This window comes from Paraburkholderia elongata (assembly GCF_013177735.1).
Classification (GTDB): domain Bacteria; phylum Pseudomonadota; class Gammaproteobacteria; order Burkholderiales; family Burkholderiaceae; genus Paraburkholderia; species Paraburkholderia elongata.
On sequence record NZ_WOEZ01000043.1, the window covers coordinates 1 to 57,521 of the forward strand.

The following is a 57,521-nucleotide window of genomic DNA, read 5'->3' on the forward strand; positions in this document are numbered from 1 at the left end:
AATCAGCCTTCAAATTGCTTTCATTGCGTGTCGACGACGAAGTGAGTCCGCAAACCGGCGCGAACTCAGTCGGACCTTGAAGTGTTTTGAATTACGCTTCACCTCAACTCCGACGGTCTCCTAGCGCAAGCACGAAAGCCGCGGAGGAAAAGCGGAACTGAGTATGCATGGCTGAATACGATGGATCGGCTTGAGCGGAGCAGGGGGTCTGATGCCAGAAAGTCAGGACGCCCAATGCTCTTGCGCGGCATGAGAGGGACACATCATGCGGCCGATCCGAAAGTGAATGGGCCGCGCCATTATAATTTCATTTCCCTACAACAACCTTCGACGTTGTCGTGAGCGCAGGTCCGTCACGTGTACGGCGGATGTGGCAAGCCGATACGAGGGGACGCATGATGCGGATCATACGATCGAGAAAAGGGCACCGTGCCTTTCCGTGTGAGACCTGGACTGAAGCGGATGCGCGACCGAAGGCCACGCGTGTCCCTCGGCGTCCATCGTGCGCCAGGCAGGTGGGACGCGCCCGGACAAGTAGGTGGGCGCAGCGGGTCAATCACGCGCCCGTCGCGCTCGTCAATGCGCAAAGCTCGACTTGAGCGGACTAATCCCAGTTTTTTAGTAGTGCATATTGGATAGCTTCGCTGCTTGCCCCAAACTGGACAGCAAGCCATCGACAACGGCGGGTTAAGTCCATGACCGACATGATTTCGCGGATCGTCCTGGTCCAGACTGGGGCAGCAGCTCTGTTCCCTGACGCTGATACAAGCCAGCGGGAACCACCGCGAACGCATAGCGCCGAGTTTCGAAACGTCGACGCTGAACGCGCGGCGAGAATGCTTCGGATCGCAGCAAGAGACTTGACAAATAAAGCATAAGTTGCAAAGAAAAATCCGCTTATGCTTTAACGCAAATTTTTTCAGGAAATGCTTTATTTTTCAGGTGTTTGACAAATAAAGCAAAAGCTGAAAAAAAATAAACCAAAAGTTGAACGTCAGATCGGGTGCGAGGTTCTGTGCGGCAGATGCTGAATAAACCAAAAGCCTGCAATTATTTGCGGAAATAAAGCAAAAACTGAGATTGTTTGATTGTCAGCATAGAGCATTGATTTTTAATGTGATTTTTTGTCAATGAATTGCTGGATAAAGCATATGTTGAGCGTTTCGCGGCCGTAACGCTCTGGCGGCAAAAGCCTAACGCATTATTAAGGAAAATACGGTGCACTCGAGAGGTTCGGCGGAGCGGGTTGGATCATGCCCGCAGTTCTTGCCCGGTGCCTTCCTGGGATGTGCGCCGCACCGGAAGCCTCGTGATGGACGGCTCAGCGGCGAGTTTCGATTGCGAGGCCCATCTGGTGGTGGATGCTGGCGCCCTCGGGCGTCACCCACACGTGCAGGTCGCCGGAGAACTGTACCGGTTGACCCGCGCGGGCGACGAGCTGGCCATCCTGCGAATGCAGATCGACTGCGCCGTCGTCGAGCAGGACGAGTGTGCGATCGAAGCCGGGGAACTGCGAAAACTTTGCGGCCCCGCTCAGCGTCGCGTGGGACAGTTCAGGTGTCATTGGCTCGCGCTCCCTGCGCTGACCTGCGTTTCGAGTGCGCCGACCACCTCGAACAGGTCGCCCACAAGGCCAATGTCCGCGACCGAAAAGATCGGTGCGTCCGGATCCTTGTTGATCGCGACGATGATCTTCGAGTCCTTCATCCCGGCCAGATGCTGGATCGCGCCGGAGATGCCGAACGCGAGATAGACGTCGGGCGCGACCATCTTGCCGGTTTGCCCGACCTGCGCGGTATTCGGCGCATAGCCGGCGTCCACGGCGGCGCGCGACGCGCCGAGCGCCGCGCCCATTTTTTGCGCGAGGTCGCCAAGCCGGTCCATGTTGTCCTTCGACGCGAGTCCGCGTCCGCCCGAAACGACGATTCGCGCGTCGGGCAGATCGCGTCCGGTCTGGGCGGATGCCTGTCGCTCGACGAGCTTCGTCCTGGTGAATCTGGCCACCGGTTCGAGCGTGACACGCGTGGCGGTGCCGCCGCTGTCCGCAGCAGGCGCAAACGACGACGCCCGGAAACTCGCGAACGTCACGGCACTGCTTGTGCGCACATTAGCCACGACGCTCCCCGCATAGAGACTGCGCACGAAGCCGCTATCGCCCTCGACCGCGACCACGTCCGGAATGAATGCACCGCCGGCCAGCGCGGCGGCGCGCGGCAATGCACTGCGGCCGAGCGTGCGATGACTCGCCGCGATCAGCGAATACGCTCCATGGATCGCGTGCAATTGCGCGGCGAGTGTTTCAGGCACGACATGCTCATTCGCTTCACCGGTCATCACGAGCACTCGTTCAATGCCGGCGATCTTCTCGACAGAGGCTGCAAGCGCGGCATCAGGCAATAACACGTCAACCGGCCGCCCGTACTGCATGACAGCGCTGATGACCCGAAGCGTCGCATCGGCAAGCCGTCCGCCTTCCGTTTCCACTACGACAAGGCTTCTCATGCCGACACTCCTGTTTGATCGAACACGTGCCGCTCGGCCAGCGATGCGATAAGCGCGGCGGTATCGGCGACCTTGATCCGCGCCTGGCGAACCGGCGGATCGCTGAGTTTGACGATTTGCGCCCGCGGCACGAGTTCGACGGCCAGTGTGGCGGCGTCGACACTCACGAGCGGCCTCTGCCTGGCCTTGACGATGCTCGGCAAGGTCACGCGGCGCGGGTCGGCGAGACGAAGGTCTGCACTGACGACAGCCGCGCCTTCGAGCCGCCACGTCGCCGTACCCGTGTCGTCGCCGCACGTTACGGCCCAGCCGTTGCCGTCGGCTGTGAGTTCGCTCGCGTTCAACGCCTGCGGCCAGTCGAGCAGGGCGGCGAGCATGGCGGCCACTCCGCCGATATCACCGTCGATGGCCTGCTTGCCGCATAGCACGAGGCCGTACTCGCGACTCGCCATGTGAGCGTTCAGCAGACGCGCCACGGCCAGCGAATCCAGCGTGGCGGTTGCCGCCGATGTGTCAATCAGCACGGCATCGTCGGCGCCCATCGCGAGCGCTGCGCGCAGCACGTCCTGGCTGGCTGGCGTGCCGCATGTGATTGCCGTCACCTTCGCTGCGGAGCCGATTTCCCTGAGTTGCAAGGCTTTTTCGACGGCACATTCGTCGAACGGGTTGAGCGACATCTTGAGGCCGGTGGTGTCGATCGAACCGTTCGCCGCAACCCTCACGCGTACGTTGGCATCGACGACGCGCTTGACTGGAACCAGAATGTTGATTGTCATGACGGAAGCATCCTTTACGTCCTGTAGTCAGGAGACCGCGCCCGAGCCGTACTTGCCCACCAGTAGCGCGCCACTGGCGAACCGGTCAAGCGCGTAGGGCGCGAGGGAAACATCGGTAGGCAGGCCGAGTGCATGCTGGGCGAGGATCTTGCCGATGCCGGGCGACAGCTTGAAGCCGTGCCCCGAAAAACCGAAACCGACTACGAGACCCTCGATATCGCCGACCTTGCCCAATACCGGGTTCCAGTCGGGCGTCACGTCGTACACACCGGTCCATGACGAAGCCAGACCCGCGGCCTCATAGGCAGGGAACCGTTCGGCCACCTGGGCGCCGACTTCGGCGACGTAGTCGAGCGAGATATCGCCCTGTTCCGTTTCCGGCGAACTCAGCGTTTCGCCCACCACGCCTTCCGACACCAGCATCTGGCTGCCGCCGTAACTGCGGTAATAGAGCATGCCGGCCGAGCCGAGGTCCTTGAACGCGGGCATCTTGAACGAGTACGCAGCGCCATCGCATTCGAGCGCGAGCACCGTGTGACGCTCCGGCTTGACCGGCAGCGGCACGCCGATCCAGCCGGCGAGTTCCGGCGTCCAGATGTTCTGTGTGCTGATCAGTGTGCCGCAGCTGAAGTTGCCCGCGCTGGTTGCGACACCGGTGACCCGGCGTCCTTCGCGGACGACGCCCGTGACCGTCACGCCTTCCATGATCTTGACGCCGCGCCGGCGCGCCGAACGGGCAAAGCCGGTCGCCACCAGATAGGCATCCGCAAAACCTGCCTCCGGTTCATAGCCGATCAGCGCGGCGTCGTCGAAGCTCGCGATCGGCAGGCGCTCGTGCGCCTGCGCCTTGTCGAGCAGTTGCACTTCGATGTCCATATCCTGCTGCGCGGCGAGCGAGGCGCGCAGCGGCTCCAGCTTGTCGCCGTCGGGCGCGCAGATCAGATAGCCGCATTTGACGAGACCACAGGACGCTTCGTCGTCGCCGAGATAGTCAGCGAAATTATTGAATGCCCACCACGAAGAGCGCGCGAGTTCCACGTTCTGGCGCACCGAATAGTGCGTGCGCAACAGGCCGGATGACTGCGACGTGGTGCCCGCGCCGATCGTGCCCTGTTCGATAACCAGCACGCTTTGCGCGCCCAGTGCGGCGAGATGATGGGCGACCGACGCGCCGATGACACCAGCGCCGATCACGATGAAATCGTAGTGGCTCATATGGACCTCTGTGTGGGCAATGAGGCGAATTCTAGGAAAACGTTGGCCGCACCAATTTTGTATTAGGCAAACTTATGGCGAGCCAATGCAATTTCTCATCCTGTGCACCAATCCTGCGAACCTCGGCACCAAGCTGCGCGTACCGCACAGGATGACCTGCATGTCACCCACGCAAGCGGAGCATTTCATGAGACGAACCCCGACCCCGATCGATCTGCGCGCGTTGCAGGCTTTTGTGGCTGTCTGCGACAGCGGCTCGATGACGGGCGCGGCGAAGCAGCTCGGCGTGAGCCAGAGCGCCATCAGCCAGTCGATCGCCGCGCTGGAGCGAGATCAGGGCCTGACGCTGTTCGATCGCGAGAGCCGTCCGCCGCGCCCGAATGTAGCGGGGCGCGCATTGCTGGAGTTGGCGGGGCCGTTGATCGAACACGCGCAGATGGTGAGTGCGCGTATCGGCGATGCCTCGCATACCGGCAAGATGCCGGTGCGTCTCGGCTGTGTCGATTCGTTCGCGGCCACCGTTGGACCTGAGTTGATTCGCGCGGTGTCGAATTCGGAGCGGCAGATTTCGATGTGGTCCGGCCTCACGCCGGGCCTGAGCAAGCAGTTGCACGACCGCGAACTGGATATCGCGATCTGCACGCAAACCACGCTGAACGACGCACGGATCGTCGAAGTGCCGCTGTTTTCCGAGGCGTTCGTGGTGGTGGTTGCGCGCAGCCACTTGAGCGGGCGCCGCAATCTCGACTGGCGCACGCTCGCGCTCGAACTGCCGCTGATCCGCTATACGGCCCGCTCGGTGATCGGCCAGCAGATCGAGCGCTTCGTGCGCCACCTCGGCATCAACAGTCCGCGGCGTTACGAGTTCGACGCGACCGACCCTTTGCTGAGTCTGGTGGCCGCGCGGGTGGGGTTTGCGATCTCGACGCCTTTGTGTCTGTGGCAGGCGCGGCACTATCTGGACGATATCGCGGTGATGCCGTTGCCGCCGAGCCGTCTCGGGCGGCGCGATTTCTTTCTGCTGCATCGCCAGGGCGAATGGGATCAATTTGCCGGCGACATCGTCATGCTGACACGCGGCGTGCTGGACAACGCGATTCAACCGTCGCTCGCGCGGGCGCTGCCCGATCTGCCGGATGATGCATTGCGCTGATTCAGGCGATATAGCGCCCGTTTGTATAAGCGTTGCTTCTGACAGTGCTTAACCGCGCACCTCGTTTTTGTGCAAAGTCGCACCAGTCACAACGACGATGTGCACCGTAGTCAGGCTGATGAGCCTTTCAGCGTCGATATCAGGAACGGCGCATGAAGCCCAGCGCGTTTATTGGTGGGAATCTTTGATTCACTCAGATAAACATGGCACAAACGTTGCATTGATAGAGGCGTCGACTGAGACGGCCGCAGCGAGCGATCAGTCCGCTGTACTCGATTGCGGATACACAAAGATCGACAGGAATTGAATGGGCGTCTTGATCAGGCGTTCTGGACCGTGCGGTATCTCGCCCTGGAAGGTGAGGGTGTCGCCAGGATGCAGGATGTAGGTGTGCTGGCCGTGGCGGTATTCGATCACGCCCTTGAGCATGTGAATGAACTCGGTGCCCGGATGCTGAAACACTGGAAAGCGTTCGGCTTCGTCCTCCATCGTGATCAGGAAGGGTTCGAAAAGCTTATGCGGACCCTGGTCATAGGCAAGCAGGTGATAGGTGTGGCCGCTTTTGGTGCCCTTGCGCACCACTTCCATGCCGCTGCCTTTTTTGACGAGTTGTGCACCACCTTGCGGCACGTCGAAATTGCGGAACAGCATGGAGAGCGAAACGCCGAGCGCCTGGGCGATGCGGTTGAGGACCTCGAGACCTGCGGAAGTCTGCGCGTTTTCGATCTTCGAGAGCATGCCGCGGCTGATGCCGGCCTGAGCGGAAACCTGAGCAATGGTCAGGCCGTGGCGCTGGCGTAATTCGCGAATGGTGTTGCCGAGGTAGCGTTCAAGCGGCGTTTTATTGTCTTCACCGATTTGCATGTAAGCCTCACGTAAAAGGAAAGCGTAGCAGATTGCAGCGCCAAGTCGTGCGCAAAGAGTTTCACTAAAAGAATCTTTGTTTCTCACCAATAAAGTATCCGGCCGATTGAAAACAAGCTCGAAGCGCGCCACAACCGGCGTTCGGAAGCGTGTTGCGTAACCCGGTCACACGCCTTGCGTGTGGCTTTTCCAAACCACGAAAGATGCAGTTGCAAGGAGTGGCGATGAACTTGAACGATGCGAGCAAGCTGCCGGTCAACGAACTCGGATGCGTGCCCCGCTTCGGCTCGGCGGAGGAGGCGCAAGCTTATCTGACGCAGCAGGGCGTGAAGTACGTGCTGGCGCAGTTTGTCGATATTCACGGCGTGGCTAAGGCGAAATCGGTGCCGGTCAGTCATTTGAAAAGCGTGCTGAAAGCCGGCGCCGGTTTCGCGGGGTTTGCGATCTGGGGTGTCGGCATCGCGCCAAACGGTCCGGACTACATGGCCGTCGGCGATCTGGCGACGCTCACACCAGTGCCCTGGCAGCCGGGCCTCGCACGGATCGTCTGCGACGGTCATGTGGATGGTGAGGCGTGGCAATACGATTCGCGCGTGACGCTGAAGAAGCAGGTTGCCCGCATGACCGAGCGTAATTGGACGCTCTTCACGGGCCTCGAACCCGAATTCTCGCTGCTGCGCCGCTCGGCTTCCGGCTCGCTCGAGCCATGCGATCCAAGCGATACGCTCGCCAAACCGTGCTACGACTACAAAGGCTTGTCGCGCACGCGCGTCTTTCTGGAAAAACTCACCGAATCGATGCGTGCAGTCGGCATCGACGTCTATCAGATCGATCACGAAGACGCGAACGGTCAGTTCGAGATCAACTACACGTACACCGATTGCCTGACCTCCTGCGATCACTATGTGTTCTTCAAGATGGCGGCCTCCGAGATCGCCAACGAACTCGGCATGATCTGCTCATTCATGCCGAAACCGTTCGCGAACCGTCCGGGCAACGGCATGCACATGCATATGTCGATCGGCGACGGTGAACGCAATCTGTTCGCGGATCCATCGGACAAGCTCGGCATGGGCCTCTCCACGCTCGGCTACCAGTTCACGGCCGGCCTGCTCGCGCATGCGCCCGCGCTGACCGCGCTGTGCAATCCGACCGTGAACTCGTACAAGCGGCTGGTGGTCGGCCGCTCGCTGACGGGCGCAACGTGGGCACCGGCGTACATCAGCTACGGCGACAACAACCGTTCGACGATGGTGCGCATGCCTGGCGAGCGTATCGAACTGCGCCTGCCTGACGGCGCATGCAATCCCTATCTCGCGACCGCGGTCGTGATTGCCGCGGGACTCGACGGCATCGACCGCGGGATGTCGCCGGGCGAACCGGCTAACGAAAACCTGTACGAATGGTCGCCCGCGCGGCTCTCGGAACACGGCATCGGCGTGCTGCCGCAAAACCTCGAACAGGCGCTCGACGCGCTCGAAAGCGACCGCGTGATCTGCGACGCGCTCGGCCCGGTTGCCGATGAATTTCTCAACCTCAAACGGATGGAGTGGCTCGAATACATGCGCCACGTATCGGACTGGGAGCTGAAGACCTACCTCGAATTTTTCTAAGGAGAAACACTATGTGCGGAATTGTGGGCTTGCTGGTCAAGACGCCGGCATTGCGCGAACGGCTCGGCGAACTGATGGTGCCGATGCTGATCGGCATGACCGAGCGCGGACCGGATTCGGCGGGCCTCGCGGTGTTCGGCAAACCGGTCGATGCGAGTCAGCGCAAGCTGAGCATCTACGCGGGTTTCACCGACGAAGGCGCGGACTTCGCATGGCAACCGCTGCTGGACGCATTGAACGCGGCGATGGACGTGACCGCGCGCGTGGACGCGAAGGGCAATCACGCGGTGCTGACGGTGCAAGGCAATGTCGAGCGTGTGAAGACGTGGCTGCGCGAGCGTTATCCGAAGCTGTATCTGCTGTCGAGCGGCCGCTCGATCGATCTGTACAAGGACATTGGCTCGCCATCGCAAGTTGCCGAGCGTTATGACTTCGCGAATCTGAAGGGCTCGCATCTGGTCGGCCATACGCGCATGGCGACCGAATCCGCCGTGACGCCCGATCGCGCCCATCCGTTCACGGCCGGCGACGATTTCTGCCTGGTTCACAACGGCTCGCTGTCGAACGCGCATGGCGTGCGCCGCAAGCTCGAACCGAAAGGCATTCACTTCGATACCGACAACGATACCGAGGCCGCCTGCCGCTTTCTCGAATGGCGCCTGCGCGAAGGCGACACGCTGCCGGCCGCGTTGCAGAAAGGCTTCGAAGAACTCGACGGTTTCTACACCTTCTTGATGGGCACCTCGACGGAGCTCGCACTGATTCGCGACCCGTTCGCATGCAAGCCGGCGGTGGTCGCGGAAAACGACGATTACGTCGCCATTGCTTCGGAGTTCCGCTCGCTCGCACACCTGCCGGATATCAAGAACGCCAGGGTCTTCGAACCTGCACCTGAGGAGATGTATGTATGGAAAGCCTGATTTTCGATCTGGAGCGCACGACGGTTCGTGAGCTGAATCAGTTTTTGCACAAGCCGGCGAACGAACTGGAAGGGCAGAAGGTGACGGTCGTCACGCCCGACGGCGCGCACAACCTCGCGGTTGGCGTCGATGCGCCGGTGCAGGTGACGATTGCCGGTCACGCCGGCTACTACGCGGGCGGCATGAACAAGCACGCCACCATCGAGATCGAAGGCAGCGCGGGCACCGGCGTCGCGGAAAACATGATGAGCGGCAAGGTGCATGTGAAGGGTTTTGCCTCGAACGGTGCGGGCGCTTCTGCGCACGGCGGCTTGCTCGTGATCGATGGCGACGCGGGTCTGCGTTGTGGCATTTCGCTGAAGGGTGGTGACATCGTGGTGGGCGGCTCGGTGGGCAGCTTCTCTGCGTTCATGGCGCAGGCGGGCCGCATGGTGATCTGCGGTGACGCGGGAGATGCGCTCGGCGACTCGCTCTACGAAGCGGTGCTGTACGTGCGCGGTGAAGTGAAATCGCTCGGCGCCGACGCACAGTACGAACCGATGACCGGCGCGGACCTCGACGCAGTGCGTGGCCTGCTTACCGCTGCGGGCATGGACCATGACCCGGCGTCGTTCAAACGGATCGCCTCCGCTCGCACGCTCTATCACTGGAACGCCGACGCGAACCAGGAATATTGAACACACGCTCTCGAAAAAGGTCCTCATGGAAGCCAAACCCGTTCACTTCGCCCGCTTGCAGCAGGAAGAGTCGCAAGGCTACGACCGCAAGACGATCGACTATATCCACTCCGCCGCGCAGCGCGGCCTCTACGAAATTCGCGGTCTGGGCGCGAAACGCCGCGTGCCGCATTTCGACGATCTGCTGTTTCTCGGCGCCTCGCTGTCGCGCTATCCCCTGGAAGGCTATCGCGAGAAATGCGCGACCCAGACAGTGCTTGGCACGCGCTTCGCCAAAAAGCCGGTGGTGCTCGACATTCCGATCACGATCGCCGGCATGAGCTTCGGGGCGCTGTCCGCGAACGTGAAAGAAGCGCTCGGCCAGGCCGCGACCGCGATGGGCACCTCGACCACTACCGGCGACGGCGGCATGACGCAGGAAGAACGCCGCTCGTCGAAGACGCTGGTCTATCAATGCCTGCCGTCGCGCTACGGCTTCAATCCGGACGACGTGCGCCGCGCCGACGCGATCGAAATCGTGATCGGCCAGGGCGCGAAACCGGGCGGCGGCGGCATGCTGCTCGGGCAGAAGGTCAATCCGCGCGTCGCCTCGATGCGGACGTTGCCGGCCGGCGTCGATCAGCGTTCGGCGAGCCGTCATCCGGACTGGACCGGCCCCGACGATCTGGCGATCAAGATTCAGGAACTGCGCGAAATCACCGATTGGGAAAAACCGATCTACGTGAAGGTCGGCGCCACCCGTACGTTCAACGACGTCAAGCTCGCGGTACATGCAGGCGCGGACGTGGTGGTGATCGACGGGATGCAGGGCGGCACGGCGGCGACGCAGACCTGCTTCATCGAGAACGTCGGCATTCCGACGCTGGCCGCGGTTCGTCAGGCAGTGGACGCGCTCGAAGATCTGAATATGAAAGGCCAGGTACAACTGATCGTATCGGGCGGCATCCGCACCGGCGCTGACGTGGCGAAGGCATTGGCGCTCGGCGCGGACGCAGTGGCGATCGGGCAGGGCATGCTGATGGCGCTCGGTTGCAACAGCGACACGTACTTTCAGAACGGCGCACTGCATTCGGCAGCGGCGGATTACGCGGCGTTGAACACGTCGCCGGGTTTCTGCCATCACTGCCACACGGGCAAGTGCCCGATCGGCGTGACCACGCAGGACGCGGTTCTCGAACAACGTGTCCAGCCGGATGAAGGTTCGCGCCGCGTGCGCAACTACCTGAAGACGCTGAATATGGAACTGACGACGATCGCGCGTGCGTGCGGCAAGCAGAACGTCCATCACCTCGAACCGGAGGATCTGGTCGCGCTGACGGTCGAAGCGGCGGCAATGGCGCGCATTCCGCTCGCGGGTACTTCGTGGATTCCCGGCTGGAACAAATGAATTAAGTTGTTTCGATTTTTTTGACTGTGGAAAAGTTGAGCGCAATCCACCTTGATTCACCAATCTATCAGGAGCCCGACATGAGCACTCCGCAAAGCACCACGCAAGCAGCGCCGGCACCATCCGGCGGTCTGCGTGCCGGCACGTTAGGTTTTCCCGAGGTCATCGGCCAATCCATCGCGAACCTTTCACCGACCTTCACGCCGTCGATCAACGTGACCGCGATCGCGGCGCTGGCCGGCGCCGGAACATGGTTGATTTATGGTCTTTCGACACTCGGGCTGCTGCTGGTGAGCATGAGCATCATCGCGCTCTCGAGCCGGATCGCCTCGGCCGGTTCGTTCTTTATCTATATCTCGCGCGCGCTTGGGCCGATGGCGGGTGGCATTGCCGGCTGGGGCCTGATCGCGGCTTACGTGGGCACTGCAATGGGGGTTGGCGCCGCAGGCGTAGTGTTCGTGCAGAACGCTTTTACGGCCTGGGGTGTCAATATCCCGTCGTGGGCGATCTACACGATCTTTGTCGGCCTGGCCTGGTTCTTCTCGGCACGTGACGTGAAGCTCTCCTCGCGCCTGTCGCTGGCAATCGAAGCCGCTTCGGTGGTGATCGTGGGCGGTGTGCTGATCTATGTGCTCGCACTGCATCCGGACCATATCGTCGACCATACGCAATTGGGGCTGCAGGGCGTGAGCGGTAAGGGCATGGCACAGGGCATGGTGCTCGGCATCTTCTCGTACGTGGGTTTCGAGAGCGCGGCCTCGCTCGGCCAGGAAACCAGGAACCCGCTGCGTGTCATTCCGCGTGCGGTGGTCTGGTGCGTGATCCTGTCGGGCCTGTTCTTTATGTTTGTGGCCTATTCGATGACGATCGCCTACCACGACGACGTAGCCAAGCTCGGCGGCGATTCGGCCGTGCTCAGCACCTTGCTCACGAGCGTCGGCGCCTCGCCGCTCGGTCCGGTGTTTTATCTGATTGCCTCGGTCAGCGCGTTCTCGTGCGTGCTTGCGTGCATCAACTCGTCCAGCCGCCTGCTGTATTCGATGGGCCGCTATCAGTTCGTGCACCGCTCGATGGGCATGGTGCACCGCACGCACCAGACACCGTACCTGGCCGTTGCGTTTTCCTCCATCGTGACCTTCGTGGTGTGTATCGCGATGCTCGGCACGGGGCCACTCAACACCTTCGGCTATACCAGTACGTTTGCGACCTTTGGCTTCCTGGTCGTGTATTTCCTGGTCGCCATCGCGGCACCGGTTTATCTGAAGAAGCAGGGCGAGCTCAAGACGAGCAACGTGGTGTGGGGCGTGCTCGGCGCACTGGCGATGGTCGGTGCGGTGATCGGCAGCGTGTATCCGGTGCCCGATTATCCGTATAACATCCTGCCCTATCTGTTCGTTGCGTATATGCTGGTTGGCGCGGTCTGGTTGATGATGCTCAAGAAGCGCTCGCCGCAGGTGCTCGAGAAGATCGAGCACGATCTGGAAACAAGCGACGTGATGACCCACGGCAAAAAGTAAATGAGTGAACCCTTCTCCCCGGATAGCTTGCCCGCACCGAACACGGGCCGGATGCCAGACGATCCAGAGAGAAGGCCCGCTAGCCGTCGCGGAAAGGGCGGCCAGGAAATCGACCTGCAGTTGCGGCCGGAGCGCGGCGAGTGCGCCGCCCTCGAGATCGGTTGTGTCTCTTGCCCTGCCCGCGGGCGCGGGCAGGATCACATCAACGAAGACTACGTCGGCGTGATGCTCGGCGATCTGGCGGCGCGCGCTGCGCGTGGCAGCGTGATCGCTCTCGCCGATGGCGTGAGCGGTAGCAAGGGCGGGCGGGTCGCGGCCGAACTCTCGGTGCGGACCTTTATCGATGCCTATTACGCGCTCCCCGACACCTTGCAGCCCGGTGTGGCCGCTGCGCGCTCGCTCGAGGCAATACATGGCTGGCTGCATCAGATCGGCCGCGTCGATCCCGCACTGAATCAGATGGCTGCGTCCTTTGCGGCGCTGATCGTGCGCCGCGCCACCGCGTATCTGGTGGCGGCCGGCGATGTGCGGCTCTATCTGCTGCGCGATGGCCAACTGACCCAGCTCGGCGACGACGACGTGGTGCCGGTCGCCTTCGGTTCTTATGTGGCGCATGCGGTCGGCATGCTTCCGACGCTGGTGACTCGCATCGAAACCCTTGAGCTGCGCGAGGGCGATCGTCTGCTGATGTGCTCCGACGGGCTCTATCGCCGCGTGCCGATGCGCGAGTTGCAGACGGTGCTGGCGGCGCGCAGCGGTGCGCTCGAAACTGCGCGCCGGCTCGGCGCGCTGGCGGTGACGCGCGGCTCGCAGGACGACGTGACGAGCGCGGTGCTCGATGTGGGCAGCCTGCCTTTGCTCGATGTCGGTTACCTTGAGCGGGTGGTCGGCGCCTTGCCGATTCCGGCCGTGCCCGATGCCGGCGATATGGTCGATGGATATCTGCTCAAGAGCGTGTTGAGCGATGGCTTCTATTCGCGGATTTTCGCCGGCTACGATCTGGCCGATCCGAACACGCCGCTGGCGCTCAAGTTTCCCAAGCCGCGTGTCGAGCAGGACGAGAACGTGCGCCAGTCGATCGTGCGCGAGCGCTGGCTGGCCGGCAAGATCGGCGACGATGGCGTGCTCGCGCCGATGCCGGTCGATGCCGACCGGCAAACCCGGCTCTATGTGGTGATGCCGCTCGGCGCAGGCATCACGCTCGAAAAACTGCTGGCGGCGCCTCAGCCCATGGCGCTGCCGCGTGCGCTCGAAATCGCACGGCAGTTGGGCCATTCGATCGACGTGCTGAATCGCCGCAATATCTTCCATCGCGACATCAAACCCGAGAACGTGTTGGTGATGCGGGGCGATAGCACGCGCCTGCTCGATCTCGGTTTCGGTTATATGCCGGGCATGCAGTTGCCGGGCCCTGACGTCGCACCGGGCTCGCCAGCTTATATGGCGCCTGAGTTGATGAAGGGCGCACAGGGCGATGCGCGCTCCGAGGTGTTCGCGTATGGCGTGACCCTGTACCGGCTGTTCAGCGGCGGCAGGCTGCCCTACGGCTTTAATGGCCGCGTGCCGCTCTATCAGTACCGGCTCGACGCGCCGCAATGGCTCGACCTGGTGCTGGAGAAAGCGCTGCAGCCCGATCCGGCGCGCAGGTATCAGGACGTGCTCGAAGTCTGCGCTGATCTCGAACGTTTTTCGAGCGGTCGAGACGCAATGGCGCCGATTCGGCGCAAGCCCTTGCTCGAGAGCGATCCGGTGCTGTTCTGGCAGGTGGTCGTGGTGCTGTTGCTGGCGCTGCTGTTGTGGTCCTTGATGCGGCATTGAGCGGGGTTGGTGGCGCGGTCCCGCCGCGCCACCAGGCGCGAGCCGCGCGCCATTGCCCACGCTGAGGCCCGTGCTGCCGCCGTTCAAGCGCGGACACGGCTCTTGTCCGGATCGTAGAAGATCGGCGCCACGACCTGAGCGTCAATGCGTTTCTGATGCCCGTCGATCTTGCCGACCTGCACGCGTGTTCCCGGTTCGGCTTGGGTGATATCGATCCGGCACAGCGCAATGTTCTTGCCGAGGATCGGCGAACGCACGCCGCTCGTGACCACGCCGATCTGCGCGCGCGCGTTGTGTTGCCCGTGCACGCAATCCCCATGACGCGCGGGTTCGTTGCCGGCGAGTTCCAGGCCGACCAGCTTGTGCCGCGGATGAGCACTGTGGGCAAGCAAAGCGTCACGGCCGATGAAGTCGTCGGCTTTACTCTTCAGCGGCACCGAGAAGCCGATGCCTGCTTCGAACGGATTGGTCTCGTCGGTGAACTCGTACCCGGCGAAGATCAGGCCGGCTTCAACGCGCAGCATATCGAGCGCGTTCAGTCCAAGTGGAACCATGCCTAGCGGTTGCCCTGCGGACCATAGGCGGTCCCACACGCGTTCGGCATCCTGCGGGTGACACCAGACTTCGTAGCCGAGTTCGCCGGTATAGCCGGTGCGCGAGACCATGATCGGACAGCCCTCATAACTGTCGAGCCTGCCGACCAGAAAGCGGAACCAGCCGAGGCTCTCGAGCGCCGGCTGGGTAGGCGGCGTCCAAACGATCTGCTTAAGCAACTCGCGGCTCAGCGGTCCCTGAATCGACAGATTGTGAATCTGATCCGAGGCCGATTTGATCCACACTTTCATGCCGAGCGCCGCCGCCTGCTCGCGCAGCCAGACTCCGGCGTAGTCTTCGCCGCAAATCCAGCGGAAATTGTCAGGGCCGAGGCGCAGCAGCGTGCCGTCGTCGAGCATGCCGCCGTGCGGATAGCACATCGCCGAATACACGACCTGGCCGACCGCGAGGCGCCGGACGTCGCGCGTCAGGCAGTATTGCAACAGGGCTTCCGCGTCGGGACCGATGATTTCGAACTTGCGAAGCGCCGACAGATCCATCATGGCGACGCGCTCCCGGCAGCCGAAGTATTCTTCAACCGTGCCGAAACCTTCGTAGTGCGTGGGCAGCCACCAGCCGCGGTAGTCAGTGAAATGGCGGGTGAGCGCAGAGGTCTTCGCGTGAAAGCCTGACTCGCGGGTCAGGACCAGTTCGGCATCGGGCGTGGTTCGGGTAGCCATGGCAATGGAGAAACGTTCCTTGTTCGGATAGACGCGGATCTGGATATCGGTCGGATTCCAGCCGTTCGCGGGATCGATGTCGTCGGGGCAGGACGAGCTCACGCAGACGAGATCGGTCAGCGCGCGCATCAGCACGTAGTCGCCGGGGCGCGACCACGGTTCATCGAGCGTCATCTGCTGATGTGCGTTGATGCCGGTATTGAAGAAGAAATTGATCGCGGGCCAGCCGGGGCGCGGCGCCACGTCGAAGTCGGCGAGAGCGCGGCTCATGTTGTCGCTGCAATTGCTATGGCCGAAGTAGCCCTGGCTTTCGTAATAGCGCGCTGCGCACGCCAGCGCGAATGAATCGTGACGGCCCACCGTGTCGCGCACCACTTCGAGCATGGGCTGCATGTTTCGATTGAAGAACTTCGAGAACAGGCCGGGAGCGGGATACGCATTGCCGTTCAGCGTTCTCGTCACGGTCTGGTCGAGGTCGAGTTCTTCGTTTCTGTCCAGCGCGGCGAGGTCGAAGGCGATGAAGTCCGAACATTGCCGTCCCGCGACGTCGAGCACCTGAATGTATTCTCCCGCGCGCACCGTGTACGCGGTGGCCGTGCCGGGCTGGATCGTGAAGTCGTTCAGCGTGTCCGCCAATGGTGCGGGAAGTGGCGGCGAGGCGAGCAGCGCGGGATTCGCGCGATCGATCGTGAGACGCAAGCCGGTGGGCGGGTTTTGCGAATCGATCGCGCTTGCGATGCCTGGCGCGGCGACGATGACGAGCAGCGCTTCGGAGGCGACGAGTTTTCGCGTAAAGCCTGCCGGCGTGTCGCCGCTCCAGATTGCCGCCGCAGGCTGCAATGCGCTTGCGTTGACGCCACGCTTGAGCAGACCGGTCAGCACAGCCGAGCCCCCGCCGTTGCGCAATAAACTCGCAATAAACGACGCGCCCGCCGACGCCTGAAGCTCGAGCACCGCCAGAGCGGTTTTGCTTTGGGCGTCGAAAGCGGTCAGTTCGCAGGGCTGCCGCCCTTCGATATCCACGATCTGCAAGGTATCGCCGGGCGTGAGTGCGACAACCGCGAGGCCGCCGCCCGCCACGCGATATCGTTCGCATCCGGCCGCGCGGGCAAACAGCGCCGGCTCGGCGGGACGTGAGTTTTGGGGGGTACGTATCAGCATGTTCTTCCCTGGCTCGCGCTGGTTAGCTGGCGGTTTTCAGCGCCGGAAAAGGTTCGCCCAGATACGCGTCCATCGAGTCATCGAGTGCCGACAGCCACGGCGTGTGATGCGGCGGAGATTGCGTGCCGGTCATTAGCGAGCGATAGGACTTGTTGCGATAGCCCATGATGTCGTCATGTTTGTCGTGCTTCCATTCGAGGAAGGTGCGGTTTACCCCTTCGATGTCGAAACTCGGGTAGTCGGTCGAGTCGAGCAACTCCTGGATGTAGCTGCCCTGAAACTCGAACATTTCCTGATTGGTGACGAGCTTTTCTTCTTTCGCGCGCCATGCGAGGCTGTGCACGGTCATTTCCGCTTTCGGTGGCAGCGTGATGCGTCCGAGAATTACATCGCGCGCATACCAGGCTTGAGCGTCGAACATATTGAACGAATACCAGAGGTCCTGCATACCGAGGTAGATCAGGCCGGGATTGTTTTCCCAGAAAATGCCTTTGTAGAGGTTCAATGGCCACAGGCGATTAGCGGTCTTCAGGCGCAGTTCGTCGGGCAGGAACGGAAAGTGATGCTGATACCCGGTGCACAGGATGATCGCGTCGATGCGCTTGTGCGTGTCGTCAGCGAAGTAAGCGATATTGCCGCGCACGCGCTGCAGTAACGGTTTCTCTTCCCAGTTGTCGGGCCAGTGATAACCCATCGGCGCCGTGCGATAGCAACTCGTGATGCTCTTCGCGCCGTACTTGTAGCACTGGGAGCCGATGTCTTCCGCCGAATAGCTGCTGCCCACCAGCAGCACATCCTTGTCCTTGAACTCCAGCGCGTCGCGGAAATCGTGCGCATGCAGGATGCGGCCGCCAAAGCTCTCGAAGCCGGGGAAGGTCGGCGCATTCGGTGTCGAGAAGTGGCCGCACGCGTTGACGACGTAGTCGAAATCTTCCGATACCGTCGTGCCGGCGGAAAAGTCCTGCGCGGTGACCGTGAATTTTTTGCTTGCGGCGTCGAAGCTCACCTCACGGACAACCGTATTGAAGCGGATATAAGGCCGCACGCCGGCTTTCTCGACGCGTCCGCGAATATAGTCCCACAGCACCTCGCGCGGCGGATACGAGGCGATCGGTTTTTCGAAGTGCTCATCAAAGGTGTAGTCCGCGAACTCCAGACATTCCTTTGGCCCGTTGGACCACAGGTAGCGATACATGCTGCCGTGCACGGGTTCGCCGTTCTCGTCGGTGCCGGTGCGCCAGGTGTAATTCCACATGCCCCCCCAGTCCTTCTGTTTCTCAAAGCAGACGATATCGGGGATTTCCGCACCTTTTTCTCTCGCGGACTGGAAGGCGCGCAGTTGCGCCATTCCGGAAGGGCCTGCACCTATGATTGCGACGCGTTTTTTCATGGTTTGCCGTCAATGAGTTGAGCCAGGGTTATCGGAAGATCACGGTGCGGTCGCGATTGAGGAAGACCCGATGTTCGGTGTGGAATTTCACCGCGCGCGAGAGCGCTACGGTCTCCGTATCGCGCCCGATTGCCACGAGACCGTCGGGTTGCAGCACGTGATCGACACGCTGCACTTCCTGTTCGATGATCGGTCCTTCATCGAGATCCGACGTGACGTAGTGCGCGGTGGCGCCGATCAGCTTGACGCCACGTTCGAATGCCTGGTGATACGGCTTCGCGCCTTTGAATCCCGGCAGAAAAGAGTGATGGATATTGATGGCCCGGCCGGCGAGCTGCTTGCAGAGGTTGTTAGAGAGGATCTGCATGTAGCGCGCGAGCACCACGAGCTCCGTCTGCGTTTCGGCGACGATCTTCAGCAGTTCGGCTTCCTGCTGGTCCTTGGTTTCCGATGTGACGGGCAGATAGATGAAACGGATGCCTTCGCGCTCCGCCATTGGCCGCAGGTCCAGATGGTTGGAGACGACGGCGGTGATCTGCATATGCAGTTGGCCTTTGTGATGACGGTACAGCAGGTCGGCGAGGCAATGATCGAACTTGCTGACCATCAGCAGCACCTTCATCGGCTGTGCGGCACTGTAGAGCTTCCATTGCATCGCGAAGTCGTTTGCGATGCTGCTGAAGTCGGTGCGTAGCTTGTCGATGCTGCCGGTCTTCTCTTCGTTGAAGCGGAACACCGCGCGCATGAAGAATGTGCCGTTGGATTCGTCGTCGAATTGGGCCAGCTCGCTGATATAGCAGCCCGATTGCGCGAGATAGGACGAGACGGCCGCGACGATGCCGGAGGTGGCCGGGCAACTGATCGTCAGTATGTAGTTCTGGGTCACTGCGACACTCCTGAAAATACGTAAGGGACGGCGTGAGAGACGTAACGGGAGGCCGTCGACGGATTAGCCGATCGCGGTGCGTTTTTTCTTTTCCGGATCGTCGAACGGCAATTCGGCGGCGTTTGCTCGGGCCTTGATGCTGCCGCGCACTTCGAGCGGCGCGCCGGGGCGTGCATAGTCCACATCGAGGCGTGCGATAGCCATCGAGCGGCCGGTCAGTCGCGAGACCATGCCGCATGTGACGACGCCGACCTGCTTGCCGTCGTTCCACAATGCGTCGCCGCCGTTGGCTGCTGCGGTGGAGTCCACCAGCACGCCGAAGATCTTGAAACGCTCCTTGCCTTGCAGACGGAAGTGTTCGCCCGCGCCACAGAACTCTGCTTTTCCCGGCGATACGGTGAAGCCGAGGCCGAGTTCCCACAGCGTGTCGCCCGCCTTTTCGTTCGCGAACGGGTACATCTCGGAGTTGTCGTAGGGGAAGAACAGCAGATAGCTTTCGACGCGCAGCCAGTCGAGCGCCGTGAACGCGCACGGGATGATGCCGGACGGCGCGCCTTTGTCGAGGACGGTGTCCCAGATGAAGGGTGCATCCGCGGCCTTGCAGAAGATTTCGTAACCGCGCTCGCCGGTGTAGCCGGTGCGCGAGATCATCACCGGCTTGCCGAAGAGGCGCGTTTGCAGGTGATGGAAATACGGCAGATCACGAATGCCCGGCACGTGTTCCGCGAGGAAGTCCACTGCGGCCGGACCCTGTAAAGACAGATCATGCAGATCGTCGTCGAACAGCACGGCGACCTGGCGGCCTTGCGCCGAGCGCACGAGGCGTTCATAGCCGGTTCCCGAGCCGTGCACGACCATGAATGCGTTCGGCCCGGTCCGGTAGACGATGCAGTCGTCGATAAACTTGCCGTCTTCATTCAGCATTGCCGCATACACCGACTTGCCGGGGTAGAGCTTGCTGACGTCGCGCGTGATTGCCCAGTTCAGCAGGCTTTCGGCGTGCGGGCCGACGTAGTGGACCTTCTTCAGGCCGGATACATCCATCAAGCCGGCCTTGGTGCGAATCGCCTCGTGCTGATCGGCGAGGTCGCCGGAGTATGTCCATGCGGTGCCCATTCCGTTCCAGTCTTCGAGGTTCGAGCCCAATGCGCGATGACGGTCCGCGAGCGCGGAAATACGCCATGAATTAGCCATGTCAGCTACTCCAGAGGTGAGGATGTGTTTGCGTACGAAATCGGCAGGGCATCAGATGCCGTTGTCGAACTGACTCAACCAGTCGACCAGGGTCTTCCGGTAACGCGTCATACCCTTGTAGTCGGCAATCGGTTCAGGCAGGTCGCGCAGCACCCGATGAAGACGGTGCGCCCACACCGGATGGGTGACGAGCTCGGCCATGCTGGCGAGATAGGTGCGGATGCTGAACATCAGCGCGTTGCTCTGTGGCAGCCGCGCCATGAATTGCAGTTCGACGCGCAAATGCACGCATTGCGCGACGTTCTCCGGCGTGACCTGGCCGCGCTCCGCGCCCCATAGGTGGTAGTTCTCAGGTGCGGTATCGAGGCGCGGGTTGACCGTAAGCGTCCAGTTCAGACGCCGTACCGGACGGTCTACCTGGATATGGAGCAGATACTTCAGCGCGCGATCGAAGATGCCCATCTCGTGCGCCATCGGCACCGGCGAATGCCATTGCTTGAAACTCATTCCCGCATCGAATGCGAGCGACCAGTCCGCAGGTCCGGTGATGATGCCGGCATCCATGAAGAGGTCGCCGTCGCGCTGATCGAGCAGCGCGATATCGCCTTGCGTCTGCCGCATGATGTATTCGAGCGGTTCGCACGGCAACGTCTGCGCGTCGCCGAAACGGAACGCCTGCTCGATGCCGAGCGCACGATTGCTCCATAACCACTGATCGCCCTTGCGCTTGAGGGAAAACAGCTCGGGATAATCCTGGGAGAGATGCTCCATGATCATTTCCAGCGCGTCCCACGACGCTTTCTGCATGTGCGGCGTCACCATGCGGCGGCGTGGATCGTTTTGCAGCACGATCGCGCGTTCAGCGACTTCGGAGCGATAGTGCTCGTCGATATCGAACCAGTGCTCGAAGACCGAACCCGGATCGCGCGGCGTGGCCGGTTCGATATTCACCGAATACATGTAGGCGTCTTCGGGAAACGGAAAAGGGAAGCGCGCAATGGCGGCTTCGCTGTTGCGAAACGAAAACGCCTCACGGTAGCTTTCGGCGGGCTTCAGCATGACGCTCATGGCGGCGTTCCTCAAAGATCCAGGAAAAGGGAGGTGCTATGGGCACGCGAGACACACGGCATCAGGTGCGTGGCGCGCTCGGATTCGCGAAGGAACAAATCGCGGTGGTCGACTTCGCCGGCAACGTGACGGGTCGAACATTGACCGCAGACACCGCCGCGACACAGGTTCGGGATGTCGAGTCCGCTCGCTTCGAGCGCTTCCAGCAGGCTCTGGTTAGCTGCCACGTCCAACCTCGAGCCACTGCGCATGAGTGTCACGACAAACGGCGTGCCGGGCTGCGGCGCAGCGAAAGCTTCCCAGTGCACGCGGCCGTCCGGCCAGCCGAGGGTACGGGCCGTGTCTTGCACTGAATCCAGAAGGGCTTGCGGACCGCACACATAAACATGCGCGCCCAACGGGCGACCACGTAGCACCCGTTCGATATCGAGGCGCGCGCACTCGCCGTCGTATCCATGGAAGCGGCTGCCCAGGCGTTCGCTCAACTCGGCGCGATACGCGTCAGTGAGCCCTCGTCGGTAGGCGTAGTGCAGTTCGAAGTCGGCAGCATCGCGTTCCAGCGTGGCGACATGCGCGACAAACGGCGTGATGCCGATGCCGCCCGCGATCAAAATGTGAGCGCGAGCGCTGGAATGCAGTGCAAACAGATTGGCTGGCGGCGCGATTTTCAATGCCGAACCTTCACGCATTCGCTCATGCATGAACACCGAGCCGCCGCGCGAATCGTCCTGTTTGCGCACGGCAATGCGATAGCTGGATGTGTTCGCCGGATCGCCAAGCAACGAATAGGCGTTGCGCAATGGGCGCTCATCCAGCGGCAGCTGCACCTGGATATGACTGCCCGAGGAAAACTTCGGCAGCCGGCCGTGCACGGCGACGAGGGTGAACTCGCGTACCACCGGTGTCAGCAGCCGCGTTGCTTCGATTCGAACCTCGATCGTGTTCATGCGTAGCGCTCAAGGTAAGGACGATCCGGATCGGCGCAGACGCCCAGATAGGCACCGATGCGCTGGGAGAAATGTTGGCGCACACTCAGGTTGATTCCACAGCCGGCACATTCGACCTCGGGCAGCGCGTCGTACACATGCGATGCGCTGCAATGCACGCAATAGACGGCGCGCGCTGCGGTATCCAGCTCGGAGGTGATTTCTTCCGGCAGCATGCCTGCCTCACCGGCGAGGCGACGGATGCGCCAGATGAACGCTTCGTCGCCGCATACATAGAGCCGCAAGCCGATTGCCGCGCGATCCAGGGTCGCGAAAAGATGGCGCTCAAGCGCGTCGTGTGTCGGGAAGAACGATGCACGGTGAGCCGCTGCTGACGTGTCGCCTTGAACGAGCAGTGTGCTCACGCCAGGCTCGACCGGCAGCGTCGCGATGAAAGCTTCGACCTTCGTGAGTGCGTCGGCTTGAACGACCACAACGTGTTGACGCGCATCCTCACATATCCGGAGCGCCTGATACCGCGGAAGGCTCGGAGGAGAGCCTGATGTCCTGTTGTGCGTCGAAGTCATGTATTTAGTCGCCGGTTCTGTCGATGCGGGTAAAGCACGTGGATCCTGTTTCGCTTCAAACGTGTGCATTTGCATCTGAACTAAAACGGGGCGTCTGCTCCATTCGAGTGCGTTGCGAAGCGCCGGTTTGACGGATAAAACATTCGGAAAGCTGCATTCCCCACAAGCAAAATAGTTTCTTAAAGGGAAACGCCGTTCAATCCTGATAACGAGGTATGTCCAAAGGAGTAGTGCCGCAAACGGCACGTTTCTTGCCTCTAAAATCGCTTTTCTCGTGGGGTGGCCTGGATGGCGGTGAGCCGGACCCTGATGCAGCGCGAGGCATCCACGCAAGGGGTGGATGGGGGCGATGAGGTCGATTGCGACGGGGGCACCCGTGCGCTTATCCGTGAGCTTCACGATTCGGTCGCACAACAACTGGGCTTCATGTCGTTTCTCGTCAGCCGTGTACAACAGCAGGTGCGTAATCCTGAGACCGCGGAACCGCTGCTCGCCGAGTTGCGGACCATGATGACGCGGCTGCAGCGCGACGTTCGCCAGTTGATCACCGGTGCGCGCCTGACGCTCGAAGGGCGCTCGTGGCGCCAGGCGCTGGCTGATTCCGTCGATGAATTTTCGCGTCGCTGCAATGTGGTCTTCGAACTGGATAACCGCTTGCCGGAAATCGAACTCGCGCCGGACGTCGCGCTGCACGCATTGCAGATCGTGCGCGAAGCGTTGTCGAATGTGGTCCGCCACGCTCACGCCAGACATGCGCGGATCGAAGTGATAGACGATCCCGCAGGCGTTTTGTGTGTGACCGTGACTGACGACGGGCTCGGGTTGCGGCCTGCATCGGTGGAGGAAAATCACTACGGGCTGGAGATCATGCGCGAGCGGGCGCGTGCGATCGGCGCGCGAGTCGCGATCGAGAATGTGCAGCCGAATGGCACGCGGGTACGCCTGCTTGTCCCGAATGACGATTCCAGAAGGGAGTCTCTTGATGGGTCCGACGACGTTGCTTCTGATTGACGACCACCCGCTGTTCCGGCGTGGCCTCGCCGAGTACTTCAACTCGACCGGGGAATTTCAGGTAGTCGGCGAAGCTTCCAGCGGCCGGCAGGGCATTGCGCTCGCGGAGCAGTTAAGACCCGGCCTGATCCTGATCGATCTTCACATGCCGGGACTCGGTGGTTTGCATGTGCTTGATGAACTGGGCCAGCTCGAGATTGAAAGCCGCAAGGTCGTGCTGACCGCCTCGCTCGATCGCGACGAGTTATTGACCGCGCTTCGCCTCGGTGCCGACGGCTATATGCTGAAGGAAACCGAGCCCGAAGATCTGCGCTTGTACATACGCAACTGCGTGCAGGGTGTGATCGTGCTCGACGATTGTCTGGTCACGCTCCTTGCGAAAGACGAAGCTGTGCCCGAAGGTGAAAGCGGCACTCGTCAGGTCGAACTGACCGAGCGTGAAGCGCAGACACTGGCGCTCATTTCGGAGGGCATGAGCAACAAGCAGATCGCCCGGCAGTTGGGAATTAGCGATGGCACCGTTAAGGTCTACGTAAAGAATCTGCTACGCAAGCTGAATTTGCGCTCCCGGCTTGAACTGGCAGCGAGGGTTCACCGCGATGCCCTTACGCGTCAATGATGAAGGCGTAAACGAATGCAAGACAATGCTGTTGTAAGCGAATTCGCCGCCGCCGCGATGAGCCTCGATGCCTATCCGGTCGCGCTGCTTCAAGTGGATAACGAGGGCAGCATTCGCAACGCGAACGCTGCATGGGTCGAACTGATGGACGCAGGTGCCGTGGGCGTCGAGATGGCCGCATATGTCCATCCGGAAGATCGCCTGATTTGGCGCGAGATGCTGGAGAGGCTGCGTAACGAAGCCGGTGTCTGCGGTCGCGAGCGGATACGCTTTGTTCATCCTCACGGTCAGCTTCGCTGGTTGGAGGTGGCATGTCGCCGGCACGAAGACGCCTTCTTTATCTCCGCGTTCGACACCACGGCGCAAAAGCGTCAGGAGACTTCAATCGAAGCCCGGCTGCGTAGTGCGATGGGACTCCTGAACGGCGTGCCGGGATTGATCTATCGCGGCCGCAACAATCCATCGTGGTCAATGGAATTCGTCAGCGACGGCTGCGAAGAGTTGACGGGCTATCCAGCTGCCTGGTTTGTCGACAGTCACGAACATAGCTACAGCCAGTTGATCGTGCCGGAGGACGTTGATTACGTCTGGCGCGGCGTGCAGGAGGCGCTGGCAGATCGCAGGCCGTTCGAACTGCGTTATCGCATTCGCGGCGCGAATGGCGATCTGAGAAACGTATGGGAGCGCGGCATCGGTATTTATTCGGCCAGCAGCGAGGTGCTGGGTATCGAAGGCGCGATCTTTGCTGTGCGATGAACTTCGCCCGTGTTGCGCGGAGATGCGCGCAACACGGGCGTTCGATCTTCAGAGAAACGTGCGCAATCAGGTCGTGATCCAGTGGCTCACGAAGACGACCACCACGCCGAGCACTAACGCCGCATACGGCAGAAAACCCGCGCGCCGCTGGCTGCTGGAGTCCGACAGATCCATATCGTCCAGCATTGCGTCCGGGAAGCGGCCTTTGTCAGTCACGTAGTGGCGCCAGATGAACACCGGCACGATCAGCGCCGAGAAGACAATGCCCGAAATCAGCGTGCCCTTGCCCCATACATCCGCCCCCAGTCCCATTAGTGCGAGATTGACGAATGACAACACGGCGCCGGCGCCGAGTACCCATTTCGGCGCTTTGAAAGGGCGCTCCCAGGTTGACCGGTCGAGCCGATGGATCCACGCGGCATTGAGATTCAGGAAGTTGAAAATGATGTAGCCGACGTTGGACATCGCGAGTACGACGACGTAGTCGGACATCAGCAGGAGCACAAGATTGAATACGAGGTCGGTCCACATCGCGCGGGTCGGTGCGCCGTTGTGGTTGACGTGCGAAAGATATTTGGGCAGCCAGCCGTCGACGGAAGCCTGGTAGAGCGTGCGCGACGAGCCCGCCATCGAGGTCATGATGGCGAGCACGAGCGCGAACACTAGCATCGGCTTCAGAATGAATTCACCCCAGCTGCCGGCATGCACGATTTTCGCCATCGCTTCGGAAACACCCATGCAGCTGTAGATGCCAGGCGAAAGAATGCCGTCATAGACAGCGGGTTGCGTGACGTTGCCGGCGGCGTCCTTGACCTCGGGCGAGACGAGTTGGCCGAGACCGAGGGCGCCTTGGAACGCGAGTGGGACGAGCGTGAAGAACACGAGGCACAGGAGTCCGGAATAGACAATCGCTTTGACCGTATCGCGGCGCGGATCCTTGAATTCGCGTGTATAGCAGACCGCCGTTTCGAATCCGTAGGTGGACCAGGCTGCGATAAAGAGTCCGCCGGCCATCAGTTCGATACCGCTCAGATTCCACGTGCCGTCTATAACACGGCCGCCGGCGTCTTTTGCCAGCGGGTAGAGTGGGAACAGGTTGTGCATCGGCAGATCGCCCGTCAGCAGCGGATAGACGCCGACCAATAGGAGCGGTAGCAGCGCGGAGATCGCGAGAATCATCTGGAGCCGCGCGGCCTGGAGAATGCCGCGGTGCTGGATTGCGAAGGTTGTCAGCAGAATCGCGGCGCCGATCACGAAGGTGGCATTGACCCGCAGACTCAGGCCGCTCGACAACCAGCCCAGATCGGCCAGCGTGATTTGCCAGGTGTTGATCGCGGCAGTCGCCGGGAACAACATGTTCAGCACGTAGCCTGCGCCCAGACCCGAGCCGATTGCCAGCACCGGCGACCACGCGAACCAGTTACACCACACGGAGAGCGGAGCGAGCAGCTTGCTGTAGCGCACCCAGGCGACCGCGCCATACACCGATGCGCCGCCGGACTTGTGCGGAAACAGCCCGGCGATTTCGGCATAGGAAAAGGACTGGATGAAGCCGAAACAGATCGAAATCGCCCAGATGATCCACGACGGCTTGCCGACGGTCGCCGCAATCGAGCCGATCGAGAACAGCACCAACGCCGGTACGCCGCTGGCTACCCAGAATGCGCCTGCCCAGCCGATCTTTCTCTGAAGTCCTGTTGCGTCTACTGGCGCGGCAAGATGAAGCTCCTGACCTGCATCGTTTACTGAACTCACGTTCGGGTCTCCAAAGGTGTCATCACTCTGGCGACATTCACCGGCCAATATCGGTGGGGCAAGGGGCGCGAAGAGGTACTCCCTCGGAGGGATGCGTAAGGAATCCTTGAGGTAGGACCGGAGTTCGATGCATCTAGTCCCGGCTGGCTTCCTGACGCCGAGACAGATGAATCCCCGCGAGCCTCGCGGAAGACCGCGCGCAATACCGATCTCGCTTTGTCGATTCGAGACGCGTCGCGCAGTCCCGTACCGGTCTTGTATTCTGGACTGGAACAGACAACCGTCGGATATTCAAATTGGTGCTGCGAGGAAAACGCTAGTCAGCTGGCCGATACGGTTCCCATGGCGTAGCATGTACGATCTGCACCCGCTACAGGATGTAGAGCGTGAGTGGGGATAAAGCATAAGTCTGCCGGTTTTCGCGATAAACCATAAGGTGTATTTGGCAGCCAACTTATGCTTTATTTGTCAGGTGCTTGTCGAATAAAGCAAAAGCTGATGAAAATTAAATTAGAAGTTGAACGGCGAGAGGGGCGTGGTCGAAACAAACGAAGTCGGTAGTTAAAGCGAAATATAGATATTTTTCGCAGCGTTAAATCGGAACATGAAATTGCTCACGAAATGACGTAGGTTGTTGATTGTTAAGAGATTGTTGGGTGATAAAATCGGCTGATAAAGTGGAAGTTGAGCATTTTCTTGCAGTAACGCGTGCCTGTCAGACGCCGTGTGGATAGTTAAGAGTAATGTGACTTGTCGGACGGCCCGCCGGTGCCCGATGCTCGGCTTCGAAAAGGCGCTCCAGCAAGCAGATTTCGGGACCGGCGCCACAATTTGGCCGAAGTAGCGTCATGCGATCTTGTCAGAAAAGTGACGCCGTGCGGACGTTGCTCATCGACCGACTGTTACCGTCCAGAAGTGAGTGGCGCATCGTCGGCCTTATGTGAAGCTTTCCATAAGGCCGAACTTGAGTCGTTGTGCGCGCAACTGCCACTGCCCGCTCGTCGGCAAAAACACCCGTTCATTGACGTCGGCAGCAGACGTTCGCCACGGCCATCGACAAATGCCAGCGCAGGCTGCTATAGGGCGTGCTCACCATCGATGGATGGGACGATTTTTATTTTGCATGGACGCCCTGTGAGCAGGTATTGCCCTGATGGGGGATCGGAGTCACGGCAGTGCCATCGCACGTGTCCGGCACGCGCATGCTGCTTCCATCATGGAAACGGGACGCCTGTAACGGCCCGTTGCATACGTGAGTTAGCGCGCCCTGCGGCACATGCGAGTGAGTGTGCCTACTCCCATCCCTGATATCCGGCTGGCTGCGCCGAATTGCCGTAACCGGCGGGGTGCGGCCGCCGCAGTTCAGGCGGCGTGTACATCTCGTTATATGCCGGATAGGCAGGCGGGCGGCCCACTATGATGACCTGCTGCGCCGCCGCTTGAGTGGGCGGCCGAGGCACGTAGGCGGACTGCGGGTCAGCCGGTCGGTACCGAGCGGGCGGATAAGGAGCGGGCGCGTACTGGTTAGCCTGAACGGTTCGAGGCGGCGGCGCGTATTCCCGCCCGGCGTACCCACCCGACTCCTGAGACTCTGTTGACATCTGGTTATAGGGCGGCGGCGCCGCGTATTGCTGGGGCTGCTGATTCTGATATTGCCGAGGTTGCCGGTTGTGCGCTGCTTGAGTCGGTGGAGCCGCTTGAGTTCCTTGCTCCACGGCGTATTGCGGTTCCTCATCGGCCTGCCGATATTGCGGCACCGCCCGCTGAGCGTTCTGGAAATCGCGCCTCTGCGTCACCTGCGCGTCGTCATCATTGTCCGATTTTGCTTCCGGCAATGCCGTCACGGCTTGCGTCGGAATCAGTATCGGAGGCTCGGACTCGGTGGCAAACAGCTTCGGCGGCGTAGTCCGCGTAGAAACCTGCTTCAGAGGCACAGGTTGTACTTCAGCCCGCTTAGGCGGCGTAACCCGCACTGAAGCCTGCTTCAACGACGCGACCGGCGCAGAGGCCCACCTCGGCGGCACAGACGCGACTTGCGCGGGGCCGTGCTTCAGCGGCACAGGCTCGGCCTGCACGACGACCTGCCTGGACGGCCTGGCTCGCGCAGCAGCATCCCGCTTCGACGATGTGACCGGCGCGGGTATCTGCTTCGCCGGAGCGACCGGCGCGGATACTTGCCTCAGCGACGCGGCTTGCGCTACGACCCGCCTTGGGGGTGCCACCCGCTCGGCAACCGGCTTCGGCGATGCGGGCATGGCCGGCGCAGCAAGCTGCTTTTGCCGATGCTTCACCTCGTCGCCCAAGGTCGCATAGGATTTCGAGTCTTCCCTGGCGCGCGCGTTATAGCCGATGAAATACGCATAGCGCAGGTCTGCCAGGCGCGCCTGAATGTCGGCTTCGGCGGAGACGCGTTTTTCGCCGGGATCGAGAGATGCGTCGACGGTCGAGTCTTCGAAGGCCGAGGCTTCAGCTTCAGCGGCACGGGCGGATTCGGGATGCAGCGCGCCCACAGAAGACATAAGCGCAGCGGCTACCGCGACGAGCATTTTTTTTTCCATACTTTCACCTCGGAATTCCGTGCGACAGACCGCGTGGGATTCTCCAATCTCCGGACCGGACTTCCAGCCGCGCTTCCGGGATATCGGCTCTTTCTAGCACGTCCTTAAGGCCCCAGGATAGTGTTTCGGGGTATAACCCAGGCGAATGACTATATGCCGAACAACCATAGCAATACCGACGTTGTCGGTCCGGAAATTCTTGCCTGCTCCGGCGGCCATGGCACGCATCAGTTCGCGCCACCGTCGGTGGAAAAGTTCGGCCTCGAGAACGCCCGCAAGGCGTTCGCCAAAGCATCGAAAATCTCACACCCCGTGACAACGCTCGCAGCGGGCAACCTGTTCATGCTCGAAACCGACGAGCATGTCATCGTCGACAGCGGCGGTGAGGAGTGTATTTCCGCCGGCAACATCTGGCGTGTGAATCGACTCGATCGCAGGCACGATCCGGTCATGGTCGATCCCGGCCCTTCGAAGTCTGAGCTGCGGAAGAAATTCGCCCCGTTCGGCGGCGAAGGGGTAAGCGCGCCATTGGCAATTGCACGACCATGCGGCGATCGGTTAGGGTGGGGACTTTACAACCACAACAGGGATCGGCAATGAACAAACAGGAACTGGTGGATGCGGTCGCTGCGTCGACCGGCGCAAGCAAGGCGGCAACTGGCGAGGCGATCGATGCCTTCATTGGCGCGGTCACGGCTGCCGTCAGGAAGGGCGACACCGTCCAGCTTATCGGCTTCGGGTCGTTCTCGACTGGGGCCCGCGCGGCGCGGGTCGGCCGCAATCCGGCGACCGGTGCAGAAATCCAGATCCCCGCGGCGAAGACGGTCAAGTTCACGGCGGGTAAGGCATTCAAGGACGCCGTGAACGGGCACTGACAAGGAGCGGCAATCGCCGGCTGCAGACATTCCGGTGTCGAGATTTGCGGAAACGTCGCCGCCAGGGTTTGGTGCACCGTGGGCTGTGCCGCTCTGGCGGACACCTGGAGCGGCCCCAGCCGACCTGGTAGCATCAGGTCGGCGACGCGGTAGGTTTGCGGCGACTGTGCAACTTACTGGATATCTATAGATAGAGATATGGAAAAGAAACGATCGCGGATTTGCCGGGAAGCGTTGTGCCCGCCGATCGGGGCGCTGCTGCGGTATCGGGCGCGCATCGTGCGTGTCATCACCGAAGCGCGCGGACAACGGGCGATGATTGAATCGCTCGACACCACGGCCGCACCTTTGTCAGCACCCCACGTTGCCAAATGGCGCCACCTCCTTCGCTACAGACTCGACGAAACCTTCGATGCCCCATTTCGTAGCGTGATAGATGCTGAAGTTCGGGTAGGCGATCTGTCCGCCTTCGGACGAGACCTGGACGATCCGGCCGCCACCCTGGCGGCGCAGGTGGGGCAGCGCGGCACGGATGACCTGAATCGAACCGGTGGGATTGGTGGCTATCTGCCGGTCGATTTGTTCATCGGTCACTTCCTCGGCCGCGCCAAATAATCCGTAGCCCGCGTTGTTCACGACGACGTCGATAGGGCCCATCGTTTCAAATGCGTCAGCGGTACCCGTCCGAACTGCGCGCGTGTCGGTGACATCGAATGTCAGCACATGCAACCTGTCGTCGTAGCGTTTTTTAGATCATCGAGCCCCCTCGCGCCGCAGCGTCGCGACTACCTGATCGCCGCGTTCAACTTTCCTTGTCGAACATCGGCATCCGCCTCAGGATCCATTCGAGCAGTTCCTGCGCGCCGGCCGCAAGCGGCCGCCCGGATTTAACGAGCAATCGTGCTTTCGTGCCCTGAAACAGAGGGTGCGCGATCGGCACGATACACAGGTCGCCGGCAGCGATCTCGCGATATGCGGCGAATTCGCCAATCAGCGTCACGAAATGCCCGGCTGAAACGAAGCGCTTCAGCGCGGCCAGCGAATTCGTGGTCAATGTCGGGCTGATTTTGATGTTCTCGGCGAATTCCAGCATCTTGACGACATGGCCGATGCCGAACGTCGCAGGCATCAGTGCGAGCGGCCAGGCGAGCAGATCGTCGACATTCGCCGGGCCGCCGCGTGTCGCCAGCGGATGATCGCGGCGAACGAGCAGCACAACGGGTTGTGCCGAACTCGCACGATATTCGATACGCGGATGCGGCGGCGGGTTGTACGCGAGCCCAATATGCGCGCGGCTTTCCGCGACTTCATTCAATACATCGTCGACGGGCAGCATCTCCACGCCGACGTCCAGCTTCGGATACTGCGTGCAGAATTGCGCGAGCACGTCGTCGACCAGCGTGTCGACATAGCCTTCGCTGATGGCCAGCTGAATATGTCCTTGCTGAAGGCCTTTCAGTGCATGTAGCTGGTCTTCGAGCTTTTCCTGTTGCGACCGATACCCGCGCCAGAACTCCAGCAGATGCGCCGCCGCCTCGGTCGGCTTGACGCCGCGCGCCTCGCGCTCGAAGAGCGTCGCGCCCAGCTCGTCTTCCAGCAGCTTGATCTGCCGCGTGATCACGGACGGCGACGTGTTGATGTTGTCCGCGGCGCCGCGAATTGTGCCGTGAACCAGCACTTCGTGGAAATAGCGCAGCCGTGTCTGGTTAATTTCGCGCATTGAAAGGCTCCGATTCCTTGTGTTGCTCATAGAGCAACGATACGTGAACATAGTTGCTCTTGCTAGCAGATCTGTTCCGCGACACGATACTCCTACCCGACGAGCCGGGCGAACACAGGGAAAACGGAGACACACATGTCAGCGATTCAGACCTTGGGAGCCGAAGATGCCGTTTCGTCTCTCTATAGCAAGCTCAACTGGCGGCTTTTGCCGTTTCTCGTCACCTGCTACATGTTCGCGTATCTCGACCGCGTGAACGTCGGGTTTGCCAAACTTCAGATGCAAAGCGAACTCGGATTCTCCGATGCCGCTTACGGCGTCGGCGCGGGCATCTTCTTTCTGGGCTACGTGCTGTTCGAGATTCCGAGCAACCTGATGCTGCCGAAAGTCGGCGCACGCAAGACCTTCAGCCGCATTCTCGTGTTGTGGGGCATTACGTCGGCGTGCATGCTGTTCGTGCGCAACGTGCCGATGTTCTACGCGATGCGTTTCCTGCTCGGCGTATTCGAAGCCGGCTTCGCGCCTGGCATGATCTATTACCTGTCGCGCTGGTACGGCCCCGCGCGCATGGCACGCGCGATTGCCGTCGTGTTCGTCGCTGGGCCAATTGGCGGCATTGTCGGTGGGCCGTTGTCGGCGTGGCTGATGACGAGGTTCTCGGGTGTCCGCGGATTGGCTGGCTGGCAGTGGATGTTCCTTGTCGAAGGCTTGCCGTGCATCGTGCTCGGCGTGCTGACGCTGTTCGTGTTGTCGAACCGTCCGTCCGAAGCGAAGTGGCTTTCCGCCGACGAGCAACGTCTTCTCGAAAGCGAGGTCGGTACTCCCACCACGCACGACCATTCGTTTCGCGCCGTGGCGAAGAACCCGCGCATCTACGTTCTCGCGCTTGCTTACTTCTGCATCATCTTCCCGATCTATGCGATCAGCTTCTGGCTGCCGACGTTGCTGAGAGATCAGGGTGTGGCGGACACGACGCGGCTCGGCTGGTACGTCGCGATTCCTTATGTTGCGGCCGCGTTCAGCATGTACTTCGTCGGTCGCCGTTCGGACCGTCTCGGCGAACGGCGCCATCACAGCGCGGTGCCCGCGTTCGTCGGCGCGCTGCTTCTCGCGTCGACCATTTTCACCGACGGCAATCTCTTCCTGACGCTCGCTGCGCTGACGCTTGCGACGGCAATGATGTGGATGGCTTACACGGTTTTCTGGGCCATTCCGTCCGAGTACATCAAAGGGCCGGCTGCGGCGGGCGGCATTGCGCTCATCAACACGATCGGATTGTCCGGTGGTTTCTGGGGACCGGCCGTCATCGGCTGGACCAAGGCCGCCACGGGCAACATGCACGCAGGTTTGCTCGTCATGGCAGGTATGGCTGCGATTGCATCGGTTGTTCTTATCACGAGCAAGCGCGGCATCCATTAACGATTCAACGGTGCTGCCATGCAGCGCCTGACGGCTGAGTGTTTCCCCAGGCAACGAGTCATAGCTTTGGAAAGGCGACGTCCTTTCCATATCGAACAAAAGGATGAACGGCAATGAAGATTCTGATCGCAGGCTTTCAACACGAGACCAACACGTTCGCGCCGACCAAGGCGTCGTTCCAGAGCTTCATCCAGGGCGAAGGTTTTCCGCCGCTGGCACGCGGCGTCGACGTGCTGAATCTGCGCGACGTAAATGTGCCGATCGGCGGTTTCATCAAGGTCGCGGAGGCACAAGGGCATGAGCTGATTCCGGTGATCTGGGCGGGCGCGAGCGCGTCGGCGCATGTGACCGTGGAAGCATTCGAGCGCATTGCGGTCGAGATCACCGACGCTGTCAAAGCGGGCGGCTTCGATGCCATCTATCTGGACCTGCACGGAGCGATGGTCGCGGAGCATGCCGACGACGGCGAAGGCGAGTTGCTTGAGCGCGTGCGAGCGGTGGTCGGCGACAGCATGCCGATCGTGGTGTCGCTTGATTTGCATGCGAACGTGACCGAACGTATGTTGAAGCATGCGGACGCGATGGTTGCGTACCGGACCTACCCGCACGTCGACATGGCCGAAACGGGCGAGCGTGCGGCGCACCTGCTCGACAGGCTGATCGCGGAGAAGGGCAAATTCACGCGCGTCGTCCGGCGCATTCCATTTCTGATTCCGGTGAACGGCATGTGCACGCTGGTCGCGCCCGCCCATGACATGTACACCGCGCTGGCATCGCTTGAGCGCGATACGGTCGTGTCGCTGTCGTTTGCGCCCGGTTTTCCGGCTGCGGACTTCCCCGAGTGCGGTCCGGTGATCTGGGGTTACGGATTCGACAATGACGCGCTCACGAAGGCGATCGACACGCTGTACGCCAGAATGCTCGCGGAGGAATCGTCATGGGAAGTGCCGTTCCTTACACCCGACGAAGCCGTTATCGAAGCCATGCGGATCAGCCGGAACGCCGACAAGCCGGTCATCATCGCTGACACGCAGGATAACCCCGGCGTGGGCGGCGACTCGAATACGATGGGCATGGTTCGCGCGCTGCTGCGCAATGGTGCAACCGACGCGGCCGTCGGTGTGATCTGGGATGCGGACGCGGCGGCCGCCGCGCATCGCGCCGGTGTCGGCGCGCGCATCGAGCTTGCGCTGGCGGGCCGTTCAGGCGTGCCCGGCGATGAGCCGCTGAAAGGCACGTTCGAGGTGGAGCATGTGTCCGATGGCCGCTTCCGCTTTGACGGCCCGATGCTGAACGGCATGACGGGCGAACTCGGACCGGTTGCGTGCCTGCGTATAGAAGGCGTGCGAATCGCTGTCAGCAGCGTCAAGATGCAGATTTTCGATCGCAATCTCTATCGCGTTGCGGGCATCGAACCCGAGCTGATGAAGATTCTGGTCAATAAAAGCTCCGTCCATTTTCGTGCGGATTTTCAGGCTATCGCAGAGACCATTCTTGTCGCGAAGGCGCCCGGACCGATGGCTGCGGACCCGGCCGATCTGCCGTGGCAGCGTCTTGACCCACACATCCGGGTACGTCCGAAGGGGCCTTCCTTCGACGAGATTCGCTCAGCCGCCGCATGACAACACACTCGACCACACGAACTTCGCATGCGTGCCGGCGCGATTCAAGCTCGCGCGCTCATGAATGAAATCAACCTAAGAGGAGAATTCTCATGTCGGATCAGATCAACCCCCGGCGCCGCTTTCTGCGGACCACGGCAGTCGGTATCGGCGCACTGGAATTGAGCCTGACCGGGCTTGTTCGCGCCCAGTCGAATCAATCCGCGCAAGACGTCGCTGCGACGAACGGCGCGACGTCGAATGCGTCGTTCGGCCAGATCAAACAGATCAACGCGGGCACGCTCAACGTGGGCTATGCGGAAGTCGGGCCGGAGAACGGTCCTGTCGTCATTCTCCTGCACGGCTGGCCTTACGACATCCATAGCTTCGTCGAGGTTGCGCCGATTCTTGCCGCGGCGGGCTATCGGGTCATCGTGCCGTATCTTCGCGGCTACGGCTCGACGCGTTTCCTGTCGAGCAAAACGATGCGCAATGGCGAGCAGGCCGTGGTCGCGGTCGACATCATCGCGCTGATGGATGCGTTGAAGATCCAGAAGGCGGTGTTTGGCGCGTTCGACTGGGGCGCGCGGACCGCGAACATTATCGCGGCGCTGTGGCCGGAGCGTTGTGCGGGGCAGGTTTCCGTCAGCGGCTATCTGATTGGCAGCCAGCAAGCCAACAAGGCGCCGTTGCCGCCAAAGGCCGAATTCGCGTGGTGGTATCAGTTTTACTTCGCCACCGAGCGCGGACGGCTTGGCTACGAGGCCAACCGGCATGATTTTTCGAAGCTCATCTGGCAGCTTGCGTCGCCGAAATGGAGCTTCGACGATGCGACTTATGACCGGTCCGCAGAGGCCTTCAAGAATCCGGATCATGTTGCAGTCGTGATTCACAACTATCGTTGGCGGCTGGGTCTCGTGAAGGGCGAGTCGCAATACGACGCGCTGGAAAAGCACCTTGCAGCGGCGCCCGTCATCACGGTCCCGACGATCACGATGGAAGGCGATGCGAACGGCGCGCCGCATCCTGATCCGGCGGCGTACGCGAAAAAATTCACCGGCAAGTACCAGCACCGGAATATCGATGGCGGCATTGGTCACAATTTGCCGCAAGAAGCGCCGAAAGCCTTCGCCGATGCCGTGATCGACGTAGCGCGCATGTGACCCGCCTGCGCATCATCCTGGCGCGTCGCCGGTAAAGAAAGCGACACCGCTTCAACCCACCAGGCCATGATTGGCCGTAGAGGCTGCCTTGCTCGAATATCAGGATGCAACCGGCGAGGTGGCGCCGTTCAGGAGCCGCCGAACCAGTTGTAGCCCTGGTTCTCCCAGTAACCGCCGGGATATTCGTTCGTCACACTGATCGCGACGATATGCTTCGGATTCTTGTAGCCGAGTTTGGTCGGAATGCGCAGCTTCATCGGGAAGCCGTATTTCGGCGGCAGCACCTCACCGTCATAGGTCAATGTGAGCAGGGTCTGCGCATGCAACGCCGTCGGCATGTCGATGCTGGTCCAATAGTTGTCCGCGCAGTGCAGTGACACGTACTTTGCCGTCATGTCCACGCCCGCACGATTCATGAAATCGGAGAAGCGCACGCCACCCCATCGGCCAATAGCACTCCATCCTTCGATGCAGATATGACGCGTAATCTGGCTTTCCTGCGGCAACGCGCGCAGTTCGTCGAGCGTCCAGACGCGTTTGCCATTCACCAAGCCACCTACCTGGAGCCGGTATGTAGCGGCGTCGACTTGGGGCACATCGTCGACGCCGTAGAACGCGTTGAACGGAAACGGCCGTGTGATCATCGACTCGGGGTAGGTCGGGGCCATCTCGTTCGGATTGAACAGCAGGGCTTGCACGTCATCGTTGAAGAACGACATTCTGCGCAGCATGGTGTTCACTGACTTGTCATTGGACAAATCGCAGCCTGACAGCAGCGCAATACCGCCGAGCGTGAGGATTCGCTTTCCGAGCAGGCGACGTGCCGGATCTTTCAGTTCGTTGCGCGCATCCTTGATGATGGATTCAGCGTGAGACGAAAGAAACGTATCGGGCTTCACGGCCCGTTTTCGAAAAGTCATGGCTACCTCCCACGAATCATCAAAAGCAGCGAGCGCGGCACAAGCGCGACCATGACGACGTGCATGACGAAAAACGCCACCAGCACGCTCATTGCAACGAAGTGCACGACGCGCGCATTGTCGTATCCGCCCATCAGCGTACGCAGCAGCGGGAACTGCACCGACTTCCATATCGCCAGTCCCGACAGGATGACGAGCGCAATATCGACGATGGCGACGAGATAGGCGAATTTCTGTACCGCGTTGTAGCGTGTGAGGTCCTCATGCCCGAGCTTGCCACGCAGCGCGGCGACGAGATCGGTTGTAAGTGACTCGAAGCTGATCGGCAGCAGTTTCCAGCGCAGACGTCCGGACGCCAGATTCAGCCCGACGTATACGATGAAATTCGCGACCAGCATCCACATGATCGCGAAATGCCATTGCAATGCGCCGCCGAGCCAGCCGCCCAATGTGATGGCGGAAGGAAATCGCAAGACTGGAAAGATCGGTGAGGCATCATAGACCTGCCAGCCGCTCATGACTATCAGTACGACAGCGAGCGCGTTAATCCAGTGCGTGATGCGGACCCAGGCGGGTTGAATCGTTACGTGGCTCAAAGCGATCTCGTGATTGATGAGGTTGCCCGTCGTTGGAAACGCCAATCCGGCGCCTTGAGATTTGTTATTGACTACGTGACGCGGCTTGCGATCAGATCGGCAGCATGCCCGTGACAGGAAGAGCGCCTCAAGCACTACCTTTCCTGTCACGGGCACATCCACTGCTAGCGGAAGACCAATGGCTTACTGGCCAGACTGCTGTGCCGCCTGTTCGATCATTGCAGCGACTTCCCGCGGATGGGATTCAAACACCGCATGGCTTGCGCCGTTGATTTCGACCGTAGTCGCGTGAGCTCGCGATGCATACATGCGTTCGAGCTCCGGATTGATGATCTTGTCGGCCTTCGCGACCATATACCAGCTCGGCTTTGTCTTCCATGCCGGATCGGAAACCTGCGCGGAGAACTCGGATGCCGCGAGCGGTATCTGCGCGTGCGCTTCGAACTCGGCCTGCGCGCGGGGCAGGTCGGGTGCGAATTGCAACGGATAGTCGGCCGGTTTCAGGTAAACAAAATTGTCCGGCGTTCCGACGATGGACAGGGGGCCACCCGGGTACTTCTTGCCGTTCTCACCGATGGTTTCACCGGCGTCGAGCGCATGGGCGGCGATATACACCAGCGACTTCACGTGATCGTCGTTCCCGGCTTCACTAATGATCGCGCCAGCATAGCTGTGACCGACAAGTACGCACGGACCGTCGAGGCTATTGAGCACACGCTTCGTGGCAGTCACGTCGTCGTTAAACGACGTCAGGGGTTGTTGCACCAGTGTGACGTGGTAGCCGTCTTTCGTCAGAATGTTGTAGACGGGACGCCAGCCTGCGGCATCGGCGAATGCGCCGTGGACCACCACGATGTTCTTGACAGGTGCGGCAAAAGCAGGCGCAGCGGCAGTGGTAAGCAGGCAGAGTGCAGCAGCGGCTTGCGCCGCGGCGGACCGTAACGTCGGGAAACGCATGGTGAATCCTTGAATAATGGAAACGCAACAATCGATTAGGATTGTTGAATGAATGGAAAAGAAGACCGTAATGTCAGCGGCATGAGGCGACTTGCAGTCGCTGTCGTAGTCATCCACGATCTCCAGCACCCTATCACGCCGGCGCTGTGGCCGCCCGCGCTTACAGCAAATGGGGCCGCTCATCGCCGCGAGCGGCCTCAGTGGACCGACATCATGCGTTAGAACTGGGGCACCAAGCCGTCCTTTTCGACGAACATCACGTGAGCGTCATAAACACCGTTCGCACCCGGTGTCACCACGAGGAACACCTTCTTTCCTGCCGTCAGATCCGCTTTGCTCGCCGGAACCGGCGTCACGACGGGCACGTTTGCCGGCACTGTCACCGTGCTGGTGCCGCCCTTGTATGACAGATTCAGTTCACGGCCGTTGGTGCCGGTGACAACCGACACCACGTTTGCATTCGTCATTGTGCTGTTGGGACCGAAGTCATAAGCGAAATGTCCTTCGGCCGTACCGCGTGCCGCCTCAGGAAAAACGATCATCGAAGTGGCAGTCAATTTCCCATCGCTGCCCGTGATCGCTGGCGTCCCCACGTACGAACCGACTTTGGCATCGGAAAGCTTGGCGGGCTTGAAAGCCGACACCCCGACGTCCGGCTTGACATCAATCGACACGGTGTCGCCGCTGTTCCTGTGTACGGTCAGAATTTCGCCTTTGAACGACACGACATCGCCACGAATTCGTTCCGGTTTGACGTCAGGCGTTTGCGCAAAAGACGCGCTCGAAAGCGCAAGGGCAGCGAATAAGGCAGCTAGTTTGTAATGAATCGACACGAGTTACTCCATCTATGTGAATGCGATTGAATCGGAGCGCCAGACGCTGGCAGACGCCACGGTTGCAGCAACCATCTTGCATCGGACCGGAGCGCTCTGCGTGGGACCGGAGTAAGTGCTGAAGCACTAACTCCGGTCGACATGCGCTGCCAGGGCGCAAACGACTCACGCCAGTTGATTCTTCATGCCCAGGACGTCGATCGGTTCGATCGACGGGGGGCTTGCCAGCATCTCGTCGGCGTGCGCCGCCAGGGCGGCGGCAATACTTCCGTGCAGGTGTGCCTGGCGATCCTCTTCACTTGCAAAGGCGTCGAAGATGCCAAACGTTGTTGGCGACAGCCTGAGGGCAAACCAGATCGGCGTGGTCGCCTCCTGGCCTGCCATGTCAAGGCCGGCAGCAAGGAAGTCTGCTACTGCCTGCTCCTTTCCCGGTCTGGCTTCAAGTCGGACAAATAATGCGTTTCTGATCATCTTCCTTCTCCAGTGTCCGCGTGAGAGGCTCTGCGGTGAGTGACACTGTACAAACAGAGTGCGCTGGGGAATACTGTCTCAATCGACAATATTGGTATCAATCCTGCCATGCGAATTTTTGTCCTCGCACTCGAAGGGGTGTTCGACACGGGTCTCACGACCGTGCTCGATAGCTTGACGATGGCCAACAGTCTTGCGCGCACGACGGGGATGGCCACAGCGGGCTTCGACATCACCGTGGTGGGGATGCGGCCCGAGGTGCGTACCTCGCTTGGGATGCAAGTGCCCGTCCACGATGTGACCGACATGCCTGCCCCGGATTGGGTCGTCGTACCGGCGCTCAACCGCACGACGGCCGAGGAACTCGTGCCTGCACTTGGCCGGGACGATGTGGTCGATGCGTTAGGTACTTTGCGCTCGTGGCGCAGTGGCGGCACCCGCGTTGCAGCCGCCTGTACGGGTACGTTCGTGCTGGCTGAAAGCGGCTTGCTCGACGGAGGCGAAGCCACGACCACCTGGTGGCTCTCACCGCTGTTCCGGCAGCGTTACCCGCACGTGCGCCTGGATGCGCATCGAATTGTCGTCCCCAGCGGCGGCGCGCTGACGGCAGGGGCGGCCCTGAGCCACCTCGACCTTGCACTCTGGTTGATCCGCAACAACAGTCCTGAGCTTGCGGCGCTCGTGGCCAAGTACCTCGTATTCGATACACGGCTGTCGCAGTCTGCCTATGCGATCTCCGATCACCTCTCCCATTCGGACCCGCTCGTCGAGCGTTTCGACCGTTGGGTGCGCGAACACCTCGACGCTGCAATCTCGCTCGACGTCGTCGCCGATGCATTGGCGACCAGCAAGCGGACGTTGACGCGACGTCTGGACGCCGTGCTCGGCAAAACGCCGGTCGAGTACATTCAGGATCTGCGGATCGAGCGCGCCATCCAACTGCTCAAGACGAGCAAGCTCACCGTTGATCGCATTGCCGAGCAGGTCGGATATGCGGATGGCGTCACTTTGCGAACGTTGCTTCGGCGGCGGATAGGTAAGGGAGTGCGTGAGTTGCGGGGATCTTGAGCCGCCGTGGCCATGCTTGGTCAGTCCCTGCTACTTTGCCTGACGTGCTGCCGAGATGATTGCAGCGGCGACCTCTTGAGGTTTCGATAGCATCGGTACGTGACTTGCATCGACATCGAGGGTCGTAGCACCGATCTGTTTCGCCAATTTCATCTGGAAGCTGGTAGGGACTATCTGGTCCTTCGTCGAGACAACATACCAGGACGGCTTGTCATGCCACGCCGCGTGACCAATCTTTTCGTCGAGACAGCCCGAATACCACGGCCCTTGCGTCGCAGCGAGCACAAGCGCTTGCGCGTGGGAAACATCGGGCGCGAAATTTTCGACCATCGCTTTATCGGACAGCGTCAGGAAACCCGCAGCGTCCTTGTGCAGCTCGGCCACCCACGAAGGCGCCGGCAGCCCTTTCTGAATGTCGTTGGCCGATTGTCCGCTGTCGGGTGCAAACGCTGCCACATACACGAGCGCTTTGACCTTGTCGTTGTTACCCGCCTCCGTGATGACGGACCCTGCCCACGAATGGCCAACCAGCACCACCGGACCGTTTTGCCGGTCGATCGCACGGGTCGTGGCCGAAACGTCATCGCCCAGTGACGTCAGTGGGTTTTGCACGGACGTCACGTGCAGGCCTTTTGCTTCGAGGAGAGGAATGACCTTGTTCCAGCTCGATCCGTCCGCGAAGGCACCATGTACCAGCACAACGTTCTTTCCTGCGAGATCAGGATCGGACGCGGCCTGCGCAGTGGCAACGGATAGCAGACCACCGGCGATGGCGAGTGACAATAACCCTTTCTTGAGCAGCGTATTCAAAATAGTGCCTCGTTAAAAAGTAGGAATGGAGGCGGCGTCACGTAGTCGAGCATCACATTGCTTCAGCCAAAGTGATGTGCCGCATGCGCCGCGCAATATTTCATTTGCCGACTGAAACGGAAGCCGCCTGCGCAAGCGCCACTGCCTGCTCGCGTGCAGCCTGTCTCGCCGCGTAATCGACTTCGGGACCAAGGAGTGTTTTCTCGACGACAATCGATTTAACGTCGGTCACGCCGACGGATCGCAGCCACGCCTCCATGAACGGCCGCTGAAAATCGAACGAATGGGCGGGCGTGCTCGAGCCCACTGAATAGTCGAGGCCTCGTGCATAAATGACCACTGCTTTCTTGTCTTTCAGCAAGCCCTGTAGCCCGCGTTCATCGAATGAGAACAAAATGCCGCGCTGCGACACTACGTCGATGAACTGCTTGAGCTTGTAGGGAATGGAAAAATTCCACAGCGGCACGGAGAACAGCAACGTATCGGCGTCGTGCAATCGTTGCGCAAGTTCCCGGATGCTCGTCCACGCTTGCTGCTGGGCTTCGCTGAGCGGTGTGCCGCTCAGGTCCGCATATTTGGCATCGAGCGCGTCGCCGTCAAACTCCGGCATCGCGACTGACCACAGATCAAGCACGTCGATTCGGTGCTTCGGATGAGCGTCGCGATAAGCGTCCACATACGCGCGTGCGACGTCAAGCGAAGCAGACCGCCTCTTACGTGGCGACGATTCAACATGCAGCAAGGTCGGCATGGAAATACTCCAGGTGTGTTGAGAGCCACCATCACAACATATTTCAATCCAAAATATAAACGAAGTATTATCGCCATATTCAGTTGCATTCGCACTGTATTGGAAGGAGCCATTCCATGTTCGATACTGTCCTGCTGCGATCTTTCGTGGCCGTGGTTCAGGAGGGCGGCTTCACGCCCGCCGCCGCCCGTCTCAATCTGACGCAGTCTGCCGTCAGCGCGCATCTGCGGCGTCTGGAAAAACAGACCGGCCGCGAACTGCTCGCGCGCACCACGCGCTCGATCACGCTCACGGCGGACGGCGAGCTGCTGCTGGGTTACGCGCGAGCCATCCTCGCGCTCAACCGTGATGCACGGGCACAGATGCTTCGCGGACCCAGCGAGGGCGCGATCCGGGTCGGCCTCTCCGACGACCTCGCCAACGTCAGGCTTATGAATGTCATGCATGCGTTTGCGGTACGCTACCCGCGCATCGCGTTCAGTGTCAGGGTCGGCATTCCTGCCGAACTGCTGCACGCGATGGATCAGGCCGAACTCGACATGGTGATCGGCGGTCGCTGCGAGGGCGCCCGCTCTGGACGGGTTCTCTGGCGCGAGCCACTTGTGTGGGCCGGCGCGGAGTGGGCATCGCTTACGCCTGGCGCCCCGGTGCCGCTCGCGCTATTGCCAGAGCCGTGCCCGTATCGTGAGGCGGCACTGGCCGCACTCGCCCGGGCTGGCCTCGACTACCGGATCGCGCTGGTGTGCTCAAGCGGCGCCGGTCTGTGCGCCGCAGCACAGGCCGGCTTTGCGGTGACGCCGGTCGTGCAGACACAACTCGTGCACGGCTTGCGCGTGGTCCCGCCGGATGTCGGCTTGCCTTCACTACCCGACGTCGAGTTCACGATTTTCACTGCAGCGGGTGCGTCCGCGCACATCGCCGACGAACTGGCTAACGCCATCGTGCTGGCATTCGCGAACAGAGGATGACGCCGGGCGGGCGCAAGGCGGGCTGACAAGGATAGGGAATCAGGACCTCGCTCGACCCAGGCAAGCCCGTAATCATCGAGCCTCGATCCGATTTGTTCCGCTCGCGCAAAATAGTTTGTCCATAGCGGGTGTTTGCTCGGCGCATAAATACACCTAGATTAGGCACGTATCGGAGCCGCCGGCCCGGTGGGCAAGAGAGCCCAATTCAATATTCGAGGTTTTCCATGAGTACGTCGCAAAAGGTCGTAGTCGTTACTGGCGCATCGCAAGGCATTGGCGCGGAGACCGTCAAAGCATTCCGCAAGCTTGACTACCGCATCGTGGCAACGGCACGCAGCATCAAGCCGTCTGAAGATCCCAACATCGTCACGGTGGCGGGTGACATCGCTGACCCGGCGACGGCGCAGCGCGTGATTTCCGAGGGCGTGGCGCGCTTCGGCCGCATCGACACGCTGATCAACAACGCAGGTGTTTTCATCGCAAAGCCGTTTACCGGTTACACCGCTGAAGACTACGCCGCGGTGACGGGCGTGAATCTGAACGGTTTCTTCTACATTACGCAGTTGGCGATCGCGGAAATGGAGAAGAACGGGAGCGGCCATGTGGTCAGCATCACGACCAGCCTGATCGATCACGCCATCGACGGTGTGCCGTCAGTGCTGGCATCGCTGACGAAGGGCGGTCTGAACGCAGCCACGAAGTCACTCGCAATCGAATACGCGAAGCGCGGCATCCGTGCGAACGCAGTTGCCCCTGGCATCATCAAGTCGCCTATGCATGCCGTTGAAACGCACGAGGCACTCGGCGCACTCCACCCGATGGGCCACATGGGCGAGATGAGCGACATCGTCAACGCGATCCTGTATCTGGATGCCGCGCCGTTCGTTACGGGCGAAATCCTGCACGTCGACGGCGGCCAGAGCGCTGGGCACTAAAGCACCACGGCGGCGCTACTGGCTGCGCCCGTTATCTGATTCATCAATAAGGAACTGACAATGTCGATCGAAAACGTTCTCTACCGTGCTCACGCCGAGGCTACCGGAGGCCGCGAAGGCCGCGCCGTGGCGCCGGAAGGCGGACTGGACCTGAAGCTGACGAGGCCGAAGGGCTTGGGCGGAAAGGGCGAGAAAGGCACGAACCCCGAAGAGCTTTTCGCCGCCGGGTACAGCGCGTGTTTTATCGGTGCAATGCAATTCGTTGCTGCGCGCGACAAAATCGCTGTCCCGGCTGATGTATCGGTCAACGGAATCGTGGGCATCGGCGCCATTCCCAATGGCTTCGGCATCGAAGTCGAGTTGAAGATATCGTTGCCGGGCATGGTACGCGAATTGGCTCAGGACTTCATAAACAGGGCCCACATTGTGTGCCCCTATTCGAACGCAACGCGGAACAACATCGACGTAACGCTGACGCTTGTCTAAGCCGCAATCCTGTTCGATCAGCTGCAGGTCGCCGTGGTGATTGGCGACCTGCAGGGCCGTTCCACCCACGCGACGATCTTGCGGCACCATTACGCGCGATGCGAGCGTGCGGCGGTTCGGCGGCCCGGGACCTTCATTCAACCAGGAATTGGCTATGGCTGAGAACAAACCCGGGGTGAAGAAGCGCTTGCCCCTCGACGGAATAACGGTTGTCGATTTTTCGCGCGTGCTGTCCGGACCGTATTGTGCGATGACGCTTGCTGACCTCGGGGCACGCGTCATCAAGATAGAGCGTGTGGGCACGGGAGACGATACGCGTGCGTTCGGTCCGTTCGTCGACAACGAATCGGCGTACTTCATGTGCTTCAACCGCGGAAAGGAGAGCATTGCGCTCGACTTCAAGTCCCCGCGTGACCGCGAACTTCTCGAGCGCTTGCTGGACACGGCGGACGTGGTGGTCGAGAACTTCCGGCCTGGCGTGATGGAGCGGCTCGGCCACGGCCCCGAGCAATTGGCAAGAACGCATCCGCATATTGTCTATGCCTCGATTTCGGGCTTTGGCCACACCGGCCCGTTCAAGGACCTGCCAGGCTACGACACCGTCGTGCAGGCAATGGGCGGCGTCATGAGTCTGACTGGATGGCCTGACAATCAGCCGGCACGCGTGGGTACAGCCTTCGGCGATCTCGGTGCTGCACTATTTGCCGTGATAGGCATCCTGGCGGGGCTATACAAGCGCTCCTGGGACGCCCAAGGCACGCACGTGGACATTGCGATGCTCGATTGCCAGGCCGCGTTGATGGAAACGGCGTTTGCGAGATTTGACGTCGAAGCAAAGGTGCCCACGAGGACTGGCGACGCCCATCCCTCGCTCGCGCCGTTCGAAAGCTTTGCTGCCAAGGATGGTCGATTCATTATCGCCGCGGGCAACGATTTCGAAACCTATCATCGCGGCTGTTGGCGGCTATGCGCTCGGCGGCGGATGCGAACTGGCGATGGCGTGCGATTTCATCATTGCGGCCCATGATGCGCAATTCGGTCAACCAGAGATCAAGCTCGGCATTCCGCCTGGTATTGGCGGTTCGCAGCGCTTGACACGTGCTGTCGGAAAATCGCTTGCGATGGACCTGATTCTCACTGGCCGGAATTTGCGCGCTGATGAAGCACTCGCAGCCGGCCTCGTTGCGCGCGTTGTTCCATCGACCGACTTGCTGCAAACTGCGCTCGAGACAGCGCACACCATCGCCGGTTACAACCTGCCTGCCGTACGGCTTGCAAAGGAGGCGGTCAATCGGGCATTCGAGACGCCGTTGAGCGAGGGTGTGTTGCACGAGCGTCGGCTTTTCCAGGCCGCGTTCGCGACCGAAGGTCAAAAGGAAGGCATGTACGCATTCCTGGCCAAGCGCGCTCCCGTCTTCCGCCATCGATAAGCCATTGCGTATCGTCAGTATTGGGCAGAGCGCGACGACAATGTCTTGCTTAGGGTAATACGCTCTCGCCCGACGAATCCATCGTTCGAAAATCGTCTCCGGTTTGTGGACCTTTCATCGACTCGCGGTACTTGACTTCGTAGCGCTTACCCACGGGAAAGTACTCAACGGGTGTAGGGTAAAACTTCAGCCAGCGAGAAGTTTGCCGTTGAAGAGGATGTGCAGCGTCCTCACAAAAAGGACGACGATCGCGATACTGAGAATGGTGAGTAGTAGGATCGCAATGACCGTCAAAGGCCAGGACTGCACGAACATGGAATACTTCAAGGATGCGATCGTCAGTGCAGCCATCGGGAAGCTGACCGCCCACCAGCCCGAAGCGAAGGGAATACCTCCACGGAAGACTCTGAAGGAGAGAATCGCGAAGACGAACAGGCCGAAGTAGAACAGCAGACCGGCAAACGTGTCGATGTGCTGCGTGAAGTTTGTGTATGCAAGAAATCCCACCTCGAACGGCGCGATCAAAATAATCATCGATGGAACCATTCCGGCCGGCAGAGGCTCTTGATGGATCAACCGGGACATGATCATTGTGAAGAACAATAAGGCAACCATCGCGCCGACAGCGATGCCAAACAGGTTGACTTCGTGAGCCCACGGCATGGGCATGGTGCCGCCGGCAACTGCGATATCCAGCGTTGCGACTCCTGGAATTAGCCACGCAGGCACCGCATGCGCAGCATCAATCTCTCCCTGAAGCAATCTGCTGGTGAATATGAACGAAAGCGTTATCGTAGCGAGGGTGCCGATCGTCCACACGACCTCGGAGAGTGTCTGGCTCAGTGGGGCGACGACTGTCGATAGCAACAGGATGCCGATGGCGATGGTGCCAAAGAAGTTGCCGGCGATCGGATGTTGAAATTCGCCGGCGACTGCAGCAGGGTATCTGGCTCCCTTAACCAGATATCCGGCGCTTAGCACAAGGAAGACGATCACGGCAAAGGCGCCGACTATGTCAGAAATGAGCGGGCTCGCGCCAAATTCATGGCCGGCAATCCTCCAGGCAATGGACAAGCCAGCGATACCCATGACAGAACCGAACAGATTCACTGGCAAATTCTTGATTGAAGCCCGCTTTCGGACAGACTGCGAGCTGAGGCTTGAAAGTGCCGACACGGCGTTTCTCCAGAATTTTATTGAACTCGACGCAAGATTGCTCGTCCCTGTGGAAAATCGCGCTGGTGGCGCGAATAAGTGCTGAATCTAGGTGCATTGACGTCAAGTTCGAATACCCATCATGTACGAACAGTAATGCGTGGTAGGAACGAATCGCCCACCTTGGGCATTTTCAGCGCGAAAAGACGCTCAAGGGAGTGAGATCGTTCAGGCAGATCGCTGGCCGCCGCCACGTAAAATCCGTTAGCTCCCGAACTGCTGCAGATGTCTGACACTCTCTTTCAGCTCGATCTCCAACTGGGCAAACAATTGAGCAGCAGGCAACGATCTTGTCAGAGCCGCCGCCTGACCCGCCCATTGCGCACCGTAGCCAAACTCCCCCTTGGCTTTGGCAGCGGCATGAAGCGCTTTTCCGGCGTCGTATGCGACCGGATAGTCTGGCGGCCTGGGTGAGTGCACGTCGCTACCGAGTTCCGTGAACCTGTTCACCATGCTTCTCGCGACTCGCCCCGAGATCGCCGCCGTAAAAGTTGTGTGGCGAGCCGACTCCCCAAGGATTGCACGACGGTAACCGTCATCAATCGACGTTTCCGGACAGGCAACAAAGGCGGTTCCAAGTTGAGCTGCCTGTGCACCGAGCGCGAGTGCAGCCGCAATCCCGGCGCCGTCCATGATGCCGCCAGCCGCGATGACCGGTAGTTGGAATTCCTTGACCAACAAACGTGTCAATGCAAACGTGCCCAACCGGTCGTCGAGCGCATCCGGGTCGAAGACCCCGCGATGTCCACCCGCCTCGATACCTTGCGCAACAATCGCGTCGACATTTGCGGCCGCAACTAGCGCAGCCTCGTTCAGATTTGTCGCGGAGGCCAGCAGCTTGATTCCGGCCTTTTTCAGATCGGCGATGACCTCGGAGGGCGGCAAACCGAAGTGGAAGCTGACAACGGCTGGCTTCTCTTCGAGAAAAACCTCCAGCATGGCCGGGTCTGCAAGGAAGCTCCGGTAGATCTCCGACAGTGATGCCGGTGGCGTAGCCCCGAATTTTTCGAACTGCGGCGCGAGCCAGTTCAACCATTGGCGCTCGACCGTTTCGTCTGCTGCTGCAGGGCTATGGCAAAAAACGTTGATGTTGAAGGGTTTTCCCGTCAGCGCGCGCGTCTCCTTGATGACTTTGCGGGCTCCTTCAGCGTTCATCGCCCCGACACCCAAAGAGCCGAGGCCTCCTGCATTGGACACAGTCGCGGCCAGCACTGGCGTGCTGACACCGGCCATGGGCGCCTGGATAATCGGCTTTTCAATGCCCAGTAGACGCAACAATGCGCGATTATCTGTCTGGTTGATCATGTCGTTTCCTTTTCAAATAGGGTTTATCGCAAATGCCGCTATGCGCCTAGTTTCTCCATCAGGAAGTCCACAAAACAGCGCACACGCGACGATAGATGCCGACCGTGCGGATATAGCAGGATGAACGGTCGCGAACATCCGCCATACGGCGTGAGCATTTCCTTGAGCGTTCCATCCGCTATGTCTTTCTCAACAATGAACCGATAGGTCTGGAACACGCCGGCCCCATGGCGCGCCAGTGTGACACCAGCAAGCGCATCGCCCGATGATCCATGACGGCCGCGCGTCGCGATCTCGTCGAGGCCGCCATCTCTATTGAATACCCAAGGCAGGTTGCGGCCGGTGCTCGGCAACTCGAACTGAATGCAGTTGTGATTGATTAAATCGTCTGGCGTTTCCAGTCTGGCCGCTCTCCGCAGATAAGCCGGTGATGCCACGACTACCAGTTCCGCGTCCTCGAGCTTTCGCGCAATCAGGCCGGAATCCCGTGGCGTACGACCCCGGATCGCCAGATCGAAGGGCTCGTCCGCAAAGTCGATGTTGCGGTTGCTGAGGTGCGTTTCGACGGTGACCTCCGGGTAGCGCTCATGGAAGTCTGCCAACAGGGGAAGGACGCGGTAGTGACCGTAGGGCGTCGGCATGCTGATTCGCAGCACACCCGCCGGCGTTGTCTGTTGCCCGGTAGCTTCTCGTTCTGCATCCACGAGATGACTTAGCGCCTGCCGACACTGCTCGAAGTACCGGCTCCCCACGTCTGTAAGCCGGATCTGCCGCGTTGTCCGGACAAACAATCGCGCACCGAGTCGTTTCTCGAGACGCGCCACTGAACGGCTGACGGCGGCAGGCGTGACGCCTGCCGCGTTCGCAGCTACAGTAAAACTACCCAATTCAGCTGCCAGACAGAACAGTTCGATACTGCCTACAAGGAGGTCATCAAATTGACGCTGCATAGTCTTTCACGGACGTTGGATTCCCGCTCTCTGTAGTGGTTATTGAATGCCAGTTCGTTTTCGAGGTGAAGGAAAAGCAGTGCGTCTACGCTATTTCCATGCGTAGTGCAGTCCAACCCACACGCCGCGCGGCGCACCGGGTCCGACGAATTGTTCATTGAACGGATTGGCGCCGTCGAACGTATGGTTCGGCCCGTTGAAGAAGTTCTGGCCGAGTACACCGAAGCTAGCATACCGTTTGTCGAGCAGGTTGGACACGGTCGCGAAGACCTGCAGCTGTTTCGTCACCTGGTACGTGGAGTCCAGATCGATCAGGAAGTAGCCGGTGATCTTGCCGTTCACATCCTGGTTATCTTCGTCGCCGCGCGCGAAAATGCTGCTGCGGTAGGCCAGATTCGTACCGATGTTCCATTTCGACGTCTCGTTGTAATCGAGCCGCAGCTTGAAAGTGTTTGCCGGGATGCCGGGAATGCGGTTGCCGGGTTTCACCGTGATGTTGCCGTTGGCGTCGGCGCTGGAATTGCTTGCGCTTTGTTCTGTCCACGTCGATCGGTAGGTAGCGTCGACGTAGCTATAGTTTGCGCTCACGGCGAGCGGCCCGAACTTCGTTCGCCCCGCCAGTTCGAAACCCTGCCGGCGGGTCTTGCCGACGTTCTGGAAGTAGCCTTGTGTGCTGGCCGCGCTGCTGATGAACTGGATGTCGTCCGTCAGCGTTGTGCTGTAGAGGGCGGCGCTCCAGTTCGTGGCCTCGCCCAGCCTGCCGCGTGCACCCACTTCGAACGTCTTCGAGATGACCGGTTTCAGCGCCGGGTCCGCCAGAAAATCGTTCGGCAGCGAGCAGGGTGCGGCGGGGTCTGCGCAAGCCAGTTCGATGGCCGTCGGCGTGCGCATGCCTTCGTTGTACGTCGCGTAGGCCGTGAAGCTGGAGGTGGGGTTCCAGTTGATGCCGACGGAAGGATTGAAGCGCGAAAACACATGACGTCCGCCGAGCAGCGGTTGCATGCCGCTTTCGTCTCCGATCTGGGCGCTTGCCCAGTTATAGCGTCCGGCCAGCGTCAACGACCACTGTCTGGTCAGCGACAGGACATCGTTGAAATAGATTCCATAGTTTGCACTGCGCGTTTTGGCGTCGGTCTGTTGCACGTAATTGCCGATGCCGATAGTCGCGCGTGCATCGGTGAACGAAGCGTCTTGCGACGCCGCTGTATATTGAGAGTTGGCGAGGTCCGCCGCGACGCCTGCGATGAACTGGTTGTCCATCCCTGCCAGCTTGCCGAGTAGCGTGAGTTGCAAGCTTACGCCGTAGCTGTCGGTTGAGACCACGGACTGCTCGTTGGTTCCTTCGACGGTGTCGACGCTGCCGTCCGGATTGACTGAGCCGAAATTGGTGTTGTTGTTGCTGCTGACGTTGTTGTTCCGGTAGTGCCGGTAGTAGACATTCCCACTCAGTTCGACGTGGTCATTGAAGTAATGATCACCCGACAGCGTTACGTAACCAACGTTATTCTCATTCTGATCGGGAAACGTGTAGGCCTGCTTTGGATTGCCAAGGAATGAGCGAGGAATGGTCTGACTGCCTAGCAGATCATTGTCCGCACCGCCAGCGGAAAGCGACAGCGTGGTGTCCGCATCCGTATAGCGCAGCTTGCCGAACGCCTGCCTCACCCGGCTCGAATTGTGGTCGGCCCAACCGTCGTCGTTCGCCACGTTGGCATTGAAGTAGTAGTCGAGATTCGAGCCGACGGCGCCGCCCTGTTCGATCTGCGCGATCTTGCGGCCCCATGAACCAGCGGTGACTTCGGCGTCGCCGCCGGCGCTCGTCTTGCCGTTCTTCGTCGTAATCGCAAGTGCTCCGCCGAGCGTGTTGAGTCCGTAGGTCGGATTCGATCCAGGGATCAACTGGGTGGTGTCGATGGCGGACTGCGGAATCAAATCCCAGTTCACAACGTCGCCGAAAGGTTCGTTGACACGCGCACCGTCGAGGAACACCGTCAGGCCTTGCGGCGTGCCGAGCAACGGCGAAGCAGTGAAGCCTCGATAATTGATGTCGGTCTGGTACGGGTTGCCTTGCGCCTCGTTGATATCTACGCTCTGTAGGTTCTTTTCGAAGTAGTCGGTCAACGTGCTCCTGTTTTGCTGTTCAAGTTCGCTGCCACGCACTGTCTGAACGTTGGCCGATACTTGCGACAACGGCGTGCCGGTTCCGAGGAGCGGGGTGGTGCCGATCACGACAATCGGCGCCAGCACGATTGCGCCGCTCGCGGCGGGCACAGGTGTAGCTGCCGGAGCGGCGACCGCCGCGGACGCCGCCTCCGCAGCCGCGGCTTGCGCTGTGGCTATCGTCGGCAGCCCAACTAGCGCACTGCTGAGACAAAGGGTGAGGCCGGCACGCCGTTTGAAGGGCGGTCGGTCGCGCGGTGTGCTCATGGTATCGACTCCTGCCGATTGGACGGCTATCGTTGTTCGCGCGCTTCCATCTCGACGCTTTACCGGCGGCGTGATGGGTGCCGCTCACCGGCCTAGCGTGGTTCGCGTGGCGCCTGTGCCGCATTGGCAGCATGTTGCTCGGCCGTCAGCTTGCGGGAGTTCGCATCGTTACGAAACAGGATGGGCTGCTCCCGTTCTTCTCCGGCCGCCGCTGCGGCGCGCACCAGGTGCACGATCTGCTCATGTGCCGGCGATTTGTCGCAGACCGGATCGGCGTTAGCGGCAACGTCGGTCAGCAGATACGCCTGGCAGCGGCAGCCGCCGAGGTCCTCGGTCTTTTCATCGCAACTGCGGCACGGCTCCTTCATCCATTCGAAACCGCGAAAGCGGTTGAATGCGGCACTTTCGTACCAGATCTCACGCAACGGCATCTGTGTCACGTTCGGGAGCGCGAACCCCGGCAGATTGCGCGCCGCATGGCACGGCAGCGCGGCGCCGTCCGGGCCGATGCCAAGGAACACGGCGCCCCAGCCATTCATGCAGCGCTTCGGCCGGCGCTCGAAGTAGTCAGGCACGACGAAGAAAATCTTGCAACGCTCGCCATGCGTGTTGCGATAGCGCTCTACCACCGCTTCGGCCGCTTCAAGTTGTTCGCGTGTCGGCAGCAGTTGGGCGCGGTTCGTTTGTGCCCAACCGTAGTATTGGGTATTGGCCAGTTCCAGATAGTCGGCGCCCATCGCCAGCGCCATTTCAATGATCTTGTCGACGTGCGGCAGGTTATAGCGGTGCAGCACACAGTTGAGCACCATCGGAAAACCATGCTGCTTGATCGCGGCTGCCACGCGTTGTTTCAGGTCGAACGTGCGCGTGCTGCTCAGGAAGTCGTTGAGTTCCTGCGTCGAATCCTGGAACGACAACTGGATATGATCAAGGCCAGCCGCCTTCAGATCGCCGAGCCGCTTGTCGGTCAGGCCGACCCCCGACGTAATCAGGTTGGTGTAAAAGCCCAGCTTGCGCGCTTCACCGACCAGCACTTCGAGGTCGTCACGCATCAGCGGTTCGCCGCCGGAGAATCCGAGTTGCGCGGCGCCTAGCTCGCGCGCCTCGCGCAGCACGTCGATCCATTGCGCGGTGTCGAGTTCGCGGCTGTGATTGGTGTAGTCAGTCGGGTTGTAGCAAAACGCGCAGTGCAACGGACAACGATAGGTGAGTTCAGCAAGCAACCAGAGCGGCGGGCCGATGCCGGCAGAGGCGTTGGCCTGCTGTGGCAGGGCGGCGGGGGGCGAGAGATCGGCCAATGTATTACTCCAGCCAGCCACGCGTGCGCGCATCGGCAACAAATACGTGCACTTCGGTCGCGATGCCTATCGCGTTGAACTCCTGCTCCAGATCGGCGATCAGCGTATCCAGATCGTGCGTGCCGTCGCAGCGTTTGAGAATTTCCGCCGCGCTTTGGTTGAGCTTCACCATCCCCTCGGGGTAGAGCAACACATGGGCGTTCTGCGCCGGTTCCCATTGCAGGCGAAACAGCGTCCTGATTTTCGGGCGATACGCGGACGATGTTTCGTCAGCGGCGTATACGGTAGCGTTCATTGCGGGAAAGCCCTTTCGATCGAATCCAGCATGGTCCACAAAATGTCGAGCTTGAACTGCAGGATCGTGAGAGCCCGTTCCTGCTGAGCGCGCCGCGTGAAATGATCGAGCGTGACCGCGAGACCGTGCAGAACATCGCGTTGCGCGAGCATGATGCGAGAGCGGAAATAGGCGAGGCCCGTGGCTTCGATCCATGGATAGTGCGCAGGCCAGGTCGCAAGGCGGTCGCGATGAATCTGCGGAGCGAACAATTCGGTGAGCGACGAGCACACCGCTTCCTGCCACGGCGCGTGGCGGGCGAAATTCACATACGCGTCGACGGCAAAGCGCACGCCGGGCGTCACGTGCGTGAGCGAGTACAGTTCGTCGCGCGTGAGCCCGACGGCGTCAGCGAGGCGCGCCCACGCCTCGATGCCGCCTGCCTGATCGCCGTCGCCGTCATGGTCGAGAATTCGCAGTACCCAGTGGCGGCGCGTCTCACGGTCCGGGCAGTTGGAGAGGATCGCCGCATCCTTCAGGGGAATGTTGATCTGGTAGTAGAAGCGGTTCGCTACCCAGCCGCGAATCTGCTCGCGCGAGCAGCCGCCGCTATTCATCCTCACGTTAAACGGATGATGAATGTGGTACGCCGCGCCCTTGACTCGCAACTGTGTTTCGAATTCGACACGGGTCCAGTCGGGCTGCGTCTCGTCGGCCTTGCGGACAGACGCCGTGCCGAAGGTGTCCATTGCGGTCATACAGTCTCCGTTTTCGGTTCGACATTTCGCACTGCGCGATTAAACCGCCACTGCTCACAATTCGAACGTCATGCCGTCGCTCGCGACTTCGATGCCGTGTTCGGTCAGCACGCGCCGCTCCGGGCCATCCTCGACGAGGATCGGGTTCGTGTTGTTGATGTGGATAAGCACCTTGCGGACCGTCTGGACACCCAGCGAGTCCAGCACTTCGATCATGCCGCCCGGCCCGGATTGCGGCAGATGGCCCATATCCGCCGAACTTTGCTTCGAGAGGCCCAAGCGGATCATTTCGTCCTCGGTCCACAGCGTGCCGTCGACCAGCAGCAGATCCGCGCAGCGCATCGCAGCGAGCACGTGTGGCTCGATCGCGCCCAGCCCAGGCGCGTAAAAGACCCGCTTGCCAGACTGCAGATTGGTGATGACAAGCCCGATGTTGTCGCCGCGCTCCGGCGCTGCGCGGTGCGGCGAGTAGGGCGGCGCCTTGCTCGATAGTGGCAGTGCTTCGATCTGCACGCCGGGCAGCGCGCCAATGGTGAGCGGCGAGCCGTCGAGTACGATGCGGTGGTGCTCCACGCCGCAGTAGTGCGACAGAATTACCCCGACCGGGAAGCCGGTGCATAAATCCTGCCATACCGCGTCCGTCGCATAGAGCGGCAACGGTGCGTCACGCTCGCGCAGCATCAGAAGGCCGGTGACATGATCGATCTGCGCATCGATCACCAGCGCAGCGGCAATGCCGCTGTCGCGGATACGCCGCGCGGGCTGCAGTTCCATATTGGCGGCAATCTGCGCGAGCAGGTCCGGTGACGCGTTGATCAGCAGCCAGTCTTCGCCGTTGGCGCTCACCGCGATCGACGACTCAGTGCGGCGCGTTGCCTTGAGCGTACCGCGCCGCACGCCGTCGCAATTGCGGCAATTGCAGTTCCATTGCGGGAAGCCGCCGCCTGCCGAAGAGCCGAGTACCTTGATCTTCAAATTGCCCGGCGCGCGTGGCGTCCCTCGTATGAGATTGGATCGAACATCGTTTCGAGCGCATAGGTGACGCGTTCGCGCGGCCCCATCCGCGATGGGTAATGGCACGATACGCGAGCGTGTAGAACTCGGTTTGCGCCGCGGGCGTGCGTCGTCATCATGCGTGTCTCCGATGTGTATTGGATCTGTGTGCCGTTTTACGCAAGGGCTATGCCGGAACGAGTTCTTACCTTGGCGTGAATGCCGGGAGCGAATGACGCGGCCACTTAGTCAGGCGCATGCTCATGGCGTGCAACGAAATGTTGCCTATAGAGCGTGGCCGCGTTCCGCATTGCGCGGCAGGTGTGGATGCGGTGCCGCTGCAGCGCCGCCGCGCCGCAAGTGCAGGCGAGCGGAGCAGCGGCGCCCGTTCAGCGGCTGGCGATGTACATCGTGATTTCGAAACCGAAGCGAAGGTCGGTATAGGCGGGGGTAGTCCACTGCATGCATGTCTCCTTGAGGTCAGCGTAGATGAAAGGCCGCTTCACAAATGCGGCTGCTTCACCGATCGCAAGCTTCATGCCGGGGGACGATTCCGATGGCTGCATGGGGCGCACGTTAGCCGCGAGGGAGTAGAAAGTGGCATGAACGCGGGAATTACGCTTCTCCATCGATTTTCTGCAAACCGTGATCTGCGAGCCAATGGGAGGAGAAGAGACCCAGCGTTCGATTCTGCTACACGTGGTGTCTCAAAACGAGACACTGATCGAAGCGGAAAAATGAGATCCCGCAAATGTGCTGTCTCGTTCGTTGGCGGAGTTGCGTTATCTGTCAAACAGATAACCGTATACCTTCCCTTCGCTTGTCAATCGCACTAAACAGTGCGAGGGTATGACGTCGATCATGCTCCTGACCGCATAGACGATGTGATGGGTTTTCCCTGAAATACTGGGCAAGCGCGGATCGCCTTAACGATTAGTCAGACTATGTCTATCCCTAACGGAGAAGTGATGACGCTTACCATCAGACAGCAATCGATCAAGGACGAGTTCATTCGCGTGCGGAAGACTTGGGCTCCGCAATGGGAAAGTATTCTTCGCATGGACTGCGATTTCCTGCATGCCTACCTTAACCTCTCAGCGGTGCCGCTGCGGCACAACCATCTGGAGGACAAGGTCAAGGCGTTCATCTACATTGCCGTGAATGCGTCCTCGACCCATCTCTTCGCTCCGGGCATCCAGATGCATCTGAAAGCGGCGGTGGATTTTGGTGCCACACGTGAAGAACTGATGGAAGTGCTTGAGCTGACCAGTACGGTCGGTATTCACGCTTCGAATGTGGCGATGCCAATCCTGGCCGAGGTGCTTCAGGAAGAAGGTCTCCGAAAGCCGGCTAGATCTGCCGATAGCCGCCGGCAAGCATTGAAGCGGCGTTTCACCGAAGTACAGGGGTATTGGGATCCCATATGGGATGAAGTGCTGGAGCTCGATCCGGATTTCTTCGAGGCGTACCTCGAATTCTCCGTGGTTCCGTGGCAGAACGGCGTTCTCGAGCCGAAGGTCAAGGAGCTTGTGCTTTGCGCACTCGATGTCGCTGCCACACATCTGTACGCGCCGGGCATCAAAATCCACATGCGCAATGCACTTCGGCACGGGGCAACTGCCGAGCAAATCATGGAGACTATCGAGATTGCGAGTGTTATCGGAATCCACG

General features: G+C 60.6%; 53 protein-coding genes and 1 pseudogene (1 of these 54 running past the window's edge). 22 read left to right on the forward strand and 32 right to left on the reverse strand.

Annotation, left to right across the window (positions count from 1 at the left end; all coding sequences use genetic code 11):
* Positions 1-1,321 precede the first annotated feature (1,321 nt).
* The 4 genes from GNZ13_RS08490 to GNZ13_RS08505 are packed head-to-tail and all read right to left on the reverse strand — an operon-like array spanning position 1,322 to position 4,493.
* Positions 1,322-1,564, reverse strand: a complete 243-nt coding sequence (locus GNZ13_RS08490; protein ID WP_172162267.1) for a HutD family protein — start codon at positions 1,562-1,564, stop codon at positions 1,322-1,324.
* Positions 1,561-2,502, reverse strand: coding sequence for an electron transfer flavoprotein subunit alpha/FixB family protein (locus GNZ13_RS53775; RefSeq protein WP_172162268.1), 942 nt, complete (start codon positions 2,500-2,502; stop codon positions 1,561-1,563). Before GNZ13_RS53775 ends, GNZ13_RS08490 begins: the two co-directional genes overlap by 4 nt.
* The gene (locus tag GNZ13_RS08500; RefSeq protein ID WP_172162655.1) at positions 2,499-3,272 is read right to left on the reverse strand and encodes an electron transfer flavoprotein subunit beta/FixA family protein; all 774 of its coding nucleotides are present in this window, start codon (positions 3,270-3,272) and stop codon (positions 2,499-2,501) included. The genes GNZ13_RS53775 and GNZ13_RS08500 overlap by 4 nt, the downstream gene beginning before the upstream one ends.
* Positions 3,273-3,305: 33 nt before the next feature.
* Entirely contained in the window at positions 3,306-4,493 is a 1,188-nt protein-coding gene (locus GNZ13_RS08505; protein ID WP_172162269.1) for an NAD(P)/FAD-dependent oxidoreductase, read from the reverse strand.
* 187 nt (positions 4,494-4,680) lie between these two features.
* Here GNZ13_RS08505 and GNZ13_RS08510 point away from each other — a divergent pair, with 187 nt between their 5' ends.
* Positions 4,681-5,646 (forward strand): LysR family transcriptional regulator, encoded by a 966-nt coding sequence (locus tag GNZ13_RS08510; protein ID WP_172162657.1) that lies wholly within the window; start codon positions 4,681-4,683, stop codon positions 5,644-5,646.
* A gap of 258 nt (positions 5,647-5,904) precedes the next feature.
* Here the strand turns inward: GNZ13_RS08510 and GNZ13_RS08515 are convergent, their stop codons facing one another.
* The gene (locus tag GNZ13_RS08515) at positions 5,905-6,510 is read right to left on the reverse strand and encodes a helix-turn-helix domain-containing protein (protein ID WP_172162660.1); all 606 of its coding nucleotides are present in this window, start codon (positions 6,508-6,510) and stop codon (positions 5,905-5,907) included.
* A 224-nt stretch (positions 6,511-6,734) separates the two neighbouring features.
* Here GNZ13_RS08515 and glnT point away from each other — a divergent pair, with 224 nt between their 5' ends.
* From glnT to GNZ13_RS08545, 6 genes are all read left to right on the forward strand, one after another.
* Positions 6,735-8,123: a type III glutamate--ammonia ligase gene (gene glnT, locus GNZ13_RS08520; RefSeq protein ID WP_172162270.1), complete on the forward strand. Its 1,389-nt coding sequence runs from the start codon at positions 6,735-6,737 to the stop codon at positions 8,121-8,123.
* A gap of 11 nt (positions 8,124-8,134) precedes the next feature.
* Positions 8,135-9,043: a class II glutamine amidotransferase gene (locus tag GNZ13_RS08525; RefSeq protein ID WP_172162272.1), complete on the forward strand. Its 909-nt coding sequence runs from the start codon at positions 8,135-8,137 to the stop codon at positions 9,041-9,043.
* On the forward strand, positions 9,031-9,720 hold the full coding sequence (locus GNZ13_RS08530; protein WP_172162274.1) for a GltB/FmdC/FwdC-like GXGXG domain-containing protein: 690 nt from the start codon (positions 9,031-9,033) through the stop codon (positions 9,718-9,720). Before GNZ13_RS08525 ends, GNZ13_RS08530 begins: the two co-directional genes overlap by 13 nt.
* A 25-nt stretch (positions 9,721-9,745) precedes the next feature.
* Positions 9,746-11,107, forward strand: coding sequence for an FMN-binding glutamate synthase family protein (locus tag GNZ13_RS08535; RefSeq protein WP_172162276.1), 1,362 nt, complete (start codon positions 9,746-9,748; stop codon positions 11,105-11,107).
* 80 nt (positions 11,108-11,187) lie between these two features.
* Complete coding sequence (locus tag GNZ13_RS08540) at positions 11,188-12,624, forward strand: APC family permease (RefSeq protein ID WP_172162278.1); 1,437 nt, start codon at positions 11,188-11,190, stop codon at positions 12,622-12,624.
* Positions 12,625-14,442 (forward strand): bifunctional protein-serine/threonine kinase/phosphatase, encoded by a 1,818-nt coding sequence (locus GNZ13_RS08545; RefSeq protein ID WP_172162280.1) that lies wholly within the window; start codon positions 12,625-12,627, stop codon positions 14,440-14,442.
* An 83-nt stretch (positions 14,443-14,525) separates the two neighbouring features.
* On the opposite strand, the gene GNZ13_RS08550 is transcribed toward GNZ13_RS08545, so the two are convergent.
* From GNZ13_RS08550 to GNZ13_RS08580, 7 genes are all read right to left on the reverse strand, one after another.
* Complete coding sequence (locus GNZ13_RS08550) at positions 14,526-16,877, reverse strand: DUF1989 domain-containing protein (RefSeq protein ID WP_172162282.1); 2,352 nt, start codon at positions 16,875-16,877, stop codon at positions 14,526-14,528.
* 22 nt (positions 16,878-16,899) lie between these two features.
* Positions 16,900-18,267, reverse strand: coding sequence for a flavin-containing monooxygenase (locus GNZ13_RS08555; protein ID WP_172162284.1), 1,368 nt, complete (start codon positions 18,265-18,267; stop codon positions 16,900-16,902).
* 28 nt (positions 18,268-18,295) lie between these two features.
* Positions 18,296-19,153, reverse strand: a complete 858-nt coding sequence (gene purU / locus GNZ13_RS08560) for a formyltetrahydrofolate deformylase (RefSeq protein WP_172162286.1) — start codon at positions 19,151-19,153, stop codon at positions 18,296-18,298.
* 63 nt (positions 19,154-19,216) lie between these two features.
* Positions 19,217-20,347, reverse strand: a complete 1,131-nt coding sequence (locus GNZ13_RS08565) for an aminomethyltransferase family protein (protein WP_172162288.1) — start codon at positions 20,345-20,347, stop codon at positions 19,217-19,219.
* Between the two features lie 51 nt (positions 20,348-20,398).
* Positions 20,399-21,415 carry a heme-dependent oxidative N-demethylase family protein gene (locus GNZ13_RS08570; RefSeq protein WP_172162290.1) on the reverse strand — a complete coding sequence of 339 codons (1,017 nt, stop codon included), beginning with the start codon at positions 21,413-21,415 and terminating at the stop codon, positions 20,399-20,401.
* An 11-nt stretch (positions 21,416-21,426) separates the two neighbouring features.
* Positions 21,427-22,362, reverse strand: coding sequence for a PDR/VanB family oxidoreductase (locus tag GNZ13_RS08575; RefSeq protein ID WP_172162292.1), 936 nt, complete (start codon positions 22,360-22,362; stop codon positions 21,427-21,429).
* Entirely contained in the window at positions 22,359-23,003 is a 645-nt protein-coding gene (locus GNZ13_RS08580; protein ID WP_407945615.1) for a dimethylamine monooxygenase subunit DmmA family protein, read from the reverse strand. The genes GNZ13_RS08575 and GNZ13_RS08580 overlap by 4 nt, the downstream gene beginning before the upstream one ends.
* A gap of 219 nt (positions 23,004-23,222) precedes the next feature.
* Between GNZ13_RS08580 and GNZ13_RS53780 the strand changes: the two genes are divergently transcribed.
* The 3 genes from GNZ13_RS53780 to GNZ13_RS08595 are packed head-to-tail and all read left to right on the forward strand — an operon-like array spanning position 23,223 to position 25,314.
* Complete coding sequence (locus tag GNZ13_RS53780; RefSeq protein ID WP_328807198.1) at positions 23,223-23,939, forward strand: sensor histidine kinase; 717 nt, start codon at positions 23,223-23,225, stop codon at positions 23,937-23,939.
* Positions 23,911-24,558, forward strand: coding sequence for a response regulator (locus GNZ13_RS08590; RefSeq protein ID WP_172162298.1), 648 nt, complete (start codon positions 23,911-23,913; stop codon positions 24,556-24,558). Before GNZ13_RS53780 ends, GNZ13_RS08590 begins: the two co-directional genes overlap by 29 nt.
* A 15-nt stretch (positions 24,559-24,573) precedes the next feature.
* On the forward strand, positions 24,574-25,314 hold the full coding sequence (locus GNZ13_RS08595; protein WP_172162300.1) for a PAS domain-containing protein: 741 nt from the start codon (positions 24,574-24,576) through the stop codon (positions 25,312-25,314).
* A 66-nt stretch (positions 25,315-25,380) separates the two neighbouring features.
* On the opposite strand, the gene GNZ13_RS08600 is transcribed toward GNZ13_RS08595, so the two are convergent.
* Together GNZ13_RS08600 and GNZ13_RS08605 are read right to left on the reverse strand one after the other, a co-directional pair.
* On the reverse strand, positions 25,381-27,069 hold the full coding sequence (locus GNZ13_RS08600; RefSeq protein WP_328807199.1) for an APC family permease: 1,689 nt from the start codon (positions 27,067-27,069) through the stop codon (positions 25,381-25,383).
* A gap of 1,292 nt (positions 27,070-28,361) precedes the next feature.
* A complete protein-coding gene (locus tag GNZ13_RS08605) occupies positions 28,362-29,627 on the reverse strand; it encodes a hypothetical protein (RefSeq protein ID WP_172162302.1) in 1,266 nt (421 codons plus the stop codon).
* 246 nt (positions 29,628-29,873) lie between these two features.
* Between GNZ13_RS08605 and GNZ13_RS08610 the strand changes: the two genes are divergently transcribed.
* Complete coding sequence (locus GNZ13_RS08610) at positions 29,874-30,227, forward strand: hypothetical protein (RefSeq protein ID WP_216674764.1); 354 nt, start codon at positions 29,874-29,876, stop codon at positions 30,225-30,227.
* On the forward strand, positions 30,224-30,502 hold the full coding sequence (locus tag GNZ13_RS08615) for an HU family DNA-binding protein (RefSeq protein WP_236001884.1): 279 nt from the start codon (positions 30,224-30,226) through the stop codon (positions 30,500-30,502). The genes GNZ13_RS08610 and GNZ13_RS08615 overlap by 4 nt, the downstream gene beginning before the upstream one ends.
* 351 nt (positions 30,503-30,853) lie before the next feature.
* Here GNZ13_RS08615 and GNZ13_RS08620 read toward each other — a convergent pair whose 3' ends face one another.
* The gene (locus GNZ13_RS08620; protein WP_328807200.1) at positions 30,854-31,225 is read right to left on the reverse strand and encodes an SDR family NAD(P)-dependent oxidoreductase; all 372 of its coding nucleotides are present in this window, start codon (positions 31,223-31,225) and stop codon (positions 30,854-30,856) included.
* A gap of 79 nt (positions 31,226-31,304) precedes the next feature.
* The gene (locus GNZ13_RS08625; protein WP_172162308.1) at positions 31,305-32,222 is read right to left on the reverse strand and encodes a LysR family transcriptional regulator; all 918 of its coding nucleotides are present in this window, start codon (positions 32,220-32,222) and stop codon (positions 31,305-31,307) included.
* Positions 32,223-32,357: 135 nt separating this feature from the next.
* Between GNZ13_RS08625 and GNZ13_RS08630 the strand changes: the two genes are divergently transcribed.
* The 3 genes from GNZ13_RS08630 to GNZ13_RS08640 all read left to right on the forward strand — a co-directional run bounded on the left by GNZ13_RS08630 (position 32,358) and on the right by GNZ13_RS08640 (position 36,405).
* Entirely contained in the window at positions 32,358-33,641 is a 1,284-nt protein-coding gene (locus tag GNZ13_RS08630; protein ID WP_172162310.1) for an MFS transporter, read from the forward strand.
* 113 nt (positions 33,642-33,754) lie between these two features.
* Positions 33,755-35,263 carry a M81 family metallopeptidase gene (locus GNZ13_RS08635; protein ID WP_172162312.1) on the forward strand — a complete coding sequence of 503 codons (1,509 nt, stop codon included), beginning with the start codon at positions 33,755-33,757 and terminating at the stop codon, positions 35,261-35,263.
* Positions 35,264-35,355: 92 nt separating this feature from the next.
* Entirely contained in the window at positions 35,356-36,405 is a 1,050-nt protein-coding gene (locus tag GNZ13_RS08640) for an alpha/beta fold hydrolase (RefSeq protein ID WP_172162314.1), read from the forward strand.
* 128 nt (positions 36,406-36,533) lie between these two features.
* On the opposite strand, the gene GNZ13_RS08645 is transcribed toward GNZ13_RS08640, so the two are convergent.
* The 5 genes from GNZ13_RS08645 to GNZ13_RS08665 form a co-directional block, all read right to left on the reverse strand.
* The gene (locus GNZ13_RS08645; protein WP_172162316.1) at positions 36,534-37,325 is read right to left on the reverse strand and encodes a molybdopterin-dependent oxidoreductase; all 792 of its coding nucleotides are present in this window, start codon (positions 37,323-37,325) and stop codon (positions 36,534-36,536) included.
* 2 nt (positions 37,326-37,327) lie between these two features.
* Positions 37,328-37,921 (reverse strand): cytochrome b/b6 domain-containing protein, encoded by a 594-nt coding sequence (locus tag GNZ13_RS08650; protein WP_172162666.1) that lies wholly within the window; start codon positions 37,919-37,921, stop codon positions 37,328-37,330.
* 183 nt (positions 37,922-38,104) lie between these two features.
* Positions 38,105-38,878 (reverse strand): alpha/beta hydrolase, encoded by a 774-nt coding sequence (locus tag GNZ13_RS08655; RefSeq protein WP_172162318.1) that lies wholly within the window; start codon positions 38,876-38,878, stop codon positions 38,105-38,107.
* Positions 38,879-39,096: 218 nt separating this feature from the next.
* Complete coding sequence (locus GNZ13_RS08660) at positions 39,097-39,711, reverse strand: hypothetical protein (RefSeq protein WP_172162320.1); 615 nt, start codon at positions 39,709-39,711, stop codon at positions 39,097-39,099.
* Positions 39,712-39,876: 165 nt separating this feature from the next.
* On the reverse strand, positions 39,877-40,182 hold the full coding sequence (locus GNZ13_RS08665; protein WP_172162322.1) for a putative quinol monooxygenase: 306 nt from the start codon (positions 40,180-40,182) through the stop codon (positions 39,877-39,879).
* A 108-nt stretch (positions 40,183-40,290) separates the two neighbouring features.
* On the opposite strand from GNZ13_RS08665, the gene GNZ13_RS08670 reads away from it, so the two are divergent.
* Positions 40,291-41,250 carry a GlxA family transcriptional regulator gene (locus GNZ13_RS08670; protein WP_172162324.1) on the forward strand — a complete coding sequence of 320 codons (960 nt, stop codon included), beginning with the start codon at positions 40,291-40,293 and terminating at the stop codon, positions 41,248-41,250.
* 30 nt (positions 41,251-41,280) lie between these two features.
* On the opposite strand, the gene GNZ13_RS08675 is transcribed toward GNZ13_RS08670, so the two are convergent.
* Together GNZ13_RS08675 and GNZ13_RS08680 are read right to left on the reverse strand one after the other, a co-directional pair.
* Positions 41,281-42,060 carry an alpha/beta fold hydrolase gene (locus tag GNZ13_RS08675; protein WP_172162326.1) on the reverse strand — a complete coding sequence of 260 codons (780 nt, stop codon included), beginning with the start codon at positions 42,058-42,060 and terminating at the stop codon, positions 41,281-41,283.
* Between the two features lie 100 nt (positions 42,061-42,160).
* Positions 42,161-42,811, reverse strand: coding sequence for an FMN-dependent NADH-azoreductase (locus GNZ13_RS08680; RefSeq protein WP_172162329.1), 651 nt, complete (start codon positions 42,809-42,811; stop codon positions 42,161-42,163).
* Positions 42,812-42,927: 116 nt separating this feature from the next.
* Between GNZ13_RS08680 and GNZ13_RS08685 the strand changes: the two genes are divergently transcribed.
* The 5 genes and pseudogenes from GNZ13_RS08685 to GNZ13_RS08705 all read left to right on the forward strand — a co-directional run.
* On the forward strand, positions 42,928-43,779 hold the full coding sequence (locus GNZ13_RS08685; protein WP_172162331.1) for a LysR substrate-binding domain-containing protein: 852 nt from the start codon (positions 42,928-42,930) through the stop codon (positions 43,777-43,779).
* Between the two features lie 224 nt (positions 43,780-44,003).
* Positions 44,004-44,714, forward strand: a complete 711-nt coding sequence (locus GNZ13_RS08690; protein WP_172162333.1) for an SDR family NAD(P)-dependent oxidoreductase — start codon at positions 44,004-44,006, stop codon at positions 44,712-44,714.
* A gap of 60 nt (positions 44,715-44,774) precedes the next feature.
* Positions 44,775-45,200: an organic hydroperoxide resistance protein gene (locus GNZ13_RS08695; protein ID WP_172162335.1), complete on the forward strand. Its 426-nt coding sequence runs from the start codon at positions 44,775-44,777 to the stop codon at positions 45,198-45,200.
* A gap of 250 nt (positions 45,201-45,450) precedes the next feature.
* Positions 45,451-46,227 carry a CaiB/BaiF CoA transferase family protein gene (locus tag GNZ13_RS08700; RefSeq protein ID WP_236001898.1) on the forward strand — a complete coding sequence of 259 codons (777 nt, stop codon included), beginning with the start codon at positions 45,451-45,453 and terminating at the stop codon, positions 46,225-46,227.
* Positions 46,133-46,630, forward strand: a pseudogene (locus GNZ13_RS08705) (enoyl-CoA hydratase-related protein); the annotation flags it as partial. The gene GNZ13_RS08700 and the pseudogene GNZ13_RS08705, both read left to right, overlap by 95 nt.
* A 186-nt stretch (positions 46,631-46,816) precedes the next feature.
* Here GNZ13_RS08705 and GNZ13_RS08710 read toward each other — a convergent pair.
* The 9 genes from GNZ13_RS08710 to pqqA form a co-directional block, all read right to left on the reverse strand.
* Entirely contained in the window at positions 46,817-47,806 is a 990-nt protein-coding gene (locus GNZ13_RS08710; protein ID WP_172162337.1) for an SLAC1 anion channel family protein, read from the reverse strand.
* A 243-nt stretch (positions 47,807-48,049) separates the two neighbouring features.
* A complete protein-coding gene (locus GNZ13_RS08715; RefSeq protein ID WP_172162339.1) occupies positions 48,050-49,150 on the reverse strand; it encodes an NAD(P)H-dependent flavin oxidoreductase in 1,101 nt (366 codons plus the stop codon).
* 38 nt (positions 49,151-49,188) lie between these two features.
* A complete protein-coding gene (locus tag GNZ13_RS08720; RefSeq protein WP_172162341.1) occupies positions 49,189-50,100 on the reverse strand; it encodes a LysR family transcriptional regulator in 912 nt (303 codons plus the stop codon).
* A gap of 90 nt (positions 50,101-50,190) precedes the next feature.
* Complete coding sequence (locus GNZ13_RS08725; RefSeq protein WP_172162343.1) at positions 50,191-52,527, reverse strand: TonB-dependent receptor; 2,337 nt, start codon at positions 52,525-52,527, stop codon at positions 50,191-50,193.
* A 92-nt stretch (positions 52,528-52,619) separates the two neighbouring features.
* Positions 52,620-53,825, reverse strand: a complete 1,206-nt coding sequence (pqqE, locus tag GNZ13_RS08730; RefSeq protein WP_236001887.1) for a pyrroloquinoline quinone biosynthesis protein PqqE — start codon at positions 53,823-53,825, stop codon at positions 52,620-52,622.
* Between the two features lie 4 nt (positions 53,826-53,829).
* Positions 53,830-54,120, reverse strand: a complete 291-nt coding sequence (gene pqqD / locus GNZ13_RS08735; protein WP_172162347.1) for a pyrroloquinoline quinone biosynthesis peptide chaperone PqqD — start codon at positions 54,118-54,120, stop codon at positions 53,830-53,832.
* A complete protein-coding gene (gene pqqC, locus GNZ13_RS08740) occupies positions 54,117-54,857 on the reverse strand; it encodes a pyrroloquinoline-quinone synthase PqqC (protein WP_172162349.1) in 741 nt (246 codons plus the stop codon). Before pqqC ends, pqqD begins: the two co-directional genes overlap by 4 nt.
* Positions 54,858-54,911: 54 nt before the next feature.
* Entirely contained in the window at positions 54,912-55,832 is a 921-nt protein-coding gene (pqqB, locus tag GNZ13_RS08745; RefSeq protein ID WP_172162352.1) for a pyrroloquinoline quinone biosynthesis protein PqqB, read from the reverse strand.
* A gap of 407 nt (positions 55,833-56,239) precedes the next feature.
* On the reverse strand, positions 56,240-56,314 hold the full coding sequence (pqqA, locus tag GNZ13_RS08750) for a pyrroloquinoline quinone precursor peptide PqqA (protein WP_172162669.1): 75 nt from the start codon (positions 56,312-56,314) through the stop codon (positions 56,240-56,242).
* A gap of 504 nt (positions 56,315-56,818) precedes the next feature.
* Between pqqA and GNZ13_RS08755 the strand changes: the two genes are divergently transcribed.
* Positions 56,819-57,521, forward strand: the 5' portion of a protein-coding gene (locus GNZ13_RS08755) for a carboxymuconolactone decarboxylase family protein (RefSeq protein ID WP_172162354.1). The gene runs 59 nt beyond the window's last position; 703 of the gene's 762 nt are visible here — the first part of the coding sequence; its start codon is at positions 56,819-56,821; its stop codon lies beyond the right edge, outside the window.

Excerpts from the sequence above, each read along its gene's own strand:
- GNZ13_RS08680 (WP_172162329.1), bottom strand. The coding sequence starts at position 42,811 with ATGCCGACCTTGCTGCATGTTGAATCGTCGCCACGTAAGAGGCGGTCT.
- GNZ13_RS08615 (WP_236001884.1), top strand. The coding sequence starts at position 30,224 with ATGAACAAACAGGAACTGGTGGATGCGGTCGCTGCGTCGACCGGCGCA.
- GNZ13_RS08595 (WP_172162300.1), top strand. The coding sequence starts at position 24,574 with ATGCAAGACAATGCTGTTGTAAGCGAATTCGCCGCCGCCGCGATGAGC.
- GNZ13_RS08695 (WP_172162335.1), top strand. The coding sequence starts at position 44,775 with ATGTCGATCGAAAACGTTCTCTACCGTGCTCACGCCGAGGCTACCGGA.
- GNZ13_RS08685 (WP_172162331.1), top strand. The coding sequence starts at position 42,928 with ATGTTCGATACTGTCCTGCTGCGATCTTTCGTGGCCGTGGTTCAGGAG.
- GNZ13_RS08670 (WP_172162324.1), top strand. The coding sequence starts at position 40,291 with ATGCGAATTTTTGTCCTCGCACTCGAAGGGGTGTTCGACACGGGTCTC.
- GNZ13_RS08525 (WP_172162272.1), top strand. The coding sequence starts at position 8,135 with ATGTGCGGAATTGTGGGCTTGCTGGTCAAGACGCCGGCATTGCGCGAA.
- GNZ13_RS08535 (WP_172162276.1), top strand. The coding sequence starts at position 9,746 with ATGGAAGCCAAACCCGTTCACTTCGCCCGCTTGCAGCAGGAAGAGTCG.
- GNZ13_RS08690 (WP_172162333.1), top strand. The coding sequence starts at position 44,004 with ATGAGTACGTCGCAAAAGGTCGTAGTCGTTACTGGCGCATCGCAAGGC.
- pqqC (WP_172162349.1), bottom strand. The coding sequence starts at position 54,857 with ATGACCGCAATGGACACCTTCGGCACGGCGTCTGTCCGCAAGGCCGAC.
- GNZ13_RS08605 (WP_172162302.1), bottom strand. The coding sequence starts at position 29,627 with ATGGAAAAAAAAATGCTCGTCGCGGTAGCCGCTGCGCTTATGTCTTCT.
- GNZ13_RS08645 (WP_172162316.1), bottom strand. The coding sequence starts at position 37,325 with ATGACTTTTCGAAAACGGGCCGTGAAGCCCGATACGTTTCTTTCGTCT.
- GNZ13_RS08490 (WP_172162267.1), bottom strand. The coding sequence starts at position 1,564 with ATGACACCTGAACTGTCCCACGCGACGCTGAGCGGGGCCGCAAAGTTT.
- pqqD (WP_172162347.1), bottom strand. The coding sequence starts at position 54,120 with ATGAACGCTACCGTATACGCCGCTGACGAAACATCGTCCGCGTATCGC.
- GNZ13_RS08505 (WP_172162269.1), bottom strand. The coding sequence starts at position 4,493 with ATGAGCCACTACGATTTCATCGTGATCGGCGCTGGTGTCATCGGCGCG.
- GNZ13_RS08630 (WP_172162310.1), top strand. The coding sequence starts at position 32,358 with ATGTCAGCGATTCAGACCTTGGGAGCCGAAGATGCCGTTTCGTCTCTC.
- GNZ13_RS53775 (WP_172162268.1), bottom strand. The coding sequence starts at position 2,502 with ATGAGAAGCCTTGTCGTAGTGGAAACGGAAGGCGGACGGCTTGCCGAT.
- GNZ13_RS08515 (WP_172162660.1), bottom strand. The coding sequence starts at position 6,510 with ATGCAAATCGGTGAAGACAATAAAACGCCGCTTGAACGCTACCTCGGC.
- GNZ13_RS08545 (WP_172162280.1), top strand. The coding sequence starts at position 12,625 with ATGAGTGAACCCTTCTCCCCGGATAGCTTGCCCGCACCGAACACGGGC.
- GNZ13_RS08555 (WP_172162284.1), bottom strand. The coding sequence starts at position 18,267 with ATGAAAAAACGCGTCGCAATCATAGGTGCAGGCCCTTCCGGAATGGCG.
- GNZ13_RS08550 (WP_172162282.1), bottom strand. The coding sequence starts at position 16,877 with ATGCTGATACGTACCCCCCAAAACTCACGTCCCGCCGAGCCGGCGCTG.
- GNZ13_RS08640 (WP_172162314.1), top strand. The coding sequence starts at position 35,356 with ATGTCGGATCAGATCAACCCCCGGCGCCGCTTTCTGCGGACCACGGCA.
- GNZ13_RS08725 (WP_172162343.1), bottom strand. The coding sequence starts at position 52,527 with ATGAGCACACCGCGCGACCGACCGCCCTTCAAACGGCGTGCCGGCCTC.
- GNZ13_RS08570 (WP_172162290.1), bottom strand. The coding sequence starts at position 21,415 with ATGAGCGTCATGCTGAAGCCCGCCGAAAGCTACCGTGAGGCGTTTTCG.
- GNZ13_RS08625 (WP_172162308.1), bottom strand. The coding sequence starts at position 32,222 with ATGCGCGAAATTAACCAGACACGGCTGCGCTATTTCCACGAAGTGCTG.
- GNZ13_RS08715 (WP_172162339.1), bottom strand. The coding sequence starts at position 49,150 with ATGATCAACCAGACAGATAATCGCGCATTGTTGCGTCTACTGGGCATT.
- GNZ13_RS08590 (WP_172162298.1), top strand. The coding sequence starts at position 23,911 with ATGGGTCCGACGACGTTGCTTCTGATTGACGACCACCCGCTGTTCCGG.
- GNZ13_RS08635 (WP_172162312.1), top strand. The coding sequence starts at position 33,755 with ATGAAGATTCTGATCGCAGGCTTTCAACACGAGACCAACACGTTCGCG.
- GNZ13_RS08700 (WP_236001898.1), top strand. The coding sequence starts at position 45,451 with ATGACGCTTGCTGACCTCGGGGCACGCGTCATCAAGATAGAGCGTGTG.
- GNZ13_RS08665 (WP_172162322.1), bottom strand. The coding sequence starts at position 40,182 with ATGATCAGAAACGCATTATTTGTCCGACTTGAAGCCAGACCGGGAAAG.
- GNZ13_RS08565 (WP_172162288.1), bottom strand. The coding sequence starts at position 20,347 with ATGGCTAATTCATGGCGTATTTCCGCGCTCGCGGACCGTCATCGCGCA.
- GNZ13_RS08580 (WP_407945615.1), bottom strand. The coding sequence starts at position 23,003 with ATGCAAATGCACACGTTTGAAGCGAAACAGGATCCACGTGCTTTACCC.
- GNZ13_RS08530 (WP_172162274.1), top strand. The coding sequence starts at position 9,031 with ATGGAAAGCCTGATTTTCGATCTGGAGCGCACGACGGTTCGTGAGCTG.
- GNZ13_RS08540 (WP_172162278.1), top strand. The coding sequence starts at position 11,188 with ATGAGCACTCCGCAAAGCACCACGCAAGCAGCGCCGGCACCATCCGGC.
- GNZ13_RS08575 (WP_172162292.1), bottom strand. The coding sequence starts at position 22,362 with ATGAACACGATCGAGGTTCGAATCGAAGCAACGCGGCTGCTGACACCG.
- GNZ13_RS08510 (WP_172162657.1), top strand. The coding sequence starts at position 4,681 with ATGAGACGAACCCCGACCCCGATCGATCTGCGCGCGTTGCAGGCTTTT.
- glnT (WP_172162270.1), top strand. The coding sequence starts at position 6,735 with ATGAACTTGAACGATGCGAGCAAGCTGCCGGTCAACGAACTCGGATGC.
- GNZ13_RS08655 (WP_172162318.1), bottom strand. The coding sequence starts at position 38,878 with ATGCGTTTCCCGACGTTACGGTCCGCCGCGGCGCAAGCCGCTGCTGCA.
- GNZ13_RS08720 (WP_172162341.1), bottom strand. The coding sequence starts at position 50,100 with ATGCAGCGTCAATTTGATGACCTCCTTGTAGGCAGTATCGAACTGTTC.